The organism is Acinetobacter sp. A1-4-2, from assembly GCF_040233925.1.
Taxonomy (GTDB): Bacteria; Pseudomonadota; Gammaproteobacteria; order Pseudomonadales; family Moraxellaceae; genus Acinetobacter.
On the sequence record NZ_CP157981.1, the window covers coordinates 1,153,278 to 1,206,833 of the forward strand.

Genomic DNA, 53,556 nt, shown 5'->3' on the forward strand with positions numbered 1-53,556 from the left:
TTTCTACATCATTTGATGTTGAATTTTGGTCATTTGCAGTTGGTGCTTCTAAGGATCCACCGCTTACAGCGATCAAAGCCAAGGCATGAGTGATAGCATGTTCTTTGATTAAGTGAACTTGGCCACGTTGCATTAAAGCTAAGTCAGATGCTGAATTTTTCCATTTAAATGACTTGCTTAATTCTTCAGTCAAAATTGAAGGTACAAAGCACTGCACACCTTTTGCTGGTGACTCTTTTATTGGCTCCGGCACCTGCATTTCACCAATGGTGAAAAACTTAATCGCAATACGGAATTCATACTCCGGATTGATGTAGACAGTAGCAGGGAAGTTGCGAATATCATCGAATTCACCAGCATCGATATGACGACATTCAATTTGTTGACCTGCAGCCAGTGCTGCGAAAGCTTCAGTACCATTTAAAATATTCATGTTCTTATCCTTTTAATGCTTTAACCAAATACGGATCTAAGTCAGGTTGTTTTAATAGCCAGACAACATAATCAGAAGGGAGGTCTTTAATTGCTAAACCCTTGTGTTTCCCAAAAGTGATTTTTGTTGGAATGCGAGCTTGTTCTGAAAAAAGGAATAAAGACTGCATATCCTTAATAGCCAACTTTTCAACAATTGCTTTAAGCACAACTCCGGTAAAATAGATGTCCCATTTAGCGTTATGCGCTTTACGCAAATGGGTACGAGCCAGGGCTTTGTCTTCCATAATGAAGTAGTACAAAGCACTTAGAGTATGAGACTCATCTGGCCAAACCATTCGAGATAGGGCAAGGGTGCAAATAGCTTTCACTCGAATAGATGAATCGCATTTTTGAATTGCACGAATGTCATAATCAATATTGTGGCCAATAATATGAGTCACACCTGCAGGTAAGCGGAACTCGTCATAACTTGGGCAATCAACCAAATCAGATTCAATGATGTGGTGGACAGCCATAGCACCAAATGAAATAGGCTCTGGGCATGAAAAGTACTGATCAAAGTTATGACTATGATCAACCTTCAAGACACCCTGCTCAAAAGAGCAAGGTGAATGTGAAATTTCGATTGGGTAACCATCAATCGTGTGCGTTTCTGTGTCTAAAATAATTGCACTCATGCTGCGATTCCTTCCTTCGCTAATTTCTCTATTTCATCTTTCACAGCTTCAAATTTAGAATCCTCTATCTGATTGAGAGCATCCAACCCTAAATGTTCACATACTGTTTTTGCATCTAGTCCACGCTCATCAATAAAGTCCTGAAGTTCAGATAATTTCTGATCTGTTAAGCCTTTAAATTCAGGTGGATTAAACCAACGCTTTTTCTCTTTGTCGTAGGAGCATTTCATTTCTTTGGCACGAATTTGAATCGCATACCACATTTCCTTAACGTACTTGTGATCAGGAATAAGTGATTCAGTGAGTTGATTGAGATCGCCAGCGTGATTAGCTTCAGTACAAACTTGTTTACAGTGGCTCAAGTCAGCAATGTTCTTCATTTCTGCAGCTTGAGCTGGTGTCAACGTGTTGATGTGGTCTTTAGCCTGTTTCAGCAGATCTGCTAGGAACGTAGGGGAGCTTGATAATTCAGGAACGTTGACTTGACCTGTGCAGACCTCTACACCTTGACTATTGGTCACAATACGACCCAAACGACCTGAGTTTTTGCCGTGGTGGGTATTAGATGGGTTGAAGTAGATCGTACGTTGATCATCACCGTTTTCATCAGGAGAGGAATGCAAATACCCCATAATGTCTGACATGCGATAAAGTATTGCGCTGTTTTTACCTGCAAGATCAGGTCGAACTATTTTAACCTTATCCTTACCGGCTTCTTGTTCGACAGCATGAGCAATAAACACAATGTCTTTACCTAGGTTTTCCCATTTACGAACCATCTTCATAAATAGATTTCCAGCCAAACCCTGCGCTTTAAGAGTTAAAGATTTATCACGCTGCAGATTGTCATTATTTTTGGCAAGATGATCTTTGATGGCATCCAGCATTGCACCTACAGTATCCGCAACAATAGTTTTATAAGGCGCGTAGAAATCATCTTTCAGATTTTCAAGATCAAGCCAGCTATCAATACGGACAATTGCACCGCGGCGAAGTTCAGCTGATACACGATGTTGACCTTTATCAAAGTCAAAAATGACAGGCTTTTCTGCAGTATGCGCAATTGTACTTTTACCCATACCTGGATCGGTATACAGGTAGCATTTAATGCTTTCTATAAGCAACGTATTTTCCGGTGTGAATACATGAATTCCCATAATATTTCCCCTTAAGCCCCAACCCAGCCCATGCGTTTTTTGAAAGCACGACGTTCACGCAATGGAATATGCGAACTTTGCAAGCCAATGGCCAAAGCCTTACGACGTTGAAAAGCACGTTCACGATCAAAGTTTTCACGAATCCACGGTTTAGAAACCAATTCCTCAAGAGGCAGTTTCACAAGACCATTTGCAGTTTCTTTAAAAATATCTTTGCCTTTTTCGACATAGATAGCGGCGAACTTTGTACCAAGGCGAAGACGCATGTTGCCTTGCTCATCGTTGCCAAGGTATTCAGAGAATTTTTGAGTAGAAGTAGTCATTTGCTCACCTCCATCTGAAACTTAACAGCCTGTACTGCCTGACGATCTGCATCATCTGAACAGCTACGAACAGTAGCTAGAGTTGAAACAACAGTGATGCCAATTAAAGAAGCAGCTAAAAATTCCTTAATGCGAGCATTGCGCTTGTTGCGTTTATTCGCCTTAGCAATCTGCTCACTTGAAGGCGGCTGCTGGTAAAGAATCCCGGTTTGCGGGATATGGCCAAACTCTGGGGTTTGACTATGGGAAGGTGTTTGGTTCATACTTATCTCACTCTTTGAGTAAGCCCCGCATCCGCCAAGATATTCCGGGGCTTTTGTTTACTTAATGAGTAAAGATTACTTTACTTTATTATTGTTGTAAAGAAGTCTTTACCATTAAAAGTAAATTAAACTTAATTTTTGTGTTTTAATAGACAAAAGAAAACCCATCACAGGGATGGGTTGGATGGAGTTTATTATGGATAAGCCAAATCACTTAACAATAGAAAGTCTGCTTCATGATCCACGCTCTCACATGGTTAATCGTTTAATCTTTAATGGTGTCACAGATGCTGAAGTATTGATTAGCATTACTGATAAGTTATTAGGCTTTATTGGAGAAAATAGCTTATTTGATAAATCTACGCCAGATGAAAGATCTTTATCAAACTGGCGTAGAGATATGGTTGAGCGTTTAATGCATCAAGGTCTTACGGATGCTGATCGAATTATCAGCACAACAAACAAGCTTTATGATTTCTTAATCACTGAGCTACTAAAAGATCAAAAGAAAACAAGAGAAAGCTTTAACGCTTTGCGGGAAGCTTAAATACATCCACTTCATCCTTAAAGTAAAAGATATGGTAGGTATTGGTGATTTTATCTACATAACCTTGCAATGCTGCTAAAACATGCGCGGATTTAGTAAGGTCAAAAAGAAATGAGTTTGGGGCAATTCTTTGAATTGATGCTAATGCATCTCCATCGGCCAAGTAACTCATTTTTTCGTCAGATATATTCTCACCACTGATAACAATTAAAGCTTTCATATTTTTCTCCGGTATTTATGGGTAATTAAGATCAATGTTGGCACAAAGTCTTAACTCCATAATATCAGAGGAAATGTGTTTAGATTTAAATGCTTATATAAAAGAAAACCCACAGATAGTGGGTTCGAGATAGGTCTTACTTAGTCATTACAGATCCCGTCTTCGTATGAGATCTTGAGTAAAGAATAACCAGTGAGTGTTTCAGAAATAAGAAACCCACCGAAGTGGGTCTGTGCGATCGAATACTATCCGTAGTATTAGGGTGTGAAGATAGGCTCATAAGATGACACTATTGTTTAGATATGCTTGATATGTGATCATGTCGACTATTTTTTCTTTAGATAAAGCATGATCAACAATACCAGGATAATAACTATAACTACCGTAATAACAGCTCTTTCCATGATGGCTCACCTGCAGCTCATGTTGTTCTTAATTTTAACATTGAATATTGTCTTTTTTCTTATAGTAGTCCAATGCTATGTCCAGATCTTTCAAGAGTTTTGCCCGCGTATATTCAGCTGGTGACAGTCTGAGTAATGCTGGCATGTAATTGGTTTTGTATTCTGCTGGGTAGTCCTTACAGAGTATATGAATTCTTTCCGCTTTTGGGGTCTCAGGATTATCCAGTTTGTCCAAGTAGGTATTTATGATTGTATCTGACTTCTCGAATTGTACCTTTGCTACAGGATCAGTTGTGTTGGCAGATGCTGATTGACTAGGTTCCTTTTGGCAGCCGGTGATAGCTAAAGTTAGAAGTAGGGTAGTGAATATTTTTGTTTTCATGGTTTGGCTTTGTTGTTATTGGTATGAGGATTATAAGCAGAAATCTAGAAAAGAAAACCTTGTAGTCGATTTTATCTTGATCTATCCACAATTATAAACCCATCAAGCACCCATTAGCTCGAAGGCAGGGTGCTCTTTTCTTGTTTATGAGATTAAAACTACTTTTAGTTTAATGGTTGTAATATGTAATCATCATAATAAATAATATTAGCTTTTTTAAAATCACTACTTAATAACTCTAAATTCTCAAAGCTTGTTGTGAAAATAGCTTGTCCTGTATTTTCAAATATCTGAGAAGTATATTTAATTAAATCATCTAAGCTTTGGGTTCTTGTTTCATGTTGACGGGGTTCGTCAAAAATAACAAAGCCTCCGTGTTTAATGTTAAGTTTGTCGTTAGTAGCTAATTCTAGTAATGCTAGAGTAAAGGCCCAGATTGTACGAATATAATCACTCGCTGAGGTTTCAGCAATAATGTCATAACCGTTCTGCTCAGGTCGTAAAGTATTACGTGAAATAGTAATTTTATCTATTTCAGAAGTTGAAAAACCAAATAAGTTTAAATTTTTCTGCATTAAACTTTCTAAGTTAAAAATTGTTTTTGAACCAGAAGAGTCTCCAAGTTGCTTTTTCAATAATGAGTAACTTTCATATGTTGTTTGCCAATTTAATTGCAATTTTTTTAAACTGCTCTCAAAGTCATTGGCTTTTATTAAAAAACTATTTATATCTTCAATTTTCCTTTCAAGTTCAATTTTTCTTCTTATTCTAAAATGAACATCACCAAATAACTCAGAATAATCTTCTTCAAGATTTTTTAGTTTAGCTTCTTCATCTTTTAAAAGAATATGTTTTCTTTGTAATTTATGATTGATATCAAGAATTTCTTCAGAATGTTTTTTACTTATATTATTCATGAAATCATATTGTTCTTTAATGAATAATATATTCTGTTCTAGTGTCATTGGAGCAACGGGTGTTTCTTTATGAGAGATATGTAAAAAATCTGAAAGTTCGTTATGGCATATAGGGCATTCTTCCAAATCTACTGAAAAATTATTTTCAGCCCCCAATTTTGTTAATAAAGCTAACTGTTTATATCTCTGAAGATCATTATAAAGAATTTTGGACTTTTTTGTTGACTCAAATTGAGCAATTTGTAATTGCTCTTTAGAGCGTTCTAAATAAGAGAGGCTTTCATATAAACTTCTCAAAATTTCCTTTTGGTGTTCGATTTTTTCTATAAGTTCATTATCCTTAGGGATATTTTCACTTTCTGATTGTAATTCCTTTATGAGAGAGAGTTTAGCTGTATGTAATGGAATATCTGCATTTACGCCATTAATGTAATATTCAATAGGAAATAATTGGCTTCCAATCGATGAAATTTCAGAAAAATAGAAATTAGAAATATTACAGAGAGACTCAATAGAATTAGATAAAAATTTCCATTGATCTTCACAATGATCTAACTTTTTCCTTAAAGTATTAATTTTATTTTCAATCTCAAAGTTTGAAATATCTAAAACATATTCAATAGCAGTTTTCTTTACATTTTTAATTCCATAATTAACAGGGACATTAGCTTGTATCTCAGACCATCCTCTTTTTTGCTCTATAAAAAATAGTGGAAAAACTGCTTCAAGATATAGTTTAACTTTATCTCCATTTAAATGTGGAACTAAAGGTAAATCCCAACCCATAAAATTTTCTAACCAATTATGGAAGCCATACTCAGATTTTGAGGATCCTAAACTACCATATGATTTTAAAAAATAATCCTGTGATTCATGATTATTGTATACTGTTATAATATTATTATGATCCTTTATTAATCGTTTAACAGTAGCAATTTCGTTATTATTATTTTGAAATTTTAATTCTACATATGAATGAGTGACATTATAACTTGAGCCTTCAAACTTACTATCATTAATGGTTTCATATAATGATTTTGGAAATGGTTTACTCTTTAGTGGTCCAAGAATAGATTCTAAACCTAGAGCATATGCAATGGCATTTACGCATGTTGATTTACCAGAAGTATTATCAGCACGAATGACATTAAGACCTTTTTTAAAGGGGATTTTTGTAGAAAATACTTTGTTTTGTATAGTCTTGACAATTATGGTTAATTCTATAATTTGTAAAGCAAGCATTTTACTTTTTTCCTAACATTTTCTCTATTTTATCAAAGGAAATCTTAGATAAATAATTTTCTATGAAATTAATTTCAGCACTAAATAAACCATGTTCTAATATATGCACGTAGAAATTATCAGCTAAATAAGTAGTTTCAATTTTCTCTTGATTAAATTTTATTAAATCTTTCTTAAAAGTGAGTTCAATAGCTATATAATTTGCTTGGTCTGATGAGATGAATGGTGCAGGTTGATCTTTTTCAATTAAAAATTTTTTAAATTTCTCCCATTCTTGATTCCTAATTAGCATCCAAAGCATGACATTTAACTTTTTTAAATCAATAGTCTTATTTTTTATTATCATAGTTTTAACAATAATAACTACAAGACTAATTCGCCATAATGGTCGCATCTCGACAGGTACAGGATAGGGTTTATTATTAATTTTTATCTTTAGTGATTTATTCATTATTCAAAATCCATATTGCATTCTGCAATCCACTTAGCTATATAGCCGTATGATAGTTCACTTCTATTAAATTTTGAGATAATCGAACTAAAAATTTCAGTTATTTCTCTTTCATTTTGATCGCGGACAGCTTTAATGAATTTTACGTCTGGATCCATACCTTCAATATCAATTAAATCTTTCATTTTTCCTAAAAGCATACGACCGCACTCTTCAATATCTTGGTATGTATCTGGATAATTAAATCTGAGATCCTCCAAGTAACTCGTAATTTTTAAATATTTACTTGTCATGCTATTTGCAAAGTTTTCAGGTTTATCTGAAATGAAGCCAGATTTTCTAGATATATTTCTTTCAAAAGAAGAATCTTTAAAGGTATTTAGTTCAATTTCTTCAATTTTTTTAAATGGAAGGTTAATTAACTCATCACCATATTTTAAAGCATATGTTTTTGATGCTGGGTAACTATCTGCTGTTTCAATTTTCACTGTAAAATCAGCAGGGTGTATATAACTAATATTGGCTTCTAAAACCTTTTTCTTATAGGTATTACAATATGATATGAGTTCTTTTGTTCTGTTTTCAGGCAGCAATAAAACCCATTGTTTTATAACAATATCATCTAAAAATTTTTTAATCTCTGATTCGTATATTTTTAATTTATTTATATCTGTTCGTATTTTGGCTTGAACATGCTTTTTATACTCAGCCATTGAATATTGAGGATCTGGGAAATAACATTGGAAAATGCTTCCATCTTTAGTAAAAAATTCTAACCCACAATCGCCGCGGTCATCTGCTGGAACAGCAGTAAAATAAGGTTGTGTATAATGATGTCTCATCATTTTTTCACAAAATTTTTCCCACTTTGTACCGTCAAAATTAAAAAAAATATCACTCATTATGATGGTTACCTTAATTATGTTTATACATCTCTATACAACCCAATAACCTTACCCATTCAATTTCTACTTAACTAAATAAATAGCTGAATACGCTTAAACTTTTTATTCGCTTCAATTTCAGTTTTATAAAATTTGTCTCTATCCGCTGCTTCTATAAATTTAGTAAACGTACTTGATTCAAGAAGGCGGTAAAGAAACCTTTCACCGGTCTTAAGCACCACTGTCAATAAGTAGTGCTGATAAAGCACATGGCTGATCTTGCGGGAATTTATTTCAATTGTTTGCATTCATAACACCCCAAGTCACCGGTGACTTACCTTTTAAATTTTTCTATATAAGCCAACAACTTTACCAACCAAACGGCAGTCTTCAGTGAGTTTGATAATTTGTTCTGGCCAATTAGGGTTAAGTGGCTGTAAATACTTCTCACCACCTTCAATAATCAGTTTTTTAAAAGTAGCTTCTGTTTCACCAGTACAAGAAATAATAACTAAATCATCTGTTTGTAGATCAAAAGTTTGTATATCTGGATTTACATAGATACGGTCTTCTGGTTCAAACCGTGGTGACATAGAAACACCTCTAACAACAAGACCGTAGCCATTTTTTCCACAATCCTTATTAGGTGGAAGCCACTCTTCAAACTGGGTATCTGCAGGAATTGATTCAACTGTAGTCCACGATCCAGCCTGCACCCAAGAAATAACAGGAATAGGGCGGCCTTCTAGGCTAATTTTTTGCGATAGGTCTACATTGTTATCAAGCTTATGGTTTTCCAAAATCATTGGAGCTTTTTCGCCAGCCAACCACCTTGAGTTAACTTTCAAATATGTTGCTGCCTTTAAGAGATTTGACCCCTCAAGTTCCTGGGTTGGACCGTTTAACCACAAACCAACATTAACCTTACTTACACCCACGAAGTTGGCTAATTCAGTATTTTTGAATTTTTTACCAGTCACACTTTCGTAGTGTGCTTTTGCCTGGGCCATTCTTTCCTGAAGGGTGCTCATAAATAAATCCTATTATTTTTTGTAAAGTTAGCTTAACTTTTCTAAAGTAAAGTTTGCTTGTGTTTTTAAAGTAAAGTATTCTTAACTTAATTAAGTAAACTTAACGGAATCGAATATGCGAATTGAGATGAAAACAAGTGATGTTTTGGCTCGATTTAACGCACCTAAAGTAGCTCAAACATTAAAAATTACCCGCCAAGCTGTTTATCAGTGGGGTGAATTGGTTCCTGAGAAATCAGCATTCAAGCTTTTAGCAGTAGATCCAAGCATCCCACATCAAAAAGTGGCTTAACCCAATTATCCCTCGGTCAATGTTTTAAAGAAACGTGAACTTAACTATTGGATTCACATATGGAAATTTCAAAAGAAACAAAAACTGCACTGCATAAGATGATTCATCACTCTGAAGGTGTGACACCAAAAGATATTGCAGATGTTTTGGGTGTATCACACAAAACTGCTTTGAATTACGCCAATCCGAATATGGATCAGCATCTGCCAAGCCTTAAGGCTTTTGAAGCAATGTTGACGTATACGCAAAATCCAGTCGTTTTAAAGTCCTGGGCGCACAAGTTAGGCCTAGTGCTTATGCCATTAGGTGATATTGACGGCAAAGAGCACCAGTTGAGCGTACTGGAATCATTACTCGGCATGAATATTGGTGCTGGTCAGGCGAATAAGCAGGTTTTGGGTGCACTGGAAGATGGCGTGGTGACACCAGCGGAAATGGATGAGACGGACCGCATCCTGGAAGAAATGGAACACAAGATCCAGTCTTTGCGTAAAGCCATGAAAGGCGAGTGTGCAAAGTATTTATCAGCACTACAAATAGAAAAAGCCTGACGCGCAATGTCAGGCTTTTAGTATTCAAGAATTTAGGAACCCAAGAATGGAAACGAATTTAACACAACACCCATGTGCTAACAAGTGCACGAATTTCAAAGAAGAGCAGTGCGGACATTGCCTGATTTCAGAATCAGATTTTATTGCCGGCGATACCGTTGTTTTTATCAATGAATCCAAGCCAGGTCATTTGATGACTGTGCACAAGGTTGAAGGTAATGGCGTATTGCTGGACGGGAACAGAAGCTTTGCATTAATCCACATGATCCGTCATGCAAACGTGGCGGAGTTGGGTGCTAAAAGACGTCTTACGTTGACTGAGCAAGCTTTGGCGGAGGTTCCATGATCTCCAACAAGGTAATTAAGAAAATGCCTGAGCATAAACAGGTGCAGGGCATTCAATCATGGTTTGAGCCTGCTTTACGTGTGCTGAATGAAATCCATGAACAGAAAAAATTAAGTCTTCGCAAAAAAGGCTATGACGAAAATAATGCCGCCGTTACCAAAATTGAGTTATCCCAGTTAATAACGCGGAGATTTCGCATCACAATTTATCTGGCTGATCAGATCGTATCAAGCCTGGTTAAGTCGAATGCAGTTGAATCATTTGGTGGATACGTGAAGCCAAAAGCACTTGAGGTTTAATATGAGCTTAGATGCAACAAACTGGGCATGGAGAGTCAATATTGAGTCTTCATCTCAGCGTTTAATATTGCTCTCGCTTGCAGATCGCACAAGTGATGAGCATACATGTTACCCAAGCTTAAAACGCTTGGTGGTAGACACAAAGCTCAATCGTAAAACAATCATCAAAATGTTGGATGAACTTGAACAAAAGGGGTTGATCAAGTTCACCGGCGAGATCAAAGGTAATGGCGTAAAAGTATATCGCTTGATTGGTGTTAAGGGACGAGAGGATCAATTAACTGATTCCAAAAAAGGTACTAGTTCCAAAAGTGGAACTGGTTCCAATTTAGGTACAGGTTCCAATATTGGTACTAGTACCGAAAATGGAACGGGAACCAGTACCAAAAACGGTACCGAGACCAGTACCAATTTTGGGACACAGAATCTCCCAATGAATCTTTCAATAGAATCTAAAAATAAAAAAGACTGGTTTTGTTTTAAAAAACTTCGTGAAGAAATTTATCTGGCTGATGACAGCATCGATTTTGAATCCATCATGAATTCGAAATGGGCTGAACGTGAAAAACGAGCATTCGAGAATTACAACGCTGAAAAACCCATGAGTGATGATCTGATGATTTATCACTTTGCTGACTGGTTGATTAACGCGTACAGAACCAAGTATTCGAATACTCAAAATCCAGTTTTTGGAAAACCTGCAGGTACCGGCAGTAAATCTCAGCAGCTTTCTGAAAAACAGATTCATACCTTCGCTCAAAAACTTTCACAACATCCCGAGTTCTCAAGCAAGTTCTCTGAACCGGGTGAGTCCTATGAAAAACTTGCTGCACGTATCGCCGTGAAACTGGAAGATCCAGCACAGGCGAAGAAATGGGAACCGTATTTGAAACAGGTTGGGTTCAATGGATCACTCCCAGGAGCTGCAGCATGACCCATGCAGACCGAACTTACATGAACCTGATGATCTTCCAGATTATGTCATCAAGCAAAGGCCGAGTATCTGTGAAACAAATTCACCAGGCGATAGAGCCAAATATGGGGATTTCAGTGCGTAGTCTGCAGCGATATTTGAATGGTCTGGCTCACTGGGGATTGGTGGACAAGGATGGTGAAACACCACAAGGATTTATTCTGACGGACAACGCAAAGGTGCTTTTCCACAATCTGGCTAACGGATGTGATTGATGGCCAGCTACTCAATTGCTGAATACAAGAAAATGATTGGAGCTTCAAAACCTAAACGGGGTTCCAAGCGTCCAAAGGTTAAAGGGGAAAAGGTACAAAGTGAAGGAGAGGCCAAACTGGCCAGAGACTTGAAAGCCTTAAAAATTGAGTTTGAACAGGAATATCAGTTTCACCCAAAACGGAAATGGAGAGCTGATTTCCACCTGGTAGGAAAAAAGATATTGGTTGAAGTTGAAGGTGGGATTTGGAGTGGTGGCAGGCATACGAGAGGTAAGGGATACATTGGAGATATGGAAAAGTACAACGCTGCAGTAATGATGGGTTACCAGGTAATACGGTTTAGTACAGAGCAAGTGAAGTCAGGTTTGGCGGTTCAGCAAATAGAGAAGATGGTAGGGATTTAGGATGAATGCAGTAGCAACAAATTTTGAGTGGTTAGGTCGTGAAATGCGTGCAAAAACAGCTTGCTATGAAGTAAGTGTTGCTGCAACTGGTGAGCGTCCACCTAGCTGGGACGAAAAAATTGGAGTATTTGGAAAGATGGATGATGAGTTGCAAAAAGACATTGCTTATCTTTTGGCTAATGGTGACTTTTCCGACACTACAGTCGAGCATAAGCGTATCGAAGAGCATTTGTTTAAATCAATTTTTTCAGTAGCTGATGTTGAGAAAAAATATAAAAAAGATGAGTTGCCAAAAATTTGCCGAATGATTGCACGCATGGAGCTATTTTTCTTTTTATATGACTTTCTCGAAGATGATTATAAATTGCAGGGAAGATTACGTATGGCTGGCCTATTGAGTGTTATGGATGTAAAAACGTATCAAAATAATTGGAAGCATTATGGCGATGGAGTCAAACTAATGCTTGTAGAAGCAAAGTCAGCAGCCAATGATCATATTCACAATTATAAAAAACAGCTCAATATTAAAAATTGACATTTAAATCCTGAATTGGTATGTTTGTGTTATAGTGACCAAAGTGTATGTGATGCACTAAGTTAATTTAAAAGCTTGCCAAATGGTGGGCTTTTTTTGTATTAGTGATGATTGAGAAAAAGAATGCTGAGTAAAATATATAATAATCTTCCAATAATTCTTTTAGTTTTAATTGTTTTATCTATTCCATACCTTATGTACAAGGGTATAAAGGTTTCGCCTCAAGTTGGCTATATAAAGGATTGCTCTAGTGTTCCAGTCCCTGAGAACTTGGAAAAAAATAAGCTAGATAGTTACTGTGATTGTGTGAAGAATCCAAATGATTTTAGACCCAAAGAAGAAAAAATTGCTGCATGCATAGAGGAAGCAAAACCAAAGCCCTCGATATTTGATTTATTTAAAAAGTAAATTTTTTTAAGTCTATCAATACAGATAGACTCAACCCAAACCGCCGAAAGGCGGTTTTTTTATGTCAGGAGAAAAGTAATGGCATTAGTTAGCAATGCAGAGTATGTAAAAATCATCAAAAAACTATATGGTACTACCATGTATGTTGATGAAAGCATGATCTCGGATGAGGTGCGTGAAATCGTTGAAAAGATTCTATATGAAATACGCATGTGCTCTGTCAACCTTACAATGTTCACTTCTATTGTGAATGGTGTAGTAGAAGGACTAATTAATGCTGGCCAGTCAATTGGATCTGAAGTCGTAGATAGTTTGATGCGCTCTAAAGACTTTGCATTTATTGAAAATACAGCAAAGAACTTTGGTGTTGGATTTTTCACAGCATATTTCAATACATGGATTGATGTGCTATTCCGCGACCAACGTTCAACAATATGCGTTAACACAGCAAAGCTGAATTGGAAGTCTGCATTGGCGATTGCATTGTTGGGAATTTAATCATATCTATCTGTAATAAATAAAAAAGGCCTGACTAATTGATCAGGCTTTTTGTTGCCTGAAATATGCCAAACATATCCTGTGAGTGTGCCAGCTTGCAGAACATGCCTTGAGTAAATGCCTAGATGTTTTAGGCAATTCCAGTTGGGGTTTGGCACCCCGACCTAAAGAGGATTGAAAACAAGTAAAGCAGACCGTGCATGTTAGGTTTGTGTGATTGTGAGTAGCGGTAGATCAGTTGCCGAGCTGGTCAATATCGTAATCTAAGGCAAGGGTGTACATGATTTGTATGCCCTTTTAATGCCCTGAGAAATGTCATGTGTAAGCAATATCAGGGCATCCAGATTTTTTTGATCACAAATTTATATAAAAAATTAACAACACATAAAGATGGCACTTCTATAATTCTTTGGAAAAAAATAAAAAGAGTTATTGGAAATGTCTAAAATTTTTATATTAAAAGAAGTAAAAGCTATAAGTCGTTGCGGTATGAAGATAGTGGTAGAGCAGGTATTTGAAAAGGTTTTCAATGAATATGGAAGAAACCCTATATGTGTGCCTTTACCTCAAATAGTGATTAATGAAAATGTGATTAGTTTAGATGATGAAAACACTTTTATTCATCCTGGAACAAAAAAAGAGTTTAGAGTGACAAGAGGTGAAGTCATCTTTAAATCAAAATTGCCATACCTTAAAAAGAAAAATAACCCAAAGTAGACAAGTGAAAACAGTTCCTGTGCATTCTCTATACTCTGTTAATCAGAGTAGAGTGGTATATTTTTTTTGCTCCAAAGAGAAAGTGCAATAAAAATAAAAAAGATGACACCCCATATTAGCCCGCTTAATACCATCCCCGGTTAAGCGGGCTTTTTTAATATTTGATACATCATTAATTAAGTTTTTCTAATATTTTGATTTAATTATCACTATTTTAATTTTTGGTATATTTCGCCACTGAAAAATACTTGAATGGTGTAGAAAATAGCCAATAGAAACTGCTGTAAGTTTCTGAATGACCCTCCAAAGTCATTGTTTATAAGCCCACCTCACTTTCCTTGAGTGGGCTTTTTTTTGCATGGAGAAAATTAATGCTCCGCTTCTTAATGTGTTTATTTGGCCTGCATGGTGCAACTGAAATCGATTACACGGTTGATGATGAAGAAATCAAAGTGTGCCGGGATTGTTTGAAAGAAGTTAAATAGACCCTTGTCACTTTGGTGACATTTGCCGGACGTATTACGGCACATAAGACCCCGCTACATACTAGATATTGGCGGGGTTTCTTTTTCTATTCCTTATTGAAATAATGTTGTGTATAATTACACAATGAACAGCAAAGACATTATTAAGCGTCTGGAGCAGGAAGGCTGGTACAAGGTTGGAGGTAAAGGCGACCATGAAAAGTATAAGCATCCCGATAAACCCGGTCATGTTGTGGTGCCACATCCACGTAAAGATATGCCGATAGGTACTCTACGCAATATATATAAACAGGCTGGTTGGGAATGGAGGTAAATATGTTATATCCAGTATATGTTCATAAAGATGAAGATACTGCATACGGTTTAACTTTCCCTGACTTTGAAGGGTGTTTCAGTGCTGCGGATGAAATGCAAGACATCCAGCGCATGGCGCAGGAAGCGGTTGAGGTTCACTTTGATGGTGAAGATATTCCGTTACCTGTACCATCAAGCCCAGAGCAATGGTTAGGTGATGAGAGATTTGAAGGTGGTTTTTGGCTGTTAGTTGATATTGATACGACAAAGGTAAATACCAAGTCTGTTCGTATTAATATCAGTATGCCGGAAGCTTTGGTGAAGCGTATTGATGCTGTGGCCAAAAAACAACACTTAAGCCGTTCGGCATTTTTAGCCAAAAGCGCGGAAATGGCATTGCATCAGTAAAATAAACAATATTACAGACCCAGCCTGAGTGCTGGGTTTTTTATTTTGAGGTACTCATGACAGATAAAGTACAAGCGAAACAAGACTTAGAATTTTGCAGTGCTGAGCTGTCTAAGTATCAGAATCTCAGTCGGGCCGGGTTGACTCGAAATGAGTTACTGGCAATTGACGGCATCATGATTAAGCTGAAAGAGCGTATTAAGAATTTGCGTGAAGCGTTGTATGCGTGATGCAAAGCTGTAACTCACTTACAACTACATGAATTACAGCTTTTAGATTATTTGTACTTTTGATTTAAAAATACTCTAAGTTTGCCTAAAGAGCGATTTACAAAATCGTCTTCACTTTCACCATCAAGAGGTGTGCCCACAATCCTGCTAATTTCATTTAAAGTTTCTTTAGATTGTAAGTCTGAAGTTAACTCTTTTTTGAATTCTTCCACCTTCTTGTTTGAGCCCAATAGATTGGCTAAGGGAACAGACCCAATGGCGTTGGAAACTCCTTTTTCTATCAAGCTAGATGGAAGTAGATATTGAGGAGCATTTTTTTCTTCCTCTTGAATAAATTGGAAAAGGGTGTATTGATTTGTAGTCATTTTTATTTCCTGATTATTTAGAAGATTGTTTATCTTTGAATTTTTTGTAGAAAGCTCTGAGAATTTTTTCCAATTGCTTCAGAATTTCTTCAAATATTTTATCTTTAGCTTCTGGCGGAATTTTTGACCAAAACTGCATAAGAAAAACGGCAATAGTTTTGAATATTGCACCAATTGACATACCTTTCCCCTTTCAATTGAATGGTTTTTATTAGAGTTGAATAATATATGGTTTTAACGATGAGCGTACATAATTAAAGCTTTAAGTTTAAATGATTTTTCGTCGGGTTGAGGTGTTTATGGGTGTAAATGACTACTTTTGGAAAACCAAAAAACGCCCACATAAAACAAAACCACGTGCTAAGCCTCTGCCCAAAGCCAAAGATGCATATTTAGAAGCGGAAGAAGAATTCGAGCATGCTTTAAATATCTTGGGCATCAAGTACGAAAAGAAATTTCAGTTTAAATCGACCAAACATTGGCGTTTTGATTTCCATTTAATTGAACACAGAATTTTAGTCGAGATTTCAGGTGGTCCTTGGTCAGGTGGCCGTAAAGGCAAATTAGCGAATAAAGCCTGGAGTATGGATCGTTATGATCATGCTAATGAGATGGGTTTTACTGTTGTTCGATTAGAGTCAGCTAATAGATACAAGATTGATGAATTTGGACCATTACAGATTGAAGCTCAATTCGCATCACAATGGTTGAAGAATTTAAAGAGAGAGTCATTCAATGGACCAGTTCAGACCATTCCCGCCGTCGAATCTGATTGATCAGGCTGAGGAAGAAGAAGCGATCCGGTTGGCACCAGCCGTAGAATTAAAAGAATGGGTTGTTAAAAATTGGCTGACCATTGGTGGTGAACTCCATAACCCGGATCATGATCATATTGCAGAGCTGCTGCATGATGATGAAACATTCCTAGCATTTGCCTGGGCATCATCGGCCGCCGTGGCTAAAAAGCGTATGGTGCTGGGTCAATGTGAAAAAGTGATGTTTAACCAAGGCGGATGGAAGAAGGCACGCCAGGAACAGCAGATGCGGGACTGGTTCGGTTTTGTGCCTCAATATTTGATTACGGTTGATGCTGCATTTTGTGAGCAAGCTTCCGATCGTGAATTTTGTCGTCTTATTGAGCATGAGCTATATCACATTGGCGTTGAACGTGATGAAGATGGCGAGATCATCTATAGTGATATGACTGGTCTACCTAAACACTACCTTGCTGGCCATGACGTTGAAGTGTTCTTCGGTGAAACAAAACGATGGGGTGCTGATGAGTCAGTAAAACGACTTTTGGAAATCGCCAAGAATGCGCCGTTTGTATCTGAAACTAATATTGCTGCGTGTTGTGGGAACTGTGTAATTAATTGAGCCTAAGGGCTCTTTTTTTTGCCTATCTTGCGACACGTAGCGACACAAAGAGGTGTTTATGGCAACACTAAAAGAGCCTGTAAAAATATTTATAATTCAGTCTCTTGCTTGTCGTGACACCCCTCAAGAAGTTGCGGATCTTGTGAAGCAAGAATTTGACTTGATTATTGATCGATCTCAGGTCGCTTTATACGATCCCACTAAACGTCGTGGGAAAAATCTTAGTAAGAAATATGTCTTGCTATTTGAAGAGACCCGTGAAAAGTTCGATGCAGGGCTAATTGATATTCCGATTGCCAATAAGTACTACCGTTTGAAAGAAATTCAAAAGATGTACGACGATGCGGGTAAAAACAAAAAAACCAAACAAGGCCTTTTAAAACAAGCCTTTCAAGAAACAGATGGTCGTGTGACTAAACAGGAAATCACAGGTAAAGATGGTGCTGATCTGGAAATTAAAATTATTCGAGAGTTTATTGATTAGAGGTGACTGATGTGGAGCTCAGAATCAAAACTCCACGCTGGTCGAAGCCATGGTTTAAGCATGCACGCTATAAAGGCGCTCATGGCGGGCGTGGATCAGGTAAGTCTCATTTTGTAGGTGAGCAGCTGGTTGAAGAATGCGTGATAGATAAAGATCTTCGCGCTGTATGTATCCGAGAGATTCAGAAATCAATTAAGTATTCCAGCAAACAGTTGATTGAAGACAAGATCAAAGCATTGGGTGTATCTCATCTATTTGAAGTACAACGCGACCTGATTAAGCGTAAAGGCGGGGATGGGGTTATCCTATTTCAAGGCATGCAGGATCATACTGCGGATTCAATAAAATCGCTTGAAGGGTTCAAAATCGCGTGGATTGAAGAGGCCAACCGACTTTCAGCTAAATCCTTACGTTTACTGCGTCCTACTATGCGTGCTGAGGGTTCTCAGATTTGGGCCACATGGAACCCCGAATCGAAGGATGATCCGATTGATGAGTTTCTTCGCGGTGAATTTGCACCTGAAGATTCAATTGTTATTGAAATTAACGTCAACAATAACCCGTTTGCACCTAAAACCTTATTAGATGAGTACGAAGAGGATCGTAAGCGGGCAATTCGAATGCAAGCGGCAGGCGATGAAAATGCATGGCCTATGTTTGAGCATGTTTGGCATGGAGCTTATCTTGAGTTTAGCCAGGCGATTATTTTCTCTGGCCGTTACGTTGTTGATGAGTTTGAGCCTGAAGATGACTGGACTGAAGTGTTCTATGGATCTGACTGGGGGTTCTCACAAGATCCGACTACATTGAACCGCATGTTTATTCATAACGATGTGCTGTACATCCGAAATGAAGCACATCAGGTTGGCTGTGAAATTGATCATTTGCCTCAGCTATTTGATGAGGTGCCAGGTGCACGTACACATAAAATTAGAGCGGATAATTCCCGACCTGAAACCATCAGCTACATGAAGCGCCAAGGTTTCAAAATTGAGGCTGCTGATAAATGGCCTGGGTCAGTTGAAGATGGTGTGACCTTCATGAAGAAATTTAAGCAGATTGTCGTTCATCCTGACTGCCCTGAAACAGCAAGAGAGTTCAAACTGTATTCATACAAGGTCAACCGTGCTGGTGATGTTCTACCGGATATTTTGGATCTCAATAACCATCACATGGATGGTATACGGTATGGCTTGCAACCATTGATCAAAGGCAGAAGCAGTAAAAAACCTGCAGGTGCAGGTACTCGAACTTATTGATAAGGAAAACACATGGCAAAGTCTAAAAAGGACAAAGCGTCAAAGAAGGCTTTGTCTTATGGCAACTTATACACTCAAGAAGCAGTCACTCAGTTTTTGGTGAATTTTGGGAAGCAACCAGATACGGATGAAGTGCTTCGTAAAGCAGGGATTGCACGCCATAGATTGCGTGTGTTGCTGGATGATGACGAGATTGCACAGGCGGTTGAAACACGTCTAGATGCTCTTCTGGCCACGCCGTTACGTATTGAACCAAGTGATAGCAAAGAAGCTGAGATGCTGAATTTAGTACTGAAAGAATGGTTTCATGAAATCGCTACCGGTGCCCTGAGCGCATTGTTCTTTGGTTACTCTGTCCAGGAGGCTGTATATGAACTGAAGCCGGAAGGCTATATAGGTATTCAATGGATCGGTGAGAAGCCGATGCAATGGTTTGAGCCTAAGAACGATGGTCGTTTAATTTATCGGCAAGACGGTCATAACACAGAGAGTGAAGTTGATCAGGTATTTAAGTTCTTCTTAACACGCCGTAAAGCCACATACGAGCAGCCTTATGGTAAAGCATTGCTGGCCACACTGTATTGGTTATTCTTCTTTAAGCAAAACGGCTTTAAGTTTTGGGCTAAATTCCTGGAGCGTTTCGGCACTCCAATCCTGCTCGGTAAATGTAAAGACACCGAAACTGAAGATATGAGTAAGGCATTATTGGCTGCTCATGCTCAGAGTGTTTTATCAATTGATGCCGAGGATGATGTTTCCGTTTTAGGGACTTCTGGTGCGAGTGGTACTGCTGGATCCGCATTTGAGTCTTTTAATAATCAACTGATTCGCCAGATTCAAAAGGTTGTATTGGGGCAGACGCTCACCAGTGGTACAGATGGCAAGGGGAGTTATGCACTAGGTCAAGTACATGAGAATGTACGAGCAGATAAGCTTAAGTCGGATATTCGCCTGGTAACACCAACTTTACAGGCCGTGGTTAATGCCCTTTGTGCATTAAATGACTGGGGTGAATATGAGGTCATGCTGGGTGAGAAGCCAAAGCCACTCAACAAAGAACAGGCAGAGCGTGATGCTAATCTTAAAAATGCCGGGGCCAACCTGACACCGCGGTACTTTCAGCGTGAATATGGATTGCAGGATGGTGATCTTGCTGAAGTGGCACCTCAAAGTGATACTAAGGTGTCACCAACGTTCACCGCCTTGCCGAAGCAAGTATTCAGCTTTAAGGCATCTGCCAATAAGTTATCTGCAGCGCAGCAGGAAGTTGAAGAGCTGACGGATGGCCAAGGTGATTTGCAGTTATTGACCAATGAGCAGATACAGCAATTAGCAGCTGAGTCTGAGACACCAGAAGATTTGATATTTAATTTGTCGAAATTAATACCTGGTGCAACTAAGTCGCAATTTACGGCTAATTTAGATCAGGCTTTGTATGCGGCTGATGTGCTGGGGTATGCAATCTCAAGTAAGGGTGAATAACGATGCAACCAGTCACATTCCTTGAGGCGCTTCAGTACGCTCACAGCAAAAAGATTGTGCTGCCTGATGAATTCTATTCAATGGACCTTAAGACTAGGCAGATGGCAACGACAGTCAGCTTCTTATCAAGTCTTGAGCAGATTGAAACCGTCATCAAGGCTGTGAATAAATCGATTGCAGATGGTGGGACATTTAATGACTTTCAAAAGCTGATTGCTGAATCTGAAATCATCCTGCCAAAGCATTACTTGGACAATGTATTCCGTACCAATATCCAGAATGCTTATGGTCATGGCCGGTGGCAACAACAGCAGCGGAATAAGGCTAAACGTCCGTATCTGATGTATTCGGCTATCAATGATAGTCGTGTGCGTCCTGCACATTTGGCCTTGAATAGAATTGTATTGCCGATCGATCATCCGTTTTGGCTTACACATTACCCGCCGTTGGGCTTCCGCTGCAGGTGCACGGTGATTGCTTTGACCGAGAAACAGGCATTGAAATATGGCATTACACCAGATGACAAGTTGCCAGAAGTGGCTGAGGCTTTGGACTGGTCATCCCATCCATTGCAGTTTGGCGACCTAGAATCACTGGTTGATAAGAAGATCAGTACTTCAAGCTTAGATAAAGAATATCTCCTTGAGCAGAAAGAAGTCATCAAAGCTGAATGGAATGCATCTAAAAAGCTGATCAGTCTATTTTCTCCAATGGATGACAAGACTCGGGATCTGTTTGATACGGTAGCCAATACGGTGATTCCTCTTGATCCGAGCATCCGGCCAAGCGCGATTCGTACTTTCTTAGACTATGTGCAGGGCAATGATGCGGCACTGACCAGCTATTTAAACTCATCTACAAGCTCACTGGCTGATGATGTGCTTAAGCGATGGATAGGAACTGATATGGCATCTATTAAGGCTGTGGCAAGCAATACAGCTTCAACCGTGATTGGTACTGCAACTCTTCAGCAAGTAGCTACGTATCAGGTCGGGCAGACGGTCCAGCTGAATGCGCCGTTACTGATGACTGATACAGTTTCCGACATCGTGATCAAGATTGAGAATGCTGCAGGTTTGGGTATCGATCTAGATATGCTGAATGCTGGGAACGGTGTTCTGTTTCCAATTGGGCTGTCGTTTGAAGTTGTTTCGATTGAAGCGGCTGACGGGAGAATGGTTTATACGTTAAAGGCATTGGTGAATTAGATGACTGAAAAATGCGAATCATGCCGCCGTGGCTTTAATGGTCGCAATGGGAATGGCTATTCGCCTTGTGGCTGTAACAAAGTAGCTGTGATTGGTGCTCAAAAGCCAACTATGAAAATGCTAGTGAATGCATTGTGTCATGCACTATCTAGTCCACCAAAAAAAACATAAACAAATTTAACTTTAAGCACCTTCGGGTGCTTTTTTATTGGAGCATGAAAAATGCCAGATCCAAATGAAAAGCCAAAGGATCAGTTTTGCTTTGAGCTTGGTACGTTTGCAGTTGAACAGCCCGTAGAGGGGAAGAAAAAGCGCACCTTCACAGGTGTGGCTTACAGTGGTGAACCGATCGTCGACCACTGGTATTGGGATCGAATCATCTTTGATTTGGATTCTATGCAAATTAAAGGTCGCATTCCTGCACTACTTGAACACTGTTCAAAGCAACGTGCCGGCGCCATTAACAGTCATAGCATTAACTACGAGCAAGGCTTGGTGATTTCTGGTGACTTGATGAGTAACGAGTACGGCACTCAGGTTGCTCAAGACTCTGACGACGGCTTTCCATGGCAGATGTCAGTTCGCATTGAACCAAGTTCAGTGGAAGAAATTGCCGCAGACAAAACGGTTTTTGTAAACGGTAAAACACACCAAGGACCAATTACTGTATTCCGCGGTGGTCGTATTCGTGAAGTGTCTTTCTGTGCTTTGGGTGCGGATGACAACACAAGCGCAGTGGCAGCAAGCCACTCTCCAAAAAACTTTAATCAACCAGAGGACACAGACGTGGACCTAGAACAAGCGAAAGCAAAAATTAAAGAACATGAGCAAACTATTTCAGGTTTGCAGGATCAGGTTAAAAAATTTGCTACAGATAAGCGTAATGCTGAGATTGATGCTTTGGCCAAAGCTTTGAATAAAGAGTTTAGTGCTGATGAAAAATCCAAGTTTGCTGCAATGCCAGACGATGCATTTGATCTGATGGCTGGAACACTTAAGCAATTTGCAGCAGGCAACCAACAACCACCAACTGGACAGCAACAACAAACGCCGGCACCAAGTGTTAATCCAGCATTTGCCCACTTGTTTAATCATCAGGCAACTGGTGGTCAAGGTGGGCAATCAAATAATACTGAAACCCACAAATTCACTTCAGGTGCACAAGCTTTTGCAGCACAAAGCAAGGGGAAATAATCCATGAGCAATAAAACCTATTTAGGGAGCGTGACCCGTGAAACACGTCCATTCAATCTTGATGTGACTAAGCTGCGTCGTGCTAATGCAAAAGTTACAGCAGCAAAAGCCTATAAAGCAGGCGATTTGCTCACCCTGTCCGATGCCAATGTGGTTGATCATGCAGTAGATGAAAAAACATGGAATGTGGTTTGTGGGCAGGATGTCACTGCCGTGCAGGCAACCCAAATGGCATCAGATGGAGTTGAAATTCCAGTCTATTTTGGTGGTGTATTTAGCATTGAGGCAGTTTGCCTTGCTGGTGTGTATCTTGATCCTTTGAAGTATGACGCAGCACGAGCCAAAGCCACTCTAAACAACATTGAGTTCTCTAAAGTATAAGGATTTCTAATATGCCTCAGTCATTTACAGTTAATGGTGCACCACTCGAATTGCTAGATGTTGGTGAGTTAGCCTTAATTCATTCAAACCATAAGCCAATGGATACCTGGCTTTTAGATAAATTTTTTCCAAACCGTCCATCATTTGATCGTGATGAAGTGCCATTGGCGGAAATCAGTACAGTGCATGATTTAGCACCTTTAGTGGCATCGCATCAACCTGGTAAACCATTTGATACTAAGCGCGCTGCCAAAGTGGAATTTGTACAGCCCGCTTATTACAAGCCAAAAAACATGGTAACGCCAGCAACTGCTTTTGATGAGTCATTAATGGAGCGCTTGCGTACAGCAGGGATTATCTCTACAGGCAGTCAGCAGTTGTCTGATCAAGAAAAAATGATGATTGCTCAGATTGCAGTAATGAAGCGTAACCATGATGCGATTGATAACTCAGTATTGCTTATGGCGACTGAACTTTTGCTTAACGGCAAGTATGTGCTCCAGTCAGATGACTATGAATACAACTTGGTTGATTATGAGCGTGATGCTTCACTTACATTTGCACCATTAACACCATGGAACCAGGCGGGTGCTAAGCCAGTCACTGATATTGAAACTATTGAGAAACTACTCTTAGATGCTAATGGTGGTAGCTCAAAAGCGTATTTGATGTCAGGAAAAGTGTGGGTTGCTCTTTCATCTAATGATGAATTCAAAGAGCGCTTTGTCAAGCCTTATGCTGGTATTGCTGTGCCTTATAAACCAAGTTTGAATGTTCAGGAAGGTGCATCATTCAAAGGTTACTTGGATGAGAAAGAGTTATGGGTATTTGATGCAACATATCGATTAACGTCAGGTGTTAAGCGTTTCATCCCTGATGATTATTTTGGGGCAATTTCAGATCTTAATGGCTCTATTGCACAGTGCAAAATCAAAAATATGTTGGCGAATGGCGCTGTTCAAAAGTACTTTGATCGCCAATGGTACAACGAAGATCCAAGCGGGATTTTCCTAATGACTGAATCAGCTCCACTTGCAGTGCCATCAAACAAAAATGGTGTATGTGGCGGTACAGGATTTATTGTTTAAGGAGAACTAAATGCCAAAGTACATTGCAAAACAATCGATCGGACATTTTCGTCCAGGTCAGGAAATTAAGGGGCTTGAAGCTAACCAACTTCAGGCCCTTTTAGCATCTGGGGCTATTGAAGAATATCAAGAGCCAGCAGAGCCTAAAGCAGATGGTGCCGCCACACGGTTGGCTGAGCTTGAAAAGGAAAATGCCGAGCTTAAGGCTAAGGTCGCTGAACTTGAAAAGGTGAAGACTGTCGCTAAACCTAAAGCCAGTGACAAGCCAGCTGACGAAACTAAGTAGGTGAACCATGTACGCTACTCGAAATGACTTGGAGGCGCGTTTTGGTGAGGGTGAGCTTCAGCAACTGGAAATAATGCAAACTGTGGGCAATTCGATAGAAGAAGCCCTACAGGATGCTTCTGAGGAAATCGATAGCTATATTGCTGTGAAGTATGTCCTGCCTTTGCCGAGTATTCCCAGCACCTTAAAGCGGATAGCGTGCAATATCGCACGTTACCGACTTTACTTTCAGCAACCGACCGAAGAAGTTGAAAACCGTTATAAGGCGGAAATTGATTTTCTGAAACGGGTTGCTGATGGTAAGGCGACTCTCAACATCTTGAATCCTCAAAATGAAGTCACTGAAGAACAACCAAAAAATAAACCTTCCACCATGCCAATCGGTACCACCTATACAGGCGGTGTATTTGGTGACGATGTTTTGAATATGATGCCAAGCATTAAGTGAGGTCCGTATGTCTGGTGTAGCGATATCGATTGAGGCTGATGGTGAATCTGCTGTTATGCAGGCATTAGGAAACCTATCTGCTTTTGATCAAAGTAAGTCCGAATTATTTGGAAAAATTGGTAATGCTGTTGTTAGCAATATTCGCAATCGATGGGAGCGTGGCGAAGGTCTAGAAGGTAAATGGCGGTTATCTGGGAGAGTGCAGCGCGAGGGTGGTACGACGCTGCGAAAAACATCACGACTAATGAACTCTATTACTCACAATGTACTTGCTGATGGAGTCGAAATTGGTACCGATGTTGTTTATGGTGCGATTCATCACTTTGGTGGAGAAATCCACTATGAAGCACGTATGCGCCGCACTTACTTCAGACAGAACCAGCGGACAGGTTTAGTGGGTAACAAGTTCGTGCGTAAAGCCCGTTCCAATTTCATGCAGGAAAGTATGGGTAAAGCCTACAAGATCAATATGCCTCGTCGCCCATTCCTTGGGTTAACTGAAAGTGATGAGCAGGAAGTATTAAACCTAATTGTGGAGCATTTAACAGATGACTGAGAATGAAAATTTCTTTGCGGTCCGCAGTGAAATTGCAGAAAAGCTGAAAGAGATTGTAGATTTTAAAAAAATCTACACACCAGCCAATTCTGCAAAAGTTACCGAGCTTTCCCAGGTGACTCCAAATGCACAAGTCTACTATCGCCGTGTTCGTAAGTCCGATGATGCTGGACGTTCTTCAGCAAATATGCTGAACCAGCAATGGGAAGTTACGATATGCGAACGGAATGCAGCCTCACAGCTCAATGATGGATCTGCTGTACTTGATCGAGTGGGTATTTTAACAATGAAAGTTTTAAAACTCTTATCTGGTTGGACGCCCGACTCAAGCATTCGACCATTAAATATGGTGGCAGTTGAGGAAGATTATTCACCAACGTGTGTCTACATCACTCTGGTATTTGAATCAAAACTTATTACTTAGGAGCCACTCATGGCAAAACAATATAAAGCCCGGCAACCTGTCGGGCGTTTTCGTTCTGGGGATATTGTAGGTGGATTGACCACTGCACAGATCCAAGACTTACTGCAGCGTGGTGTGGTTGAAGAAGTAAAAGAGCTTTCTGAGACAAAGCCTGCTGTACAAACCAAAACAGCAAAAGAGGTCAAAGTAGATGGCTAAACAATATATTTCACTGCAGGGTAAATTTTATTTGTCTGAAATTGCCAATGGTGTGGCTGGGGCTATGCGTTACATTGGCAACGTCCCTGAATTTGAGTTGGCAATTAGTGCGGATCAGATTGAACATCAAGAAAGTCATTCTGGTGACCGTACGACTGATTTTGTGCTTACCAAAACCACAGCAGTTGAATTCAGCGGAAAGCTTGAAGAAGTGGATGAGGAAAATCTCAAATACATTTTGTCAGGTATGCAGAGTAATGTAGCTACCAAAACAGTAACTGATGAATCTTTGGGCACAGTAGTTGTTGGTCAGGAAATCAAGTTAGGTGGCTATGCATTAACTCAGGTTTCATTTAAAGTAGGATCCACAATAATTGATGCATCTAAATACACGCTGGATGCTGTGTTTGGTACTGTGGTATTCAATGAAGCGGTAGCTGAACCTGTGACAGCAACCTATACCACTGGTGCTGTAAAACACACCACTATTGCCAGTGATTTCGATAAAGAATATGAACTGTTCTTTAAAGGGATTAATACAGCGAATGGTGAAAATATGGCAGTACGTCTATGGCGCACTAAAAAGTCTCCTGAAACAAAATTCCCATTAATTCATGAAGAATTGGGGCAGTACGATATTTCAGGCAAGGCTCTATCTGATACAACCAAAGGTACAGATCCAACATTAGGCTTATATGGCCATGTTGTGGCGATTCCAGCAGCTGCATAACTCACACAGGCACAAAGAATTCCACAGGCGCATAAGCGTCTTTTTTTGTGCCTGTTATTTCATCCAAGATTGTGCGGATTGACCAATAAAGGAATCAAAGTATTGCTGAACATCTAAAGGGATATCTTCAGATGGAGAGTTGGTAATGAGAACCGAGTCGATTTTTTCATCTGGATTGAAGGTAAAGGCAGGGCCATCAGTGTGAGCAACAGCAGTATGACCCTTGTAGGTTTTTTTGATAAGCCACTGTGACATTTAAAGCACCATCTAATATTGTTCTAAGTATTATAGCATTTTGTCAATATTATAATTTAGGTAGAATTATAAGCATTGGTGAATCAGGTGATTGAAGTAATAACCTATTGTTCTAAATGCAAAGATGCTAAAAACACGAAAGTTCATCTTAATGAGGCAATCAACTAATTAATGAAAGCTGAAAAATCGATGGCTATTCAGTCTCTTTTTTATATTGAATACGGTCATAATTTTTTACCTATTGGTTGAATTTATTGTTGAGAATATTCTTATTTAACTGTATAAAAAAAGAACAATTAAAATCAGAGGGAAAGGAATGACAGCAATAGAAGTATTGGTAACATCATCTTCAGCTCTAATGCTCATGCTGGTTATTCACCAATTTGGGCAAATGTTTAATTAAATCATTTAGAAAATGAAAAACCACTCTTCGGAGTGGTTTTTTTATACCTAAATTTATACCCGAGATTCCATCATGAATGATTTTTTCTTAGCAACGAATCGTAGCATCAAGGTTAATGAAATCGAAGTTCGTCAGATTCAAATGAAAGACTTTGATACCTGGGCTACACATGCCGAACCAATCAAACAATTTCTAAAAGATAAAAATCATTCAGATGAGGTTTTGACAGAGTTATTTGCAGCTCATGGTGTGCAGGTCATTTCAGCTATTACATGTGTCACTGATCTGGACAATCAATCACTCTTTAAACTTGCTTCAGATGAGCAAAGGTTTAAGGAACTGCTTAAAACAGTGCTGATAGTCAATCAAGCCTACTTCAAACCTGAAAAACTAAAACGTGGCGCAACGAAAGCCCAGGCAGATGAATCCACCTGGTTTGATTCATTTCAGTTCATGGTATCAATGGGCCATCAACATAGTGAAATCATGGAAATGACTTATGGGGCATTTGAGCAATATTTGAAATCAGTTCAGAAAAACCAAAGAAGTCAATTACAGTATTTATCGAGTGTGATCCGGTCAGCACATCATGCCAATGCCAAAGAATTTAAGAAGTTCTTTGAAGAATTGAGGGAATAATATTCGGGTGACTTTTACCAAATGATTAGATATTCTTTGTAAAAACAAAGGGTAAAATTCATGAAAAATATATTTTTAGTGATTATGTTGGCGGTATGTTCATCTGCGTATGCTGTAGATACAAACTCGGTTCGTGGTAGCACTAGTTTTGTAGAGCGAGGATCATCATATAGTCAAATGCTTGATGTACTAGGCAATCCAGAATCTTCATACAATCATGTTATTCATGATCGCAATGGATGGCCACATAAGGCAACATCTTATATTTATCATGTTGATGGCGAAAAATATACGATTACAGTTGTGGATGGGCAGATATATAAAATTAATTGGGAGCGCTGATTGTGAATCTGAAATATATTTCAATTGGTGCGCTGACCATAATTGCAGCTCTCTTTTACTTCATTAATGAAAGCAATAAAGAGGATAGGGAAAGGATTAAGCAGGCTGAGATTGCTTATCAGCAAAAGTTGGAAGCAGAAAAAGCTGCGGAACTGGATAAGCAATTAGGCGGTACAGCAATTAAAAAAGAAACCATTAAGCAAGTAGTTGATGCCAAATTAACCGAAAACCCTGAAATTACACCACAACAAGCTCTAGAATTAAATAAAATTATATTAGAGTGGGTAGATGCTGCAACGGTAGCAGGATCTACTAGTAGAATTGCGCTATCTCAGCCAGTGGCAAAAATGCAGGAAATTAAACGCAATTTGTCCGCAAAAAAATATCAAGGTTGTGCAGAGTCGACACGCTTGTTATATGTTGATGCAATGACTACAAATGTTAATGCTTATCTTGAATTCATGAAGGGCAAGGAATATGAGTTAGACGCTATGACTTTAATGTTGGATTATAAAAAACAACTTGAATTAGCAGAGCGTGAAAAATCCAGCTGTAAACCTTTGCAAGCATAAAATATTTTCAATACTCAAATATTAACCCGCTATGTGCGGGTTTTTTAATGCCTGGAGAAAATCATGGCTAAGGATTTAACTTTTAAACTGGTGATGGATGCTGATACCAAGGCATTTGTTACCAATATGAACCAATCTGAAAAAGCAGCCAGAGAGGCACTGAATGCAATAAAAGAAGGCTCTGCAAATATTGTTGGGGACACAAGTAAGGCCACTAAGGAGGTAGATAACCTTGGAACTCAAGCGCAAGAAACAGCAACTCAAATTAATAAACTTGATCAAGAGCTTGCAGAAACAAATAAAGAATTACAACAAGCAGAATCCTTTACTCAGCGAGCGTCTAGTGAAATTCAAGGGTTAAAAACTGGATTTACTGCATTATCTGGGGCTTTAGCAGCTTTAGGTATCGGCACATCAGCAATGGAAATTGCTCAAACAGCTGATGAGTACAAGAATCTATCTGGCCGCCTTACTATTGCTATAGGTGAGCACGGAAATCTAAAAAAAGCGATGGATGATGTCAGAAATGTTGCCATTGCTACAAATTCAAACTTAACCGCTACAGGTGACTTGTATGCCCGACTAACCAAGATTGGTCAGGAGATGAAGTGGCCACAAGAACAGGCGCTTGCACTCACTGAAACGATTAATAAAGCAATTCAGGTTGGTGGTGGTTCGGCTGCATCAAATGAGGCCGCTATAACCCAATTAAACCAAGCGCTTGGTTCGGGTGTGCTTCGTGGTGATGAATTCAATTCAATGGTTGAGCAATCACCTCGCTTAACACAAGCAATGGCTGATGGACTGGGTGTGACGATTGGCAAGCTGCGCGAAATGGCTGAAGCAGGGAAATTGACAACTGATGTTGTAACAAAGGCATTGCTAAGCCAATCGGAAAAAATTAGTGCTGAATTTGCAAAGTTCCCAGCAACTATTGGCGCTTCAATTGAAAACCTAAAAACAGCATGGACCACATATATCGGGGAGGCTGATGCGGCATCTGGTGCAAGTACAAAAGTTGCTGAAGCGATTAAATATGTTGCTGATAATCTGGATTCTATCGTCTCAACACTAACACTTGCAGCACAAGCATTCATTGCTTATAAGGCACTTAATATTGCTGGTGTATTTTTGGATAAAGCCGCAGGTGTTCGTGCAGCATCGGTAGCCATTACACAAGAAACAGCATCAGTTGTTGCTAATACGCAGGCGCAACTAGCTAATGCAACCGCTACACGCACAGCAGCTGTTGCTAAAACTCAGCTGGCAACTAACTCCGCAGCAGCGACTACTGCATCAGTCGCTACAAGCGGCTCAATTATGACTTTAATAGGGCGTCTTGGTGCTTTAGGTGTTGCGGTTACAGCAGTTGGTGTTCTAATCCCTACAGTATTTCAACCGGTAGGAACGTGGTTGGGCGAGGCAATAGCAAAAACAGAAGATTATGTATTTAATAATGGTCAGCTTGCTAAGTCATTGGAAAAACTAGATCAGCAAATGCTGCTCGAACAAGCGCAAACCAAAGTAGCAGCTGAGATGAAGCAGGCATTCGCGGTTGCAGCAGAAAAAGCACGTGATAAAACCTACCAGCTAACCGAAGAATCAAAGAAACTTTTAGCTCAATTTAATGAGCTAGTTAAAAAAGGTGAATCAGCCAAAGAAGCATTGGAAAAAATATCTGATGCAATGAAGTTTGACTCTACCAAAGGAATTAATGATTCGATTACTGCTTTAATTCTGCTAAAAAACCAAGGAAAAATTACAGGTGATCAACTTCAGCAGAGCTTAGGTAAGGCGCTTGACGGTAAAGATTTAGTTGTATTCGAGGCTAATGCTCGTGCAGCGTTTGCTGGTACATCAAAAGAAGCAGAGAAAACCGCCCAATTAACTGAAGCAGTAATGAGGGCAGCTTTAGAGCGTACAGGTTTAAGTACAGAACAGCTGCAAGGTAAGTTTTCATTGGCATTTCAGTCTGCAAATAACGATGTGCAGACGGTGGTTAATAATCTTGATGCCTACAAAGCTAAGGGTATTGATACGGGATTAGCCTTATCTGCCAATCTAAATAAAGCGATTGATACAGCTCAAACCCGTGCTGAATTGGATTATGCAAAAGCCAAACTAATTGAGCTTGAAAAACAAGGCTTAATTACTGGTGAGCAAGCTGCTCTTGGTTTGAGTCTTATTGAGCAGAAAGCACAACAATTACCAGCTGCATTAAACCCTGCTATTGCAGCATTTAATGCTCTTGGGATTAAAACCAAAGACCAACTAAATGAAGCAGCAGACGTTGCAAAAAGAAACTTTGATGTAGTAAGTAAGAGTGGTCAGGCTACAGCGGACGGTATTAAGCAAGCCTATACACAAATGCTTGATGCTGCGATTGCTTCAGGTGATAAAGCTCGGATCGCTGCAGTACAAGCCAAGGCCGCAAGTCATGGCTTGACAGTAGAGATTAGCGACACTGGCAAAGCGGTAGTCCAAACTACATCCGAGTGGGTAAAAGCCAATGTTGATGTTGAGAATTCGGCACGAGGAATCGGCGATGGCTACCGCAATGCTGGTCAGATTGCACGTGAAGAAGCCCAAAGTGCTAGTGATGCTTGGCAGGCCGCTGCGGCGAAATCGAACAAGGAGTTTAGGGATGAAATGAAGCGCCAAGGGGAGGCTCTTAGCTCTATGTATGATTATCAATCTTACAGTAAAGCCGATGTTTTGGCTGCGCTTAAGAGCAAGGGCTATAGTGATCAAGAGGCTCAGAAGTTAGCTGGCGATATCTGGTCGAAAGGTTTAGAAGCTGATAAAGATGCATATCTAAAAAATATGGGCAAAGGTGGTTTTGGACCATTATCAACCCTTATTCAGCAGGAGTTTAAGAATGCTGCATCTAAAGGTCTTACTACACAAACTGGGACCAATAAGATTAATGAATTGTTGCGTCAGTTGAATAGCAACAGTCTTGTTTCTACAGGTCAATCCGTCAAAGCACCTTCAGTAGATATCAATAGTCTGGCACCAAGTATCAGTACCCCAACAGCCAATATTCCATCAACTGATGCTTCAAAAAACGTGAACTACAATATTAATTTTGGTGGTCAGACGCTCTCATTATCTGGAACTGCGGATCAGGAACCAATAATCAATCAACTTGTTAATCAATTAAAAGCACAGGCGAAATCAACATGAAGCTTATTCGCTTAGCAACATCAGAGACCGTCCCATTAGAGGACGGTTTTTTATGGTCTGATGAATTCTCGTGGAAGGCTATTGAGCAGACTCAAAACTATGCAATCGATGGCTCCTTGGTAATTCAGGAAGGAAAAAAGAAGTCTGGTCGACCAATCACCTTACAGCCAGCAGATCGGGAAATGGGCTGGATTAAGCTACGTGAATTACGGACTGTTTTGGAGTGGTCCAAGGTGCAGAACGAAGTGTTTCAACTCCAGTTTGAGCAGCCTCATGACAACCGGCAATTCACAGTCAAATTTAATCACCAGGATGGAGCTTTAGAGGCTGCACCGGTAAAAGGGATTCCTGCGGTATCGCTGGATGATTATTACAACGTAACCCTACGCTTTACGGAGTTAAACGATGGCGATTGAAACAAAGGATTTAGTGATTTACAAGTCTGAACGCTTGACTGACAACTCAGATGGCGGTGGTAAATATTCAGGTGTTGTAGTACAGGATGGCATCAGTAATAACCTGTTCAATGATATCTCCGAAATGGATCGAACCATGGGTGATGTATCCATGCGCAAGATATTTCCAGCAGTGACCACGGAAGACACCGATTTATTGATGGGTGCAACAGTCTTCATCTCTGAACTTCCCAAAGACCCAAACGTATCAGCTCTGCTTTTCAGCACCAAGAACTGGACCGATGAACGTCAGTCTGCTCAGAATCGGGTAGAAAACTACTTGGCCAAAGGCGGTCAGATTGCGGGCACACCACTTGATACCCATTATCAGGGCATGTCATCACTTCAGGTTGTGATGTGGCCGCAAGAAGTTGAGGCATCGGTGGGTGATACGATTGTATTGATTTCGGATGAAGGGAAGCCCTTAGAGCGTGAGCAGTATGTGCGTATTACTAAAGTTGATACACGTACTGCCAAGATGGTGATTGATAAAGATGAGATTGAATATAAGATCGCAACCTACGCTATCAATGATTCATTGGAAACAGACTTTGTTGGGCTATCCGCAAAACAATGGTATGAGTTGCAAACATCAAAAACCATCATCCGCGATACGATTGTTGCCGATACTGGGCTGTATTACTCATCTACCGCATTGTCATCTGATGCCAGCGTGGGCGAGTTTACAGTCAATGCCAAAAGCATCTTTGCTCAATTGATCCCGTCTGCTCAGACCGAAACCCCGATCATTGATGTGAATGCTGCCGGTGAGAGTGTGGTGCTAGTAGCAGGTAACACTGGCACCATTACAGCCAGCTACCCTAATATGGCCATCGGTACCAGCCAGAATCTTTACATTGGTTCAGCTGTGATTCCATCTAGTGTGGCTTTTACATTACAAGGCCAGCAGATCACTGATCAGGGCGGTTTGCTTAAAAACACTCAAGGAACTCAGGTCGGAACAATTGATTATCAGCGTGGTCTAATCCAGTGGACACCATCCGCACCAGCAGGAACTGTGAGTTTAAATATTACATTCAAGCCAGCAGCTGCACCAAATCAGTATTTTCAGTCTGAAGCACGCCCGGTGACTCAGAACAACCAAAGCACCAACTGGACCGGGGTATTGGTCCCGATCCCAGCCCCGGGTAGTCTTTCAATTTCGTACATGTCACAAGGCAAATTTTATGAATTGAAGGATGATGGGTCAGGGCAGCTTAAAGGTTCAAGTACTTCATTTGGTTCAGGCCGGATTGATTATGAAACGGGGTCTTGGTTGTTGACCACAGGTGCTTTGCCGGATGTGGATACACCGATTCTGCTGAATTGGGGCACACCGATTGTCACATTTATTCGATCTAATCTAAGTGTGGAAAAAGCTGCTTTTGAGTTTGATTTGGGTCATACCAGTATTCCACCTGGCGTGACAATTAATTGGCTTCTGGAGGGGGAAAGTAAGTCTGCGATAAGCAACGCACAAGGTAAATTTACAGGTGATGCGATAGGTGAAATAAACTACACCAATGGTACTGGCAAGATTATTCCAAATAAACTTCCGCAGAAAAATACTCAATTCACGATAGTTTATAACTTTGGTGTTCAGCTCACTCAAACCAAGTCAGCTATTGCACCCGATAGCAATCAAAAACTCAGTTTTACCATCGGCACCGGTGCTGCAATTCAACCGAACAGTGTTGAGTTAAGCATCCCGGTTTCCGATCAACTCGGCCAGAACACTGGTACTGCCAAGGTCATCGATGTGCCGATTAATAGCACTATCGGCAACCTTGTCACCAATACCGGTGAGATACAGGGAACAATTGACTACACCACCGGTGCAGTTGAAGTGACGCCTATTTTAATTACCAAACAATTTAAGCAGGTTTACACAACAACAACTGTTTACGGAACGGCTTAAGGAGGTTGTATGTCTTTTTATTTACCCCAGACTTCTAATATTGAAGGTCAAGACGTTACGCTAAAGGCGTATCAATCAACTGACATTGCTGTGAAATATCGAGATACCTCGGGATTGAATTCCAATTCTAAAATTGTGATCGGTGATAAATTACGATTGGATTTATCATCAGGTTTTGATGAGCAGATTCTTACCGGTTCAGCGCGTTTTAAAGTCGGTGTTGATACCTTCTTGGATCGTACGGGTACGCTTTATCGCAATGTTGATCCTTCTAATAATAGTGGTATCTCATCTGGTGTCATTCAGTATGGTACCGGTAAGGTCGAAATTGATTCCTGGACACCGAATGTTGATAACAACATTACTCTGGAATCCTTGACTACAACAACTGATCTACTACCGGTAAACAAAATCAGTTTTAGAACACCGATCATGCCAATCCGGCCACAATCCTTAACTGTGGTGGTAGGGACTATTGCACACGGGCAACTGACTTTAACAGCTGATGAAAACGGAGTAATCGAGACCAGTCAGGCACATGGCCAAGTAAACTGGGACAATGGCTTTGTCACGATTTACTTCTACACCAAAACCAAAATCACCGAAGCCAACCGAGCAGATATTGAAGCGAATGACTGGTATGACCCGTTGCTGGAATATCAGGAAGGAGTGGACACTTATATCAATGTCCCAGTTTGGGTGGATGCCTCATCTGTTCACTATAACGCTGTGGCTTATACCTACATTCCACTGGATTCTGAAATTCTTGGATTGTCTGCCACTCGGTTACCGATTGATGGGGAAATTCCGATTTTCCGTGTTGGTGGCATTGTTATTGTTAGTTCAAGTAAGTCTCAAGCATTACCAAGTACAATTGCTAGAACAACCTATAATCTGAATGATCAGCGCATTTCTTGGGCAGAATTGGAAGATGCAAACGGAATGAAAGTACCATTTGATCTGTACACGGTCGATTATGATTATGGTCGTGTGACGCTTGGCGGTGACTTTACAATGGGTAATCTTGTTGCACCACTGACAGTCAAATACCGCTATCAAGATATGGGTTTGATTCGTGATGTGCAGATCAATGGTCAGCTGACCTTCACTAAGCCACTGACGCATAACTATGATGCAGTCGATACCATTGTTGGGTCTGCTTTGGTTATTGGTGACATACAAGCACGTTACACACGTAAGTTTGTGCAACAAGCTTGGAATAGTGTTTGGAATGATGAGCCAACTGGCACAGGAATTTCAGCGAATTACAATGATTCCCTCTACCCAATTCAGGTAACAAATAAAGGTGCGACTCAGGAGCGATGGGCAATTGTTTTCACCGGTGCTGAAGCATTCTATTGTGTAGGCGAGTACACAGGACGATTGACTCTTGCAGGATCGACCAATACTGACTATGCGCCACTTAATCCGGTGACTGGCGCACCATACTTCACGATTAAAAAAGAAGGCTGGGGTGTAGGTTGGGCAAATGGTAATGTATTGCGCTTTAATACGGTCGCTGCAAACTTCCCTATCTGGGTGATTCGCACAGTAAAACAATCAGAACCATCTGTTCTATCAGACCAATTTCAAATCATGCTACGCGGTGATATTGACCGCGTTGTTTAAAATTAAAATCGAATATGACCGCTTTATGCGGTCTTTTTTATGAGTGAATAAAAATGGTAATGAAGCAGACACAAACTAAATTATTTGATTTTTCGGATGCTGGATTGGATTTCTGCGCCGGGTCAAAAGCATTATTCCCAGATCGTTTTAAGAAGATGCTTGCGCTTGGCTATAACGTTCAAACTGTAACTGGTGTGACAATTGTAGGCGATCAAGTAACGTTAACTTATGGTGGGGCACACGGATATGTTGCGGATCGCGTGTTAAAAGTTGATTCAGGTGATCTATCATTAATTAATAACGGTGAGTTCTGGATTGACTCTGTAACTATAAATACAGTGACATTTACGCTTGATAATATTCCATCTTCAATAGCAAACGGTTTTAGTACCCGAATTGCATCACTTGGCTGGGCACTTGAATATGAATCAGGGCGGGTTCAGCTTTATAAAATGAAATATCTGGATGAACGGAATCTATATGTTCGTCTAGTTTTTCCAAGCATCGGTGCAACACGTGGCTCTATAAATGTTTGTGTTGGCAAAACAGCAAATGTAACAACAGGGGTGATTACTGATCTAAATTCACTCCCTCAATTCCGTGATAATTTAAATGTTTTGGCTGGATTTGAATGGCAGTTATGTTATCTGGCTAGCGCAACTTATGACAATTACAATTATTCTCAAGGCTCAAGTATCTTTGGGCGAGCGTGTGTTGTTGGTAGTCAATATCATATCGCTTTAATGATAAATAATGGACATACAGGGGGATATGCTGGATGTACATATGGGATTCTACCAACAGTTCTACAAAAGTATGAAGTTTTAGACTACCCGGTTGTGATCGGTATATACAACGCAAATGCTTTGACTTTAAGTGGATCAGTTAATCAATTTAATTATATTGTTAATAACTCATCCATTTATGTGGGTAGTATTCATGCAGCGATCAACCCATCAAGCAATGCCAATCTTATTGCTGAACAAAGTGCTGGTAGAGTGACCTCTTCATTTGTATCTACTAATATTGATAGTTTTAATACCTCACTTGCCTATCCTGTAAGTATTTTTGATAAACCAAGCAAACAACATCTGGGATTTATTGCAGCTGGTTTATATCGTTTTGAAGCTCTATATAATACTAGCCCACCATCTTCACGACTAGAATCCCCATCCACATCAATGGACATTGATCTGGAGCACCTGTTAAAAATCCATGTATCCAACAATGCAGAGAGTACAACTTCTGTTTTATGGTTTTGTGCCCCGGTTGAGGAGGTGAAAATTGCGAGTTAAAGTTTTAAGAACATTCTTCGGTGGATATACCCCCAATTACTCAAAACTGACTCAGTTGGGGTTTGTGGCTCTTGGGTTGCCGCGCCCAATTACAACGATCATAAATGCAAACCAAGGACTTGGAAGAATTGAAGGTACAACTAAAAAGATAGGGATGAATTATTCACCTGTGCCAGTTTGTGTTTTTAGAAGGGATAACAGGCTATTGCTTTGGGAGACTACATCAAAACCAGATGGTACTTATAAGTTTCGTAATATTGCAAAAGATCTGGAGTGCTTCATTGTGGCTTTTGACCCAAATGATAAGTTTAACGCTGTAATTTCTGACAAGGTGGTTGCAAAATGATTCAAACCTCTTTAGCTGCTGGGCTGGCTCAATTACAGGCCCTGGCCAACTTTTTAGATCAAGGTAGTGCGAATGCTACCTTTGTTTTTTATGATGATGAAAAGCCTGCTGATGTAGCCGTAGCAGCAAACAACAGCTCCAGACTGGTGACATTGATGCTGCCTAAGCCATCAATTAAACAGGTAAATACTGATCATATAGAACTAAACCAGACAGATGCAGCTACAGTTATAAAATCAGGTGCCGCGATTTGGGCACGTTTATTTAACGGTGAAGGGAAAGCAGTGGCTGACTTTACAGTGGGATCTGATATCGCATTGGCCAACCCTGATCTGGTGTTGGGCAGTACCCTTATGATGAACTCACTGATTCTACGACCATCAACATAAATGAGGTGGACATGTGTCGAACTATATTCCACCAGATGGCCACCAGGTAAACCTTGATTTTAAAGACTTGGTGACAGGATCTACCGATCTTAACTTTGGTAGTAACGGTCAAAACCTTGCTTCTCTAGATATTGTAGTTAATACACGGATTATCGCCGAGCTTAATGCACTTAGTGATGGTAACGACGTATTGGATGCCCAGATTAATACGGGCTTTCATGCTGAATTTAATGCTGTTACAGGTCAGTTTGCTCAGCTAGATGTACAGCTGCAAACAGGTTTTATGGCTGAATTAGCTGCAGTCAGAATTGATCAATATTGTGTGGTAGATGCAGTGATTCAAACCGGACTTAATGCCAAGTTTGAAACACTATTTGATATCAATCATCTGGTAGGTGTGTCCTATGGTTTTGATATGCGCTATCAGAAAGCCATCGCAGCCTTGAGTACTACAGAAATACCTTGGGCTAAGCCAATTTTAAGAGTCTCGAATGAGACTCTTTTTTATGACCAAGGCTTGGTGATTTCGAATCAGGTAGATTTTTGGCATGAGCAAGCTGGATCATTAAATCGTGCAATTAGATCACTACATGAGAAAGCCACTGGATTAAGCTCTGATGCTTATGTTGTCTGGGAGGAAGGAGATAAGCGCTTCATCCACCAAAAATATGTGCATGAAGAAACAATTAAGTTGCGTCATAACCGGGAAACCGTTTGGCAGGAAATGATTCGCCGGCGTAAGACTTTGACTTATTCACATGAAGTGGCGCGAGTCTTTGAACATCGATTTTCATTCGAGTGGGATAAGGGCCTTGAGATTGTTACCAGGTCTGATTTGCCATGGGATAAGGCCAAAGCGATTCATTATCGCAAACATCCGGTTCAACCTTGGCCAGAGCCGGAACATAAGCCATATCAGGGCAGTACAGACTTCAACTTTATCTGCTCATGTCATGATGTTGATTCACACAATGTTGTTTTAAATTTTGGTGCAGATGACTGTATTCCAGCACTGCCGAACAGAAACTGGTGGTATATCGTGAATACATTAACAGCCGAGCGATTAGATACCGGCGAGAAGATTAAAGTGATTGATGGCACCTACAGTACCAGCCGATCACAATGGTGCTGGACCTATTCCGTTACTGTAGCACCCACCGAAAAAGAAAAGCTTCAACCAATTAATGGCCAGCCGGTGATTCTGAAAGTCATGATCAATGGCTTTGAGCATCACATCTTGCTTGAAGATCCTGAAGAAACTCGGCGCTTTGCCAATGTGCTATACACTTACCCGGGCCGGAGTGTGACGGCTTTGAACTCGGATAAGTACGGACCAAAACGCTCATTTATCCAGGATAATGAACGTACCTCTGTTCAACTAGTGCAGGCTGAAATTAATCGGGCTCAATCTAATACTACCCTGGATTGGAAACTGATTGATGAGCTGGGCTGGATCGTACCGGTTGAAAGCTTGAGCTATGCAGAACTTGCGCCAATCGATGCAATTAAACAGGTCGTTGATGCCGGTGGTGGCTTTATCTACAGTCAAAAATCCGGCAATAAACTCACTATTTTGCCACGATATCAGAAAGGCTACTGGGATTCGCTTACAGTAGGTGATTATGACATTCTGCTCCCTGAAAGCGTGGTGATACAGCAAAACATCAAAAAGAATGATGAATATATTGCTGATTTCAATGCCATTACGGTGGTGAATAGCCGAAGCGGGGAAAGCCTAAAAGTACTGCAGCGTGGCACCTCAGGCGATGTGCCACTGGAAGCAGTCACAGGGCCATTGTTTAACGTGGTATCGGGTGCCAGTTTTGGTAAGGCAAACTTAATAAAAGCAAACATTCAGGAACTACACACCTTTGCAGACCTTCCTGTAAGCCAAGAAATTGGCGAAATGCTACCAGGAAAAACGATTGCTTTTAATGGTAAGTGGTGGGGTGTCATTGATGGGGTGAGTGGCCATTTTTCACATGAGAAGGTCAATGAAACCATTACCGTGGAGCGTATCGGTCGTGACTAATCCTTTATTTGAATTACGAAAGCTTCTTAACCCAACTCATGCTGAATACATTGGAACCGTCACTTCAACTAATCACCCTGAATACCGGGTGCAGGTTGATGGTGGATCCGGTCCAGTGTTGTGCACATCGGGTACAGCTTACAATTTAGGTGCCCGGGTATTTATTGCAAATCAAGTTATCTTGCGACCTGCGCCCAGCGGGTCACATTCAGAAATTGAAGTTTAAGTAAAACAGACCAATGGCACCCAACCGGGTGCTTTTTTATTGCTAAAAATTAGGGGGCGAAATGTCTGAAACCACCGCAGCAGTAGCGGAAACATCTGCAGCAGCTTTAGGATCGAAAGCAACAGTGACAGATATAGAGTAGTAGTAAGGTTATTATTTTATTAGTGTGTAATTATAAATACTGTGAATTCTCACTAACTTAATAAATAATTTTTCAATTCAATCAAGTTTTATGGGTGGCTTTATGGTGCAAGATAATGAAACAAATTTTAACAAACTATTAAGCTTGGGGCCTTTAGAGGTGGCAACAATAGCCTTTTTTATAAGTGTTGGCATATCTTTGATATATAAAAATGGCTTTTATTCAAAGTTGGGAATTGATTGGTATTTAAATAATCTATCACCACAATATATATTTATGTCTTCATTAGGGTTGGTATTACCTATTTTTTTAAGTATTTTTCTAGGGGTTTTTTTAAGCATAAAATATAAAGAATTCATGAATAGTATTGGTGGTCAAGCGCTTTATCTTATCTTTGTATTTGGTGGGTTAATTGCAATTAAGCTAGGCTTGCATATCCCATTTATAGCAATTATTTTAATATTTATATTATTTATAACCATGCTCATGATTGAGTCCATTCAAGCTCTGAGTAATATATTTACCCTCCCTGATGTAAATGTCATTCACAATAAAATCACTGTTTTAATGAAATCATTTATGCTGATTTCTTTGGTTTTTAGTATTTTTTCTATATGTTATTCACCATATTTATATGGACAAGCAGAAGCCACTGAAATAATTTCAAAAAAAACAAGGTTAAACCTGATTGAGCTTCATTCAGATAAACATAATTGGTTGTTACTGGAAATGAATGGAGATAAAGCACTATTAATTAATAGTATTGATCTCCAATCTTTTAAGATTGTGGAATATAAAGATATTAAAGAAATCAAAGTTAAATGATTTAGATATTCATTAAAACATTTCACCCCGACCAATTTATTTGGATCGGGGTTTTTTATTATACGAATTGGAGTAATTAAATAAATGGAGCCAGTCTCTACAAGCGGATTAGCCGCATTTCTCAAGTTCTATGGAATGGTGATAGTAACAACATTAGCTATCATCATGGTTGCAACTGTTGTACTGATGATGCGTATGCCTCGCTCACCACAAGAATGGGTCACTGGCTTGATCTGTACTGTAGTTTCAAGTTTGGCAGGTGGGGCATTGATTATTGTCAAATTTAGTTTGCATCAATGGGTGACAGACATTTGGGGGATGATTGCTTTAGGTGGATTCTTCTTTGCATGTGGATTGCCAGGGTGGGCACTGGTCCGCTGGGTATTTAATTTTATTGATCAGCGTGAAGGTCGAACGCTGATTGAAATTATTCGTGAAATTAGAGGTGAGTATAAGAAATGAGTAAGAAACTTAATGAAGCACAAATTGCAGCACAGGCCAAAGCATTGGGGATTGAAGTTGCAGCACTCCGTGCGGTGATTGAAGTTGAGTGTAAAGGTTCAGGATTTAATGCAGATGGAACGCCGGTTATTTTATTTGAACGACATGTCATGCGTCAGCGTTTGATCGCAAACAAACGTGATATCGATCTGAGTCTAATTAGTGCTGAACGACCAGATCTATGTAGTAAGTCTACTGGTGCTTATGGCCTGTACTCAGCTCAGCATGGCCGTTTAAATGCTGCAGCTCAATACCATCGTAATTCTGCACTTGAATCTGCATCATGGGGCCTTGGCCAAGTCATGGGCTATCACTGGAAAGCTCTGGGCTACCAATCATTGCAAGCCTTCATTAATGCCATGTACAAGGATGAAGCCTCCCAGCTTGATGCAATGTGCCGGTACATCAAGGTAAATAACCTGGTTGATGCGCTAAAAAACAAAGACTGGAAATCCTTTGCACGTGGTTATAACGGTGCTGCTTATGCCAAGAATAGTTATGACGTGAAGCTAGGTAATGCTTACAAGAAATGGAGTAAATAAATGCCAATACTCACCATCTTATGGAAATTCAAATACTGGATCGCAATTGCGGTCTTTTTCTTTTTATGGGTAGGGCAAATTGCTTACACCAATCATTTAAGCGGAAAGCTTAAAGATGCTGAAACTGAATGCGATTCGCGTGTAGCCAAAGCAATTAAGCCTTATCAAGATTCGATAGTAAAAGCCCGGGAACAAAAAGCCATTACTGAAAAAGCCTGGTCAGATAAATATATTGAGGTAGAACAAAATGCGATTAAAAAAATACAAGATGCAAATGCTGCTGCTCGTAGTGCTGACCTGGCTGCTAGTGGGTTGTCAAAGCAGCTCAGTGAAGCCAACAAACGTTTGCCCACAGCTCCCAAAGAAACCATTATTGAGTACACCGTTACCAACAATGAGTTACTCGAAGCTTGCACAGCAGAATATCGAAGTATGGCAGAAAAAGCAGATGGCCACGCAATTGATGTCGAAAGATTAAGTAACGTTTGGCCAGAAGATAAAGCCCTCAAGTGAGGGCTTTTATAAGTTAGCCTTATATTTAATCAAAGTATCCGTGGGTGTTGGCTCAGCTCTCAAATGCCAACGTACCAGGTAACAGGCAAACCAAATACCGGGAATTAAAAGCAAACCAAAACCAAACCACAAGGAAACAGCAAGAGCAAATATTGAATTGACTATTCCAAAAAATGAACCAAAATAAACAAGATATGGATGAATTTTTTTATTCATTAACCAACCAATATTCATTGCGAGTAAAATAACTATGGCAATCAAGACAGAAAATGGAAATAGAATCACTTCAAGAAATTGGACAGCCGTGAGGGTGAATAAAGCGGGTGAATGGCTTAGATACTCAAAGAACCTATCAATATTGTTATGAGGTCCCATCCCAGTTAATGCTATATAAAAAAAGGGTAGAGTGAACAACCAAATTATGCAGGTGGTCACAATTTTTATTATCACTGATTTCACCTATTATTAATCCAGTTCATACAAGACAACTTATTTTAACTTAGTCGGAAGCTTGATATAAAATTTTAACTTCTAATCCAACTCAAAACTACAAACGCACACCCATGCTCATAATCAAAACAACTATGCCACACTGCCCAACCTGATTTTTTACTCCAGGGCTTGGAAAATTTCATGCAATGCTCAATATGGAAATATTCTAGTGTTTTCATATTTTTTCTTCTTTTATAGCTGTTTTATATTCACCCAATACAATGTCCTCAATAGCATTCATTGCTTCTCTTAATTTCTTATCGCTGACTTGAACATAACCTGCTGTTACATCACGATCATCATCTTCTTTATGGTTGAGCAATCTTTTAATGGTGTATTTTCCATAGTCGAGATTTTCAGCAATAGAGCCAAATGTTCTTCTTAAATCATGAAAACTAAATTTTACGCCACATGAATCATTAATTTTTTGGCGGACTTTTGAAATATTAACAATATGACCAGATTCAGATTTTGCAGAAGGGAATACCCATTCTGTTTTTGCTTGAGAATGACGTTTTTTCATTAAAGCAAAAAGAAATTCACCCATTGGTAATGTGTGAGGTTCTCCATTCTTTGGATCTACCGAAGTAATGCGGCCATATTTCAAGTCAATACTGGACCATGGGAGAGATTCACACTCATCACGTCTAAAACCAGTTAAAATCAAAGTCAGCAAAAAGTCTCGATTGGTTTCTAATTGTTGACCACGATCTTGATATTGAAATACAGCTTTAATCCAATCTGGTAATTGGTCTTCATTAATATAGGTCTTACGTCGTCTTATTTTATTCCATGCATTTTTAGCATTTAATGTTTTGATAGGGTTGTGAGCATCCAGAATAGGCTTATCATTTTCATCCAGGTAATGCTCAACTGAATAATTATAAATGGCGCGAAAAACACGCATGGCCATATTAGCCTGCGCTTTACTTCGTTGTGATAGTTCCGAGTGCTTAGCTTGTATCATGGATCGCGAAATATCATCAAGCTTAATGTCTTGCCATTCCTTTAAATAATCATCCACCACAATCGTATAATCTTTCACGCTTCGCGGCTTTAAAGTTTTGTGGAAGAGGTAATTATCAAAGGCCTGTTTTAATGTCGGCTTGCTTTTAGATAAATCCGATTTTGCTTTTTCTGCAGCAATCGCTTTTTTCTTTTCATTATTAGGATTGATGCCTTGCGACATTTGAGCAAGTTTATCTCTGGCGATGTCTCTGGCCTGAGCAAGGGTTAAATTCCCATGTAGACCAATTGTAGACCGTACTGTTTTACCTAAGACTTTCTTTTCGACAATATAGGTCTTACAAGTAGAATTTACACGAATAGCAAAACCAATGATCTCACTGTCACGAAAAATGGCAGGAGTCATTTCGAGTTGATCAATAAATGTCTTTGTGAGCTTTACTCTTGATGATGACATCGCTAGAATCGCTATCAATTGCAATACTTTGCAATATAGCACAATAATTTCTAGCGTCTACTATGGGTCTACAAGTAAAAAATACTTGCCCAATAAGCAAATGTTAGATAGTATTACTGCACAGCCAAGCTATTGAATACAATAGTTTTGCTATCATATAGGGCCTATAGCTCAGTTGGTTAGAGCAGCGGACTCATAATCCGTTGGTCGACAGTTCAAGTCTGTCTGGGCCCACCAAATAAATCAAGCACTTAAGAGCTATTCTCTTGAGTGCTTTTTCAATTCTAAATCCTATGTAAGCAGTCAAAAATAAATGGTGTAAGCAGGGTAGGCAATAAAAAAGTCTCATTAAGAAGCTTTTATTTCTTAGATAGTCAAAACTTAGATATTCATATTATAGTCTTTATTTTTAATAACCTATTGTTTTAGATTGCTTTATTAATGTTTTTATAGAAACTAAAATTATTGATTGATTAAAATTTCTTGCCTTTGAAGATAGTCTCGCCTCTTTAGCACTTAAGTGAATTTTATTTTGTAATTTTCTTAAAAATTAGAGTTAAGTTATTTGAATTATCATAAAAATATGATAATAAATAACTGTGATCTTTTTTTGATCACTTTGGTGTTTCAGGATGAAATATCAGATTATAGAAGCTGAACTTAAAAAATAAACAATGATGGAGTTTAGAAAATGCTTCAATTACTTATGAAATTATTTTGCTTACATGTGTATGAGTATGAGCATATGGAAGAGATCGGAGAACATAAAGAATGCAGAAAGTGCGGCATCAATAAACCACTTTAAATGAAACTATGGGGATCATTAAAAAGTGAGCTTCGGGCTCACTTTTTAATTCTTAGAAATAATTGAAAAAAAGATTAAACTACCAATTTAGACCTATTTGAAATTGTAGTCATGAGCATTGATTTTACTGCAGATACTTACATTGTCACTGATCAATTAGCAGACACTTTGGTCTGGTTAAGTCATCATCAGGATTGTTTTGATTCGTTCAGTTATGACACTTTTACTCAGGAGTTGGTGGTTTACCATGCCAATGGAGCAGATATCATTCGTCGGGGAAATTATTTAAATGCACGTTATGGCATGTTAATTACCTCGGGTTAAATAAAAAAAGCCCTAAAAGGGCTTTTTTTAGAATTTGCTCAGTTTAACTGGTCATGGCATCTACGGAGAGTTCTTTGACTGTTGGTTTGGCTTTTTCTGCGATTAAACCTAACTTGTTAAATAACTGTCTGTCCTTACCTTCACCGGCATTCGGTGTGGTCAAGAGTTTCTCACCCGAGAAAAGTGAGTTGGCACCTGCCATAAAAGCCAGTGCCTGATCAGAATCGGACAAAGACTCTCGCCCTGCAGACAGGCGAATATAGCTTTTAGGCATAATAATCCGGGCAACCGCAATGGTACGAATCCATTCAGTCACATCTAGTTTTTCCACATCAGCCAGTGGCGTACCTTCAATTGGCACTAGCATATTGATGGGTACTGATTCAGGATGAATCGCTAAAGTCGCTAACTCATGCAATAAACCAATACGGTCCTGGCTGCTTTCACCCAAACCGACAATTCCGCCACTACACACTTTCATGCCGGCTTGACGGACAAAATCCAGAGTATTTAAGCGGTCATCAAAGGTACGGGTACTGATCACATTGGAATAATATTCACGTGAGGTATCTAGATTGTGGTTGTAATAGTCTAGCCCTGCATCTTTTAAACGTTCTGCTTGCGACTGGTTGAGCATGCCTAAAGTCATGCAGGTTTCCAGACCCAAGGATTTTACTTCCCGTACCATTTCCAGTACATAAGGCATATCGCGTTCATGTGGATTACGCCATGCTGCACCCATGCAGAAACGAGATGAACCAGAAGCAAGCGCTTCTTTGGCTTCCTGAATCACTTTATCCACGGCAATACGTTTTTCGGCTTCAAGTTTCGAATCATAATGCGCCGATTGTGAACAATACTTACAGTCTTCCGGGCATTTACCTGTTTTGATCGAAAGTAGTGTACTGACCTGAATGGTATTTGCAGCAAAATGTTCACGATGAATGCGCTGTGCTTCAAAAACCAGATCTAAAAAAGGCTGGTTATATAAATCCTGAATTTCTTCTCGTGTCCAGTCATTACGTACATTCATTAGTGAAATTCCATAAATATCTTCATTATTACTTTTATCATACATAATTTATGCCAAATCCAAAGGCATAAACGACCAAATTTAATAGCATCTAACGATTGATTTTTAAAGTTTATAGTAATTGTAAGATTGTATATTTAGTAGCAAATTGAAGCTATTTACTATAAATATCACTGCAAAGTTTTTTTATTGTTTTTATAATTTTGTCCTGATCTGGAGTTTATGTTTTTTATTAAGGTAAAACTTTGTCAGTATCTTGAAATTAAAAAACTGGAGCAATAGCTGTTAATTTTGGCTCAGTATGGAACTGGATTTGGCCAGATGTTCTTGAATTGCCCAGTCAATATGGACTTGCACAATCTCATCATGCTGGTCGCGAGTTTGCTTTAAAGTTTCCATAATTTCTGTGGAAAAAGGTGCATTGCCCAAACCAATGGCAATATTACGCATAAAGCTTTGGTAACCAGTGCGCCGTAGTGGGCTGCCTTCGGTATGGGCTAAAAAAGTCTGTTCATCCCAATGCCATAAGTCCAGTAAACTCACCTGATCTAAACCATGTCGCGGATTAAAATCTTCAATAGTGGCTTTCTTGGCAAAGCTGTTCCAGGGACAGATCAGCTGGCAATCATCACAGCCAAACACGCGGTTACCGATGCCACGGCGTAATTCTTCAGGAATAATGCCTTGATATTCAATGGTCAAATAGGCAATACATTTACATGCATCGAGCATATAGGGTTCAACAATGGCTTGGGTTGGGCAAATATCAATACACGCTGTACACGAGCCACAGTGTTTGCTGGCTGGAGCATCAAAAGGCAAATCCAGCGAGGTGAACAATTCACCTAAAACAAAAAATGAACCTGATTTTTTATGGATCAGTAAGGTGTGTTTTCCGGTCCAGCCCATGCCGGCATTTTCAGCCAAAGATTTTTCAAAGATGGGAGCAGAGTCGGCAAAGGGACGAGATTCAAAATCTCCCACTTTTTCCCGAATTTTGCTGGCTAATGTTTTGAGACGGCCACGCATAGTTTTATGATAATCTCGACCACGCGCATAACGTGCAATGATGGCGGCATTTGGTTCATCCGGGACATAACGTGGCTTGGGTGTTTCCACCAAGTAGTTCATCCGGACACAGATAATGCTTTTGGTCCCCGGCACTAGTAAAGTCGGATCAGCCCGTTTTTCCAGGTTTTCTTCTAGAAATTTCATGTCGCCATGGTAGCCACGTTTCAAATATTCTTGAAAACGTGGTAATTCTTCTTGAGCATCCGGTTTGGCAATGACACAATCACTAAAACCTAATTGCAACGCCTGTGCTTTAATCCACGCTTTCAGCGCTTCAGGATCGGTTTGATCTAAAGGAATTTTTTGTGATGCTGCGGATGAAGCCATAATGATATAAAAAAGGAAGAACAATGCCTCAGCAAGTTTACCATAGCCCTGTTTATCATAGCCAAAGTATTCAAGCTTGGGAGCAACGCTGGTTTGCCAAGCAAAACAGTTCTTATGGCTTAATGCAGCAAGTGGCCTGGATGATTGCGCAGCGCTTAGTTCCCATTTTTCAGCGACAAAATATCCGAAATATTGCGGTCTGCTGTGGACAGGGCAATAATGCCGGAGATGGTTATCTGACGGCTAAATATTTAAAACAATATGGTTTTGATGTAGATATTTATGCTGCTGAATTGGGTGCATCCAAAGATTTGAACACTGCCTATCAGGAGGCAGTAAGTACTGAAATCAACATTTATGCAGGGTTTGCATTTCAAAAAAAATATGATGGTTATATTGATGCACTATTTGGCATCGGCTTAAACCGGGAACTGGGGGCAGACTGGCAACAGATCATTCAAAGTATCAATGCTGAAACAGGCCTGAAAATCGCCATTGATATTCCAAGCGGCTTACAAGCAAATAGTGGTCAGCCCTTACCCTGCGCCATTAAGGCAGATTATACCTATACAGCTTTGGGCTTGAAAGCTGGACTCTTTACCGGACAAGGCAAAGAGTTTGCCGGACAGGTGGAGGTGATTTCCCTGATTCCTACCGATGCTGAATTAAAGCCCATTGCCCAGCTTTCATCGCAGAGTATTCATTTACCGCAACGCCAAGCTTTTGGTCATAAAGGTAGTTATGGTCATGTGTTGGTCGTTGGTGGCCATGAAAATATGGGTGGTGCAGTAATGATGGCGGCTGAATCTGCGTTTAGTGCCGGGGCGGGCAAAGTCACCATTGTCTGTCATGAAAAACATCACACTGCAATTTTGGCACGTTCACCCAATATCATGCTGCGAGATATTAATGTCTTGACCAAAGTCGAGATTCAGCAATTATTAGATCATGTTGATGCTGTCAGTTTTGGCATGGGACTTGGCCGTGATGCATGGTCAGAACAGCACTATTTTAAATGGTTTCCGAAGTTAAATTCAGTTGACCATTTACATGTGGTGCTGGATGCTGATGCATTGTGGTTCTTAGCGGAGCATCCCGACATATTAAAAGCAAATAGTTATGCCACACCTCATTCGGGTGAGGCAGCAAAATTGTTGGGGTGTTCAGTCAAAGATGTTGAAAATGATCGAGTCGCAGCGATACATGCCCTTCAGGAAAAATATGCCGGACAATGGGTACTGAAAGGTTCAGGCAGTTTAATTCTGCAAGATCAGCTGTGGATTTGTACCGCCGGAAATGCCGGTATGGGAACTGGCGGTATGGGCGATGTCTTGGCGGGTATGGCTGCCAGTTTAAAGGCGCAATTTGCCGGGAAAATCCAGCTGCATGAAATTGTAACTTTGCATGCCTTGGCGGGGGACTGGCTGGCAGAGCAAGGCATGCGTGGTTTGCAGGCGCAGCATATGCATGCAGCAATTTATCATGTAGTGAATCAGGGAAATGGCAAATGAATAGGATGGTTAAACTGATTATTCAGGGTAAGGTTCAAGGCGTCAGTTATCGTCGCTGGTTTGCCCAGCAGGCTGAAGAATTAGAGTTAAAAGGTTATTGAAAAATTTGACTACGGGTGAAGTGGAGGCCTTGGTTGCAGGCGATGCACTGATCATTGAAGAGCTTTTGCAGTGAAGTTGGCTAGGGCCGAGTCGGGCAGAAGTTTCAGGAATTATTCAAACACCAGTCCAGCCCGATGCTTATCTTAAAGAATTTAAAATCCTGTATTAAATAAGAAACGATAAGAATAATGAGTTAAAGGAAAAGATGGATAAATATCTGGTGGTCGCTATTGTTGTAATTGCTTGTATTGTTCTGGTGATTTATACGCAACGTGCAGATTCTGGTTCGGCTAAAAAATCATTTAAAGACATTGTACAAAAAGAATTTAGCCCATATAAAGTCATTGAAAGAAATGGTGTGATTGTTATCGGTGAGTACAATACTCATGACCAGTTTGAAGAGCGAATCATGATTCGAATTGACCAAAATCAGAAAAAGAATATACGAAATTTTGGACGGAGAGTGACCTTTACTTATAGTAAACAACCCTCGGTCCGGGAAATGCGTCAGGATTTTGCACCTTATCTTTAAACGTGCTTAACGTCTTCTGCCACTGTAACGGCTACGCCCACGGGCCATGCCACCCAAGGCATTCAGTACCGCCATTTTACTCATACTGCCTGAGGCATGGGCATGACAAATGGCGGCAGCCAAGGCATCGGCAGCATCCTGCTGTGGTTTGATGCTTAAATTTAAAATCCGCATCACCATCATCTGTACCTGTTCTTTATCCGCTGCACCATAACCGACTACAGACTGCTTGATTTGACGGGCAGTATATTCAGCCACCTGCAAATCCAGATTCACCAAGGCGGCAATGGCTGCACCACGAGCTTGTCCCAGTTTTAAAGCAGAGTCCGGGTTTTGTGCCATAAAGACCTGTTCAACTGCAGCTTCGGTAGGGCCATGAAATTTAACAATCCGTTCCACACCTGCAAAAATCCGTTTCAAGCGTTCAGGCATTTCCGGGGTTTCGGTACGAATGGTTCCTGCATCTACAAATGTTAATTTTTGCCCATCTTTTTCGATAATGCCATAACCTGTTAAGCGTGAACCGGGGTCAATACCGATAATTAATGACATGCAAAGCCTTTAAAAATAAAATAATGCCCATATTGTTACATAAGCGTAGCAAAAAAGCTTGATAGTGATTAAGCAGTTAATGACTACACCTTATTCATTTTGTTGAGATTAGATTAATTTTCATGAAATTATTTCTTATTGTACTGGTTGGCTTAATCCTGGAAGTTTTTGTCTGGATTGGCGTGGGTGACCTCGTCGGCAGCATGTGGTACGTATTTTTCTGGTTTGTTGCAGCCTTCTTTATCGGGATGAACCTGATTCGTAAATATTCAGTAGGTTTGATGCCACAAATGCAGCAAATGCAAATGGGGCAAATGAGTGGTGATCCTGCATTGACCAATAATTTGCCTAAAATTCTGGCCGGTTTTTTCCTGCTGATTCCAGGTTTAATTACCGATGTTCTGGCATTGTTAATTTTGATTCCGGGCGTTCAGAATGCCTTTAAAAATGTCATGATGAAAACCATGGCCAAACGTCAGCAAGCCATGATGGATAAAATGATGGGTGGCATGATGGGTAATATGAATGGCATGGGCGGTGATGCTCAAGGGCAAAACCCATTTGCGGATTTAATGCGTCAAATGCAAGGCATGCAGCAAGGCGGTTCACAGCATCGCGATTCCAGCATCATTGATGGTGAAGCACGTGAAGTAACACCTGAAGCGAAAAAAATTGAATTGAAAGGTGTGAAAAAATAATTTTTAAAATGATATTTTTTAAGCCGAATCATCATGCTTCGGCTTTTTTATGTTTTGAATTTTTATCTAAATTATTTAAAGCTGCAATCATGCAAAAGATTAAACAAACGATATAATACGTTTTTTAAAAATCTCCACTATTTCTATGTCACTGCTTTTGACCATTTGTGCACTGCATTTTGTTGCACAGCTTAGCCCGGGACCTGATGTTTTATTGATTGCCAGAAGTTCGGCATCGACCTCAAGAGCCAATACATTAAAGATTATTCTGGGTATTTCAGTCGGCATTCTGGTTTGGGTGGTACTGACCTTGCTGGGCTTTACTGTGCTGGTTGAACAATTTCCATGGATACAACAGATTTTAATGCTGGTCGGTGGCCTATTTCTGGCACGGATGGGCTGGGCCATGCTGAATGGCGGTTTAAAAACCCTTAAACAGCACACCGGCATAGAGACGGATGGTCAGCAAGTTGCAACAGCAGATGCGCAAAATTATTTTTTATCGGGATTGTTGACCAATCTCTCCAACCCTAAAACGCTGATTTATTTTAGTAGTGTCTTTTCTTTGGCCTTAAGTTCTTCAGCTTCGAGCTATTTAAAAACACAGCTGGCCATTATTATCCCAATCCAAACTTTTTTGGTCTTTACTTTGCTCATGCTGATTTTGTCTAGGCCAAAAATTAAAACGGCCTATCAGCATTCTGGCAGTTATATTGATGTGATTTCGGGCGGGTTATTTCTGATTTTCGCCATCTGGTTATGGTATGACGTACTTGCCATGTTTTAACTATTGGAAGCAGTTTCATCGGTAACTGGTATGGATAGGACCGCAGGGGATGTGACTTGCTCATTTTTTTGAGGTTGTACGTAGCGATTAGGCTTTAAGGTTGCTTCTGTATTTTCTGAACCTTTATAGCTGCGACTACGGTTGGCACGTTCGCGTAAGCCGCCTTTTTTAATCAGTTGAACCATAAGATCCTCTCTTTCAAGTTATTCAGGGCTATTTTACTCAAAATACGAGCCTGTAGGGAGAAGATTAAAATACAGATTTAAGGGTGATGTTTTGTGTTCCAAATAGGGTCTCTTTATTTTGAGGTTTTTATTTTTCTATAAAAATTAGTGTCTTGAATTTGTGCTGGAACTATTTTTACTTGGGTGACTTTACTTGTAGATCAATAAGCTTGTATTCCCAAAAAGACTGGCTTAATATTTTATTGAAACTCCGGTCCATCAGTGTTAAAAGATGGAAAATAAAAACAAAAATGGTAGGAGCATAGCTATGCTATATCAATATCATTGTGCCTGTTGTAACAAAGTTGTTGAATCGACTGAAAAGGAATGTAGTAGTTGCGGTTCACATAATATAAGAAGTCCTTATGGTTTCTGGATTTTGTGTATTTTAACCTGT

At 39.8% G+C, this 53,556-nt stretch carries 73 protein-coding genes, 1 tRNA gene and 2 pseudogenes (2 of these 76 running past the window's edge); 55 read left to right on the plus strand and 21 right to left on the minus strand.

The window, feature by feature from the left end; all coding sequences use genetic code 11:
• The 5 genes in view from ABJ384_RS05670 to ABJ384_RS05690 are tightly spaced (at most 11 nt apart) and all read right to left on the minus strand, a layout consistent with a single transcriptional unit that may run on beyond the window.
• Positions 1-433: the start of a hypothetical protein gene (locus ABJ384_RS05670; protein WP_349929418.1), read on the minus strand. It extends 722 nt beyond the left edge of the window; only the first 433 of its 1,155 coding nucleotides appear in the window; its start codon is at positions 431-433; its stop codon lies off the left edge, out of view.
• 4 nt (positions 434-437) lie between these two features.
• Complete coding sequence (locus tag ABJ384_RS05675) at positions 438-1,112, minus strand: DUF3820 family protein (RefSeq protein WP_349929420.1); 675 nt, start codon at positions 1,110-1,112, stop codon at positions 438-440.
• Positions 1,109-2,269 (minus strand): ATP-binding protein, encoded by a 1,161-nt coding sequence (locus ABJ384_RS05680; protein WP_349929422.1) that lies wholly within the window; start codon positions 2,267-2,269, stop codon positions 1,109-1,111. Before ABJ384_RS05680 ends, ABJ384_RS05675 begins: the two co-directional genes overlap by 4 nt.
• A gap of 11 nt (positions 2,270-2,280) precedes the next feature.
• Entirely contained in the window at positions 2,281-2,592 is a 312-nt protein-coding gene (locus ABJ384_RS05685) for a hypothetical protein (RefSeq protein WP_349929424.1), read from the minus strand.
• Positions 2,589-2,855, minus strand: coding sequence for a hypothetical protein (locus ABJ384_RS05690; protein WP_349929425.1), 267 nt, complete (start codon positions 2,853-2,855; stop codon positions 2,589-2,591). The genes ABJ384_RS05685 and ABJ384_RS05690 overlap by 4 nt, the downstream gene beginning before the upstream one ends.
• Before the next feature lie 196 nt (positions 2,856-3,051).
• On the opposite strand from ABJ384_RS05690, the gene ABJ384_RS05695 reads away from it, so the two are divergent.
• Positions 3,052-3,402, plus strand: a complete 351-nt coding sequence (locus tag ABJ384_RS05695) for a hypothetical protein (RefSeq protein WP_349929426.1) — start codon at positions 3,052-3,054, stop codon at positions 3,400-3,402.
• On the opposite strand, the gene ABJ384_RS05700 is transcribed toward ABJ384_RS05695, so the two are convergent.
• The 7 genes from ABJ384_RS05700 to ABJ384_RS05730 form a co-directional block, all read right to left on the minus strand.
• Positions 3,380-3,622, minus strand: a complete 243-nt coding sequence (locus ABJ384_RS05700; RefSeq protein ID WP_349929428.1) for a hypothetical protein — start codon at positions 3,620-3,622, stop codon at positions 3,380-3,382. The genes ABJ384_RS05695 and ABJ384_RS05700 overlap by 23 nt on opposite strands.
• A 438-nt stretch (positions 3,623-4,060) precedes the next feature.
• Positions 4,061-4,408 carry a hypothetical protein gene (locus ABJ384_RS05705; protein ID WP_349929430.1) on the minus strand — a complete coding sequence of 116 codons (348 nt, stop codon included), beginning with the start codon at positions 4,406-4,408 and terminating at the stop codon, positions 4,061-4,063.
• 164 nt (positions 4,409-4,572) lie between these two features.
• The gene (locus tag ABJ384_RS05710) at positions 4,573-6,567 is read right to left on the minus strand and encodes an AAA family ATPase (protein WP_349929431.1); all 1,995 of its coding nucleotides are present in this window, start codon (positions 6,565-6,567) and stop codon (positions 4,573-4,575) included.
• A 1-nt stretch (position 6,568) separates the two neighbouring features.
• Positions 6,569-7,018, minus strand: a complete 450-nt coding sequence (locus ABJ384_RS05715) for a hypothetical protein (protein WP_349929433.1) — start codon at positions 7,016-7,018, stop codon at positions 6,569-6,571.
• Positions 7,018-7,920 carry a hypothetical protein gene (locus ABJ384_RS05720; protein WP_349929435.1) on the minus strand — a complete coding sequence of 301 codons (903 nt, stop codon included), beginning with the start codon at positions 7,918-7,920 and terminating at the stop codon, positions 7,018-7,020. The genes ABJ384_RS05715 and ABJ384_RS05720 overlap by 1 nt, the downstream gene beginning before the upstream one ends.
• A 74-nt stretch (positions 7,921-7,994) precedes the next feature.
• Positions 7,995-8,210 (minus strand): hypothetical protein, encoded by a 216-nt coding sequence (locus tag ABJ384_RS05725; protein WP_349929437.1) that lies wholly within the window; start codon positions 8,208-8,210, stop codon positions 7,995-7,997.
• A gap of 33 nt (positions 8,211-8,243) precedes the next feature.
• On the minus strand, positions 8,244-8,933 hold the full coding sequence (locus ABJ384_RS05730) for a S24 family peptidase (protein ID WP_349929439.1): 690 nt from the start codon (positions 8,931-8,933) through the stop codon (positions 8,244-8,246).
• A 115-nt stretch (positions 8,934-9,048) separates the two neighbouring features.
• Between ABJ384_RS05730 and ABJ384_RS05735 the strand changes: the two genes are divergently transcribed.
• The 14 genes and pseudogenes from ABJ384_RS05735 (at position 9,049) to ABJ384_RS05800 (ending at position 15,588) form a co-directional block, all read left to right on the plus strand.
• Positions 9,049-9,225 (plus strand): Cro/CI family transcriptional regulator, encoded by a 177-nt coding sequence (locus tag ABJ384_RS05735; RefSeq protein ID WP_249680234.1) that lies wholly within the window; start codon positions 9,049-9,051, stop codon positions 9,223-9,225.
• Between the two features lie 59 nt (positions 9,226-9,284).
• The gene (locus ABJ384_RS05740) at positions 9,285-9,776 is read left to right on the plus strand and encodes a phage regulatory CII family protein (protein ID WP_349929441.1); all 492 of its coding nucleotides are present in this window, start codon (positions 9,285-9,287) and stop codon (positions 9,774-9,776) included.
• Between the two features lie 46 nt (positions 9,777-9,822).
• Positions 9,823-10,122, plus strand: a complete 300-nt coding sequence (locus ABJ384_RS05745; RefSeq protein ID WP_349929443.1) for a hypothetical protein — start codon at positions 9,823-9,825, stop codon at positions 10,120-10,122.
• The gene (locus ABJ384_RS05750) at positions 10,119-10,421 is read left to right on the plus strand and encodes a hypothetical protein (protein WP_349929445.1); all 303 of its coding nucleotides are present in this window, start codon (positions 10,119-10,121) and stop codon (positions 10,419-10,421) included. The genes ABJ384_RS05745 and ABJ384_RS05750 overlap by 4 nt, the downstream gene beginning before the upstream one ends.
• 1 nt (position 10,422) lies before the next feature.
• Entirely contained in the window at positions 10,423-11,355 is a 933-nt protein-coding gene (locus ABJ384_RS05755) for a helix-turn-helix domain-containing protein (protein WP_349929446.1), read from the plus strand.
• Positions 11,352-11,609, plus strand: coding sequence for a hypothetical protein (locus ABJ384_RS05760; RefSeq protein WP_349929447.1), 258 nt, complete (start codon positions 11,352-11,354; stop codon positions 11,607-11,609). Before ABJ384_RS05755 ends, ABJ384_RS05760 begins: the two co-directional genes overlap by 4 nt.
• Entirely contained in the window at positions 11,609-12,013 is a 405-nt protein-coding gene (locus ABJ384_RS05765) for a DUF559 domain-containing protein (RefSeq protein WP_349929448.1), read from the plus strand. Before ABJ384_RS05760 ends, ABJ384_RS05765 begins: the two co-directional genes overlap by 1 nt.
• Position 12,014: 1 nt before the next feature.
• Positions 12,015-12,548, plus strand: coding sequence for a hypothetical protein (locus ABJ384_RS05770; protein WP_349929449.1), 534 nt, complete (start codon positions 12,015-12,017; stop codon positions 12,546-12,548).
• A 123-nt stretch (positions 12,549-12,671) separates the two neighbouring features.
• Positions 12,672-12,956, plus strand: a complete 285-nt coding sequence (locus tag ABJ384_RS05775) for a hypothetical protein (protein ID WP_349929450.1) — start codon at positions 12,672-12,674, stop codon at positions 12,954-12,956.
• A gap of 78 nt (positions 12,957-13,034) precedes the next feature.
• The gene (locus ABJ384_RS05780; protein WP_349929451.1) at positions 13,035-13,454 is read left to right on the plus strand and encodes a hypothetical protein; all 420 of its coding nucleotides are present in this window, start codon (positions 13,035-13,037) and stop codon (positions 13,452-13,454) included.
• Between the two features lie 438 nt (positions 13,455-13,892).
• A pseudogene (locus ABJ384_RS05785) lies at positions 13,893-14,105 on the plus strand (hypothetical protein); the annotation flags it as partial.
• A 675-nt stretch (positions 14,106-14,780) separates the two neighbouring features.
• Entirely contained in the window at positions 14,781-14,969 is a 189-nt protein-coding gene (locus ABJ384_RS05790; RefSeq protein WP_086197411.1) for a type II toxin-antitoxin system HicA family toxin, read from the plus strand.
• Positions 14,970-14,971: 2 nt separating this feature from the next.
• Positions 14,972-15,358, plus strand: coding sequence for a type II toxin-antitoxin system HicB family antitoxin (locus ABJ384_RS05795; RefSeq protein WP_300047584.1), 387 nt, complete (start codon positions 14,972-14,974; stop codon positions 15,356-15,358).
• A gap of 56 nt (positions 15,359-15,414) precedes the next feature.
• A complete protein-coding gene (locus ABJ384_RS05800; RefSeq protein WP_166167994.1) occupies positions 15,415-15,588 on the plus strand; it encodes a hypothetical protein in 174 nt (57 codons plus the stop codon).
• Between the two features lie 47 nt (positions 15,589-15,635).
• Here the strand turns inward: ABJ384_RS05800 and ABJ384_RS05805 are convergent, their stop codons facing one another.
• Together ABJ384_RS05805 and ABJ384_RS05810 are read right to left on the minus strand one after the other, a co-directional pair.
• Complete coding sequence (locus ABJ384_RS05805; protein WP_349929452.1) at positions 15,636-15,953, minus strand: hypothetical protein; 318 nt, start codon at positions 15,951-15,953, stop codon at positions 15,636-15,638.
• 13 nt (positions 15,954-15,966) lie between these two features.
• Positions 15,967-16,134 carry a hypothetical protein gene (locus ABJ384_RS05810; RefSeq protein ID WP_349929453.1) on the minus strand — a complete coding sequence of 56 codons (168 nt, stop codon included), beginning with the start codon at positions 16,132-16,134 and terminating at the stop codon, positions 15,967-15,969.
• 118 nt (positions 16,135-16,252) lie between these two features.
• Between ABJ384_RS05810 and ABJ384_RS05815 the strand changes: the two genes are divergently transcribed.
• The 16 genes from ABJ384_RS05815 to ABJ384_RS05890 are packed head-to-tail and all read left to right on the plus strand — an operon-like array spanning position 16,253 to position 27,068.
• Positions 16,253-16,729 carry a hypothetical protein gene (locus tag ABJ384_RS05815; RefSeq protein WP_349929712.1) on the plus strand — a complete coding sequence of 159 codons (477 nt, stop codon included), beginning with the start codon at positions 16,253-16,255 and terminating at the stop codon, positions 16,727-16,729.
• Positions 16,689-17,330 (plus strand): putative metallopeptidase, encoded by a 642-nt coding sequence (locus ABJ384_RS05820; RefSeq protein WP_349929454.1) that lies wholly within the window; start codon positions 16,689-16,691, stop codon positions 17,328-17,330. Before ABJ384_RS05815 ends, ABJ384_RS05820 begins: the two co-directional genes overlap by 41 nt.
• Before the next feature lie 58 nt (positions 17,331-17,388).
• Entirely contained in the window at positions 17,389-17,814 is a 426-nt protein-coding gene (locus ABJ384_RS05825; protein WP_349929455.1) for a DUF2280 domain-containing protein, read from the plus strand.
• An 11-nt stretch (positions 17,815-17,825) separates the two neighbouring features.
• The gene (locus ABJ384_RS05830) at positions 17,826-19,073 is read left to right on the plus strand and encodes a PBSX family phage terminase large subunit (RefSeq protein ID WP_349929456.1); all 1,248 of its coding nucleotides are present in this window, start codon (positions 17,826-17,828) and stop codon (positions 19,071-19,073) included.
• A gap of 12 nt (positions 19,074-19,085) precedes the next feature.
• Complete coding sequence (locus tag ABJ384_RS05835; protein WP_349929457.1) at positions 19,086-20,555, plus strand: DUF935 family protein; 1,470 nt, start codon at positions 19,086-19,088, stop codon at positions 20,553-20,555.
• A gap of 2 nt (positions 20,556-20,557) precedes the next feature.
• Positions 20,558-21,763 carry a phage minor head protein gene (locus tag ABJ384_RS05840; RefSeq protein ID WP_349929458.1) on the plus strand — a complete coding sequence of 402 codons (1,206 nt, stop codon included), beginning with the start codon at positions 20,558-20,560 and terminating at the stop codon, positions 21,761-21,763.
• A complete protein-coding gene (locus tag ABJ384_RS05845) occupies positions 21,764-21,934 on the plus strand; it encodes a hypothetical protein (protein ID WP_349929459.1) in 171 nt (56 codons plus the stop codon).
• Between the two features lie 51 nt (positions 21,935-21,985).
• Positions 21,986-22,957 (plus strand): hypothetical protein, encoded by a 972-nt coding sequence (locus ABJ384_RS05850; RefSeq protein WP_349929460.1) that lies wholly within the window; start codon positions 21,986-21,988, stop codon positions 22,955-22,957.
• A 3-nt stretch (positions 22,958-22,960) separates the two neighbouring features.
• Entirely contained in the window at positions 22,961-23,338 is a 378-nt protein-coding gene (locus tag ABJ384_RS05855; protein ID WP_349929461.1) for a hypothetical protein, read from the plus strand.
• Positions 23,339-23,349: 11 nt separating this feature from the next.
• Positions 23,350-24,426 (plus strand): major capsid protein, encoded by a 1,077-nt coding sequence (locus ABJ384_RS05860; protein ID WP_349929462.1) that lies wholly within the window; start codon positions 23,350-23,352, stop codon positions 24,424-24,426.
• Between the two features lie 10 nt (positions 24,427-24,436).
• Complete coding sequence (locus tag ABJ384_RS05865; RefSeq protein WP_349929463.1) at positions 24,437-24,712, plus strand: hypothetical protein; 276 nt, start codon at positions 24,437-24,439, stop codon at positions 24,710-24,712.
• Between the two features lie 7 nt (positions 24,713-24,719).
• The gene (locus ABJ384_RS05870; protein WP_086197335.1) at positions 24,720-25,160 is read left to right on the plus strand and encodes a phage protein Gp36 family protein; all 441 of its coding nucleotides are present in this window, start codon (positions 24,720-24,722) and stop codon (positions 25,158-25,160) included.
• A 7-nt stretch (positions 25,161-25,167) separates the two neighbouring features.
• On the plus strand, positions 25,168-25,716 hold the full coding sequence (locus tag ABJ384_RS05875) for a phage virion morphogenesis protein (RefSeq protein WP_349929464.1): 549 nt from the start codon (positions 25,168-25,170) through the stop codon (positions 25,714-25,716).
• Complete coding sequence (locus ABJ384_RS05880; RefSeq protein WP_349929465.1) at positions 25,709-26,140, plus strand: hypothetical protein; 432 nt, start codon at positions 25,709-25,711, stop codon at positions 26,138-26,140. Before ABJ384_RS05875 ends, ABJ384_RS05880 begins: the two co-directional genes overlap by 8 nt.
• Before the next feature lie 9 nt (positions 26,141-26,149).
• Complete coding sequence (locus ABJ384_RS05885) at positions 26,150-26,338, plus strand: hypothetical protein (RefSeq protein WP_349929466.1); 189 nt, start codon at positions 26,150-26,152, stop codon at positions 26,336-26,338.
• Positions 26,331-27,068 (plus strand): hypothetical protein, encoded by a 738-nt coding sequence (locus ABJ384_RS05890; protein WP_349929467.1) that lies wholly within the window; start codon positions 26,331-26,333, stop codon positions 27,066-27,068. Before ABJ384_RS05885 ends, ABJ384_RS05890 begins: the two co-directional genes overlap by 8 nt.
• Before the next feature lie 54 nt (positions 27,069-27,122).
• On the opposite strand, the gene ABJ384_RS05895 is transcribed toward ABJ384_RS05890, so the two are convergent.
• Positions 27,123-27,323, minus strand: a complete 201-nt coding sequence (locus ABJ384_RS05895) for a hypothetical protein (protein ID WP_349929468.1) — start codon at positions 27,321-27,323, stop codon at positions 27,123-27,125.
• A 475-nt stretch (positions 27,324-27,798) separates the two neighbouring features.
• Between ABJ384_RS05895 and ABJ384_RS05900 the strand changes: the two genes are divergently transcribed.
• The 16 genes from ABJ384_RS05900 (at position 27,799) to ABJ384_RS05975 (ending at position 43,278) form a co-directional block, all read left to right on the plus strand.
• Positions 27,799-28,365: a hypothetical protein gene (locus ABJ384_RS05900; protein ID WP_349929469.1), complete on the plus strand. Its 567-nt coding sequence runs from the start codon at positions 27,799-27,801 to the stop codon at positions 28,363-28,365.
• Between the two features lie 60 nt (positions 28,366-28,425).
• A complete protein-coding gene (locus ABJ384_RS05905) occupies positions 28,426-28,707 on the plus strand; it encodes a hypothetical protein (RefSeq protein WP_086197342.1) in 282 nt (93 codons plus the stop codon).
• Positions 28,708-28,709: 2 nt separating this feature from the next.
• A complete protein-coding gene (locus tag ABJ384_RS05910) occupies positions 28,710-29,279 on the plus strand; it encodes a hypothetical protein (RefSeq protein WP_349929470.1) in 570 nt (189 codons plus the stop codon).
• A gap of 63 nt (positions 29,280-29,342) precedes the next feature.
• A complete protein-coding gene (locus ABJ384_RS05915; protein WP_349929471.1) occupies positions 29,343-32,465 on the plus strand; it encodes a tape measure protein in 3,123 nt (1,040 codons plus the stop codon).
• Positions 32,462-32,881, plus strand: coding sequence for a hypothetical protein (locus tag ABJ384_RS05920; RefSeq protein WP_349929472.1), 420 nt, complete (start codon positions 32,462-32,464; stop codon positions 32,879-32,881). The genes ABJ384_RS05915 and ABJ384_RS05920 overlap by 4 nt, the downstream gene beginning before the upstream one ends.
• Positions 32,871-34,838, plus strand: coding sequence for a hypothetical protein (locus ABJ384_RS05925; RefSeq protein ID WP_349929473.1), 1,968 nt, complete (start codon positions 32,871-32,873; stop codon positions 34,836-34,838). The genes ABJ384_RS05920 and ABJ384_RS05925 overlap by 11 nt, the downstream gene beginning before the upstream one ends.
• Before the next feature lie 9 nt (positions 34,839-34,847).
• Complete coding sequence (locus ABJ384_RS05930) at positions 34,848-36,467, plus strand: hypothetical protein (RefSeq protein ID WP_349929474.1); 1,620 nt, start codon at positions 34,848-34,850, stop codon at positions 36,465-36,467.
• Positions 36,468-36,526: 59 nt separating this feature from the next.
• Positions 36,527-37,762 (plus strand): hypothetical protein, encoded by a 1,236-nt coding sequence (locus ABJ384_RS05935; protein WP_349929475.1) that lies wholly within the window; start codon positions 36,527-36,529, stop codon positions 37,760-37,762.
• A complete protein-coding gene (locus ABJ384_RS05940; RefSeq protein WP_349929476.1) occupies positions 37,752-38,108 on the plus strand; it encodes a carboxypeptidase regulatory-like domain-containing protein in 357 nt (118 codons plus the stop codon). The genes ABJ384_RS05935 and ABJ384_RS05940 overlap by 11 nt, the downstream gene beginning before the upstream one ends.
• On the plus strand, positions 38,105-38,497 hold the full coding sequence (locus ABJ384_RS05945; protein ID WP_349929477.1) for a hypothetical protein: 393 nt from the start codon (positions 38,105-38,107) through the stop codon (positions 38,495-38,497). The genes ABJ384_RS05940 and ABJ384_RS05945 overlap by 4 nt, the downstream gene beginning before the upstream one ends.
• A gap of 13 nt (positions 38,498-38,510) precedes the next feature.
• A complete protein-coding gene (locus ABJ384_RS05950) occupies positions 38,511-40,529 on the plus strand; it encodes a hypothetical protein (protein WP_349929478.1) in 2,019 nt (672 codons plus the stop codon).
• Entirely contained in the window at positions 40,522-40,755 is a 234-nt protein-coding gene (locus tag ABJ384_RS05955; RefSeq protein ID WP_349929479.1) for a hypothetical protein, read from the plus strand. The genes ABJ384_RS05950 and ABJ384_RS05955 overlap by 8 nt, the downstream gene beginning before the upstream one ends.
• A 244-nt stretch (positions 40,756-40,999) precedes the next feature.
• A complete protein-coding gene (locus tag ABJ384_RS05960) occupies positions 41,000-41,722 on the plus strand; it encodes a hypothetical protein (RefSeq protein ID WP_349929480.1) in 723 nt (240 codons plus the stop codon).
• A gap of 84 nt (positions 41,723-41,806) precedes the next feature.
• A complete protein-coding gene (locus ABJ384_RS05965; RefSeq protein ID WP_349929482.1) occupies positions 41,807-42,184 on the plus strand; it encodes a hypothetical protein in 378 nt (125 codons plus the stop codon).
• Positions 42,181-42,765 (plus strand): N-acetylmuramidase family protein, encoded by a 585-nt coding sequence (locus ABJ384_RS05970; protein ID WP_349929483.1) that lies wholly within the window; start codon positions 42,181-42,183, stop codon positions 42,763-42,765. Before ABJ384_RS05965 ends, ABJ384_RS05970 begins: the two co-directional genes overlap by 4 nt.
• On the plus strand, positions 42,766-43,278 hold the full coding sequence (locus ABJ384_RS05975) for a hypothetical protein (RefSeq protein ID WP_349929484.1): 513 nt from the start codon (positions 42,766-42,768) through the stop codon (positions 43,276-43,278). It abuts the gene before it with no gap.
• Positions 43,279-43,284: 6 nt separating this feature from the next.
• On the opposite strand, the gene ABJ384_RS05980 is transcribed toward ABJ384_RS05975, so the two are convergent.
• Complete coding sequence (locus tag ABJ384_RS05980) at positions 43,285-43,737, minus strand: hypothetical protein (RefSeq protein ID WP_349929485.1); 453 nt, start codon at positions 43,735-43,737, stop codon at positions 43,285-43,287.
• Positions 43,738-43,945: 208 nt separating this feature from the next.
• A complete protein-coding gene (locus ABJ384_RS05985) occupies positions 43,946-45,193 on the minus strand; it encodes a site-specific integrase (RefSeq protein ID WP_349929486.1) in 1,248 nt (415 codons plus the stop codon).
• A gap of 160 nt (positions 45,194-45,353) precedes the next feature.
• On the opposite strand from ABJ384_RS05985, the gene ABJ384_RS05990 reads away from it, so the two are divergent.
• Both ABJ384_RS05990 and ABJ384_RS05995 read left to right on the plus strand, forming a co-directional pair.
• A tRNA-Ile gene (locus ABJ384_RS05990) sits at positions 45,354-45,430 on the plus strand.
• A gap of 679 nt (positions 45,431-46,109) precedes the next feature.
• Positions 46,110-46,322 carry a hypothetical protein gene (locus tag ABJ384_RS05995; protein ID WP_166172073.1) on the plus strand — a complete coding sequence of 71 codons (213 nt, stop codon included), beginning with the start codon at positions 46,110-46,112 and terminating at the stop codon, positions 46,320-46,322.
• A 43-nt stretch (positions 46,323-46,365) separates the two neighbouring features.
• On the opposite strand, the gene bioB is transcribed toward ABJ384_RS05995, so the two are convergent.
• Together bioB and queG are read right to left on the minus strand one after the other, a co-directional pair.
• A complete protein-coding gene (gene bioB / locus ABJ384_RS06000) occupies positions 46,366-47,355 on the minus strand; it encodes a biotin synthase BioB (RefSeq protein WP_349929487.1) in 990 nt (329 codons plus the stop codon).
• 285 nt (positions 47,356-47,640) lie between these two features.
• Complete coding sequence (gene queG, locus ABJ384_RS06005) at positions 47,641-48,753, minus strand: tRNA epoxyqueuosine(34) reductase QueG (RefSeq protein ID WP_349929488.1); 1,113 nt, start codon at positions 48,751-48,753, stop codon at positions 47,641-47,643.
• A gap of 23 nt (positions 48,754-48,776) precedes the next feature.
• Here queG and ABJ384_RS06010 point away from each other — a divergent pair, with 23 nt between their 5' ends.
• The 3 genes and pseudogenes from ABJ384_RS06010 to ABJ384_RS06020 all read left to right on the plus strand — a co-directional run bounded on the left by ABJ384_RS06010 (position 48,777) and on the right by ABJ384_RS06020 (position 50,898).
• Positions 48,777-50,264 carry an NAD(P)H-hydrate dehydratase gene (locus ABJ384_RS06010; protein WP_349929489.1) on the plus strand — a complete coding sequence of 496 codons (1,488 nt, stop codon included), beginning with the start codon at positions 48,777-48,779 and terminating at the stop codon, positions 50,262-50,264.
• Positions 50,261-50,535, plus strand: a pseudogene (locus tag ABJ384_RS06015) (acylphosphatase). The gene ABJ384_RS06010 and the pseudogene ABJ384_RS06015 overlap by 4 nt, the downstream one beginning before the upstream one ends.
• 36 nt (positions 50,536-50,571) lie before the next feature.
• Positions 50,572-50,898, plus strand: a complete 327-nt coding sequence (locus ABJ384_RS06020) for a hypothetical protein (RefSeq protein ID WP_349929490.1) — start codon at positions 50,572-50,574, stop codon at positions 50,896-50,898.
• A gap of 6 nt (positions 50,899-50,904) precedes the next feature.
• Here ABJ384_RS06020 and ruvC read toward each other — a convergent pair whose 3' ends face one another.
• Positions 50,905-51,450: a crossover junction endodeoxyribonuclease RuvC gene (gene ruvC / locus ABJ384_RS06025; protein ID WP_086195067.1), complete on the minus strand. Its 546-nt coding sequence runs from the start codon at positions 51,448-51,450 to the stop codon at positions 50,905-50,907.
• A 122-nt stretch (positions 51,451-51,572) separates the two neighbouring features.
• On the opposite strand from ruvC, the gene ABJ384_RS06030 reads away from it, so the two are divergent.
• Together ABJ384_RS06030 and ABJ384_RS06035 are read left to right on the plus strand one after the other, a co-directional pair.
• Complete coding sequence (locus ABJ384_RS06030; RefSeq protein WP_349929491.1) at positions 51,573-52,148, plus strand: FxsA family protein; 576 nt, start codon at positions 51,573-51,575, stop codon at positions 52,146-52,148.
• A gap of 145 nt (positions 52,149-52,293) precedes the next feature.
• Entirely contained in the window at positions 52,294-52,935 is a 642-nt protein-coding gene (locus ABJ384_RS06035; protein WP_349929492.1) for a LysE family transporter, read from the plus strand.
• On the opposite strand, the gene ABJ384_RS06040 is transcribed toward ABJ384_RS06035, so the two are convergent.
• A complete protein-coding gene (locus ABJ384_RS06040; RefSeq protein WP_300046972.1) occupies positions 52,932-53,120 on the minus strand; it encodes a hypothetical protein in 189 nt (62 codons plus the stop codon). The two genes, ABJ384_RS06035 and ABJ384_RS06040, sit on opposite strands and share 4 nt — an antisense overlap.
• A 307-nt stretch (positions 53,121-53,427) precedes the next feature.
• Here ABJ384_RS06040 and ABJ384_RS06045 point away from each other — a divergent pair, with 307 nt between their 5' ends.
• Positions 53,428-53,556: the 5' portion of a hypothetical protein gene (locus ABJ384_RS06045; protein WP_086195071.1), read on the plus strand. Its footprint extends 105 nt past the window's final position; only the first 129 of its 234 coding nucleotides appear in the window; the start codon lies at positions 53,428-53,430; the stop codon falls past the right edge of the window.

Excerpts from the sequence above, each read along its gene's own strand:
- ABJ384_RS05840 (WP_349929458.1), top strand. The coding sequence starts at position 20,558 with ATGCAACCAGTCACATTCCTTGAGGCGCTTCAGTACGCTCACAGCAAA.
- ABJ384_RS05815 (WP_349929712.1), top strand. The coding sequence starts at position 16,253 with ATGGGTGTAAATGACTACTTTTGGAAAACCAAAAAACGCCCACATAAA.
- ABJ384_RS05715 (WP_349929433.1), bottom strand. The coding sequence starts at position 7,018 with ATGAATAAATCACTAAAGATAAAAATTAATAATAAACCCTATCCTGTA.
- ABJ384_RS05790 (WP_086197411.1), top strand. The coding sequence starts at position 14,781 with ATGAACAGCAAAGACATTATTAAGCGTCTGGAGCAGGAAGGCTGGTAC.
- ABJ384_RS05710 (WP_349929431.1), bottom strand. The coding sequence starts at position 6,567 with ATGCTTGCTTTACAAATTATAGAATTAACCATAATTGTCAAGACTATA.
- ABJ384_RS05700 (WP_349929428.1), bottom strand. The coding sequence starts at position 3,622 with ATGAAAGCTTTAATTGTTATCAGTGGTGAGAATATATCTGACGAAAAA.
- ABJ384_RS05890 (WP_349929467.1), top strand. The coding sequence starts at position 26,331 with ATGGCTAAACAATATATTTCACTGCAGGGTAAATTTTATTTGTCTGAA.
- ABJ384_RS05755 (WP_349929446.1), top strand. The coding sequence starts at position 10,423 with ATGAGCTTAGATGCAACAAACTGGGCATGGAGAGTCAATATTGAGTCT.
- ABJ384_RS05745 (WP_349929443.1), top strand. The coding sequence starts at position 9,823 with ATGGAAACGAATTTAACACAACACCCATGTGCTAACAAGTGCACGAAT.
- ABJ384_RS05930 (WP_349929474.1), top strand. The coding sequence starts at position 34,848 with ATGTCTTTTTATTTACCCCAGACTTCTAATATTGAAGGTCAAGACGTT.
- ABJ384_RS05985 (WP_349929486.1), bottom strand. The coding sequence starts at position 45,193 with ATGTCATCATCAAGAGTAAAGCTCACAAAGACATTTATTGATCAACTC.
- ABJ384_RS05690 (WP_349929425.1), bottom strand. The coding sequence starts at position 2,855 with ATGAACCAAACACCTTCCCATAGTCAAACCCCAGAGTTTGGCCATATC.
- ABJ384_RS05685 (WP_349929424.1), bottom strand. The coding sequence starts at position 2,592 with ATGACTACTTCTACTCAAAAATTCTCTGAATACCTTGGCAACGATGAG.
- ABJ384_RS05935 (WP_349929475.1), top strand. The coding sequence starts at position 36,527 with ATGAAGCAGACACAAACTAAATTATTTGATTTTTCGGATGCTGGATTG.
- ABJ384_RS05705 (WP_349929430.1), bottom strand. The coding sequence starts at position 4,408 with ATGAAAACAAAAATATTCACTACCCTACTTCTAACTTTAGCTATCACC.
- ABJ384_RS05720 (WP_349929435.1), bottom strand. The coding sequence starts at position 7,920 with ATGAGTGATATTTTTTTTAATTTTGACGGTACAAAGTGGGAAAAATTT.
- ABJ384_RS05825 (WP_349929455.1), top strand. The coding sequence starts at position 17,389 with ATGGCAACACTAAAAGAGCCTGTAAAAATATTTATAATTCAGTCTCTT.
- ABJ384_RS05760 (WP_349929447.1), top strand. The coding sequence starts at position 11,352 with ATGACCCATGCAGACCGAACTTACATGAACCTGATGATCTTCCAGATT.
- ABJ384_RS05965 (WP_349929482.1), top strand. The coding sequence starts at position 41,807 with ATGGAGCCAGTCTCTACAAGCGGATTAGCCGCATTTCTCAAGTTCTAT.
- ABJ384_RS05730 (WP_349929439.1), bottom strand. The coding sequence starts at position 8,933 with ATGAGCACCCTTCAGGAAAGAATGGCCCAGGCAAAAGCACACTACGAA.
- ABJ384_RS05845 (WP_349929459.1), top strand. The coding sequence starts at position 21,764 with ATGACTGAAAAATGCGAATCATGCCGCCGTGGCTTTAATGGTCGCAAT.
- ABJ384_RS05885 (WP_349929466.1), top strand. The coding sequence starts at position 26,150 with ATGGCAAAACAATATAAAGCCCGGCAACCTGTCGGGCGTTTTCGTTCT.
- ABJ384_RS05750 (WP_349929445.1), top strand. The coding sequence starts at position 10,119 with ATGATCTCCAACAAGGTAATTAAGAAAATGCCTGAGCATAAACAGGTG.
- ABJ384_RS05865 (WP_349929463.1), top strand. The coding sequence starts at position 24,437 with ATGCCAAAGTACATTGCAAAACAATCGATCGGACATTTTCGTCCAGGT.
- ABJ384_RS05905 (WP_086197342.1), top strand. The coding sequence starts at position 28,426 with ATGAAAAATATATTTTTAGTGATTATGTTGGCGGTATGTTCATCTGCG.
- ABJ384_RS05680 (WP_349929422.1), bottom strand. The coding sequence starts at position 2,269 with ATGGGAATTCATGTATTCACACCGGAAAATACGTTGCTTATAGAAAGC.
- ABJ384_RS06035 (WP_349929492.1), top strand. The coding sequence starts at position 52,294 with ATGTCACTGCTTTTGACCATTTGTGCACTGCATTTTGTTGCACAGCTT.
- ABJ384_RS05975 (WP_349929484.1), top strand. The coding sequence starts at position 42,766 with ATGCCAATACTCACCATCTTATGGAAATTCAAATACTGGATCGCAATT.
- ABJ384_RS05675 (WP_349929420.1), bottom strand. The coding sequence starts at position 1,112 with ATGAGTGCAATTATTTTAGACACAGAAACGCACACGATTGATGGTTAC.
- ABJ384_RS05800 (WP_166167994.1), top strand. The coding sequence starts at position 15,415 with ATGACAGATAAAGTACAAGCGAAACAAGACTTAGAATTTTGCAGTGCT.
- ABJ384_RS05740 (WP_349929441.1), top strand. The coding sequence starts at position 9,285 with ATGGAAATTTCAAAAGAAACAAAAACTGCACTGCATAAGATGATTCAT.
- ABJ384_RS05945 (WP_349929477.1), top strand. The coding sequence starts at position 38,105 with ATGATTCAAACCTCTTTAGCTGCTGGGCTGGCTCAATTACAGGCCCTG.
- ABJ384_RS05920 (WP_349929472.1), top strand. The coding sequence starts at position 32,462 with ATGAAGCTTATTCGCTTAGCAACATCAGAGACCGTCCCATTAGAGGAC.
- ABJ384_RS05995 (WP_166172073.1), top strand. The coding sequence starts at position 46,110 with ATGAGCATTGATTTTACTGCAGATACTTACATTGTCACTGATCAATTA.
- ABJ384_RS05820 (WP_349929454.1), top strand. The coding sequence starts at position 16,689 with ATGGACCAGTTCAGACCATTCCCGCCGTCGAATCTGATTGATCAGGCT.
- ABJ384_RS05870 (WP_086197335.1), top strand. The coding sequence starts at position 24,720 with ATGTACGCTACTCGAAATGACTTGGAGGCGCGTTTTGGTGAGGGTGAG.
- ABJ384_RS06040 (WP_300046972.1), bottom strand. The coding sequence starts at position 53,120 with ATGGTTCAACTGATTAAAAAAGGCGGCTTACGCGAACGTGCCAACCGT.
- ABJ384_RS05805 (WP_349929452.1), bottom strand. The coding sequence starts at position 15,953 with ATGACTACAAATCAATACACCCTTTTCCAATTTATTCAAGAGGAAGAA.
- ABJ384_RS05735 (WP_249680234.1), top strand. The coding sequence starts at position 9,049 with ATGCGAATTGAGATGAAAACAAGTGATGTTTTGGCTCGATTTAACGCA.
- ABJ384_RS05925 (WP_349929473.1), top strand. The coding sequence starts at position 32,871 with ATGGCGATTGAAACAAAGGATTTAGTGATTTACAAGTCTGAACGCTTG.
- bioB (WP_349929487.1), bottom strand. The coding sequence starts at position 47,355 with ATGAATGTACGTAATGACTGGACACGAGAAGAAATTCAGGATTTATAT.
- ABJ384_RS06030 (WP_349929491.1), top strand. The coding sequence starts at position 51,573 with ATGAAATTATTTCTTATTGTACTGGTTGGCTTAATCCTGGAAGTTTTT.
- ABJ384_RS05855 (WP_349929461.1), top strand. The coding sequence starts at position 22,961 with ATGAGCAATAAAACCTATTTAGGGAGCGTGACCCGTGAAACACGTCCA.
- ABJ384_RS05960 (WP_349929480.1), top strand. The coding sequence starts at position 41,000 with ATGGTGCAAGATAATGAAACAAATTTTAACAAACTATTAAGCTTGGGG.
- ABJ384_RS05725 (WP_349929437.1), bottom strand. The coding sequence starts at position 8,210 with ATGCAAACAATTGAAATAAATTCCCGCAAGATCAGCCATGTGCTTTAT.
- ABJ384_RS05880 (WP_349929465.1), top strand. The coding sequence starts at position 25,709 with ATGACTGAGAATGAAAATTTCTTTGCGGTCCGCAGTGAAATTGCAGAA.
- ABJ384_RS06010 (WP_349929489.1), top strand. The coding sequence starts at position 48,777 with ATGCCTCAGCAAGTTTACCATAGCCCTGTTTATCATAGCCAAAGTATT.
- ABJ384_RS05970 (WP_349929483.1), top strand. The coding sequence starts at position 42,181 with ATGAGTAAGAAACTTAATGAAGCACAAATTGCAGCACAGGCCAAAGCA.
- ABJ384_RS06020 (WP_349929490.1), top strand. The coding sequence starts at position 50,572 with ATGGATAAATATCTGGTGGTCGCTATTGTTGTAATTGCTTGTATTGTT.
- ABJ384_RS05770 (WP_349929449.1), top strand. The coding sequence starts at position 12,015 with ATGAATGCAGTAGCAACAAATTTTGAGTGGTTAGGTCGTGAAATGCGT.
- ABJ384_RS05695 (WP_349929426.1), top strand. The coding sequence starts at position 3,052 with ATGGATAAGCCAAATCACTTAACAATAGAAAGTCTGCTTCATGATCCA.
- ABJ384_RS05875 (WP_349929464.1), top strand. The coding sequence starts at position 25,168 with ATGTCTGGTGTAGCGATATCGATTGAGGCTGATGGTGAATCTGCTGTT.
- ABJ384_RS05895 (WP_349929468.1), bottom strand. The coding sequence starts at position 27,323 with ATGTCACAGTGGCTTATCAAAAAAACCTACAAGGGTCATACTGCTGTT.
- ABJ384_RS05810 (WP_349929453.1), bottom strand. The coding sequence starts at position 16,134 with ATGTCAATTGGTGCAATATTCAAAACTATTGCCGTTTTTCTTATGCAG.
- ABJ384_RS05775 (WP_349929450.1), top strand. The coding sequence starts at position 12,672 with ATGCTGAGTAAAATATATAATAATCTTCCAATAATTCTTTTAGTTTTA.
- ABJ384_RS05780 (WP_349929451.1), top strand. The coding sequence starts at position 13,035 with ATGGCATTAGTTAGCAATGCAGAGTATGTAAAAATCATCAAAAAACTA.
- queG (WP_349929488.1), bottom strand. The coding sequence starts at position 48,753 with ATGGCTTCATCCGCAGCATCACAAAAAATTCCTTTAGATCAAACCGAT.
- ABJ384_RS05795 (WP_300047584.1), top strand. The coding sequence starts at position 14,972 with ATGTTATATCCAGTATATGTTCATAAAGATGAAGATACTGCATACGGT.
- ABJ384_RS05860 (WP_349929462.1), top strand. The coding sequence starts at position 23,350 with ATGCCTCAGTCATTTACAGTTAATGGTGCACCACTCGAATTGCTAGAT.
- ABJ384_RS05765 (WP_349929448.1), top strand. The coding sequence starts at position 11,609 with ATGGCCAGCTACTCAATTGCTGAATACAAGAAAATGATTGGAGCTTCA.
- ABJ384_RS05900 (WP_349929469.1), top strand. The coding sequence starts at position 27,799 with ATGAATGATTTTTTCTTAGCAACGAATCGTAGCATCAAGGTTAATGAA.
- ruvC (WP_086195067.1), bottom strand. The coding sequence starts at position 51,450 with ATGTCATTAATTATCGGTATTGACCCCGGTTCACGCTTAACAGGTTAT.
- ABJ384_RS05915 (WP_349929471.1), top strand. The coding sequence starts at position 29,343 with ATGGCTAAGGATTTAACTTTTAAACTGGTGATGGATGCTGATACCAAG.
- ABJ384_RS05850 (WP_349929460.1), top strand. The coding sequence starts at position 21,986 with ATGCCAGATCCAAATGAAAAGCCAAAGGATCAGTTTTGCTTTGAGCTT.
- ABJ384_RS05835 (WP_349929457.1), top strand. The coding sequence starts at position 19,086 with ATGGCAAAGTCTAAAAAGGACAAAGCGTCAAAGAAGGCTTTGTCTTAT.